General features: G+C 40.7%; 52 protein-coding genes and 4 pseudogenes (1 of these 56 running past the window's edge). 30 read left to right on the top strand and 26 right to left on the bottom strand.

Annotated features, from left to right (window positions below):
• Both J502_RS06800 and J502_RS16505 read right to left on the bottom strand, forming a co-directional pair.
• A pseudogene (locus J502_RS06800) lies at positions 1–280 on the bottom strand (alkaline phosphatase D family protein); it reaches 1,491 nt to the left of the window's first position.
• Between the two features lie 108 nt (positions 281–388).
• A pseudogene (locus tag J502_RS16505) lies at positions 389–544 on the bottom strand (IS982 family transposase); the annotation flags it as partial.
• Between the two features lie 206 nt (positions 545–750).
• Between J502_RS16505 and J502_RS06795 the strand changes: the two are divergent.
• The 4 genes and pseudogenes from J502_RS06795 (at position 751) to J502_RS06785 (ending at position 3,688) form a co-directional block, all read left to right on the top strand.
• Positions 751–942, top strand: a complete 192-nt coding sequence (locus J502_RS06795) for a hypothetical protein (RefSeq protein WP_005233279.1) — start codon at positions 751–753, stop codon at positions 940–942.
• Between the two features lie 84 nt (positions 943–1,026).
• Positions 1,027–1,152, top strand: a pseudogene (locus J502_RS16815) (IS4 family transposase); the annotation flags it as partial.
• A gap of 153 nt (positions 1,153–1,305) precedes the next feature.
• Positions 1,306–1,542, top strand: a complete 237-nt coding sequence (locus J502_RS06790) for a VF530 family protein (protein ID WP_004280931.1) — start codon at positions 1,306–1,308, stop codon at positions 1,540–1,542.
• 772 nt (positions 1,543–2,314) lie between these two features.
• Positions 2,315–3,688 carry a phosphohexomutase domain-containing protein gene (locus tag J502_RS06785; protein ID WP_034683524.1) on the top strand — a complete coding sequence of 458 codons (1,374 nt, stop codon included), beginning with the start codon at positions 2,315–2,317 and terminating at the stop codon, positions 3,686–3,688.
• 45 nt (positions 3,689–3,733) lie between these two features.
• Here the strand turns inward: J502_RS06785 and galE are convergent, their stop codons facing one another.
• The 15 genes from galE to tviB all read right to left on the bottom strand — a co-directional run bounded on the left by galE (position 3,734) and on the right by tviB (position 20,765).
• Complete coding sequence (galE, locus tag J502_RS06780) at positions 3,734–4,753, bottom strand: UDP-glucose 4-epimerase GalE (RefSeq protein ID WP_034683523.1); 1,020 nt, start codon at positions 4,751–4,753, stop codon at positions 3,734–3,736.
• Positions 4,746–6,422, bottom strand: coding sequence for a glucose-6-phosphate isomerase (gene pgi, locus J502_RS06775; RefSeq protein WP_005405338.1), 1,677 nt, complete (start codon positions 6,420–6,422; stop codon positions 4,746–4,748). Before pgi ends, galE begins: the two co-directional genes overlap by 8 nt.
• A complete protein-coding gene (locus J502_RS06770; RefSeq protein WP_005405339.1) occupies positions 6,419–7,684 on the bottom strand; it encodes a UDP binding domain-containing protein in 1,266 nt (421 codons plus the stop codon). Before J502_RS06770 ends, pgi begins: the two co-directional genes overlap by 4 nt.
• A 13-nt stretch (positions 7,685–7,697) precedes the next feature.
• Positions 7,698–8,576 (bottom strand): UTP--glucose-1-phosphate uridylyltransferase GalU, encoded by an 879-nt coding sequence (galU, locus tag J502_RS06765; protein ID WP_034683521.1) that lies wholly within the window; start codon positions 8,574–8,576, stop codon positions 7,698–7,700.
• Positions 8,577–8,590: 14 nt separating this feature from the next.
• Complete coding sequence (locus J502_RS06760; protein WP_034682157.1) at positions 8,591–10,465, bottom strand: polysaccharide biosynthesis protein; 1,875 nt, start codon at positions 10,463–10,465, stop codon at positions 8,591–8,593.
• A 76-nt stretch (positions 10,466–10,541) separates the two neighbouring features.
• Entirely contained in the window at positions 10,542–11,066 is a 525-nt protein-coding gene (locus J502_RS06755; protein ID WP_034683518.1) for an acetyltransferase, read from the bottom strand.
• Complete coding sequence (locus tag J502_RS06750; RefSeq protein WP_034683516.1) at positions 11,059–12,072, bottom strand: MraY family glycosyltransferase; 1,014 nt, start codon at positions 12,070–12,072, stop codon at positions 11,059–11,061. The genes J502_RS06755 and J502_RS06750 overlap by 8 nt, the downstream gene beginning before the upstream one ends.
• Positions 12,073–12,079: 7 nt before the next feature.
• Positions 12,080–13,018, bottom strand: a complete 939-nt coding sequence (locus J502_RS06745) for an NAD-dependent epimerase/dehydratase family protein (RefSeq protein ID WP_034683514.1) — start codon at positions 13,016–13,018, stop codon at positions 12,080–12,082.
• Between the two features lie 18 nt (positions 13,019–13,036).
• Positions 13,037–13,861, bottom strand: a complete 825-nt coding sequence (locus tag J502_RS06740) for a glycosyltransferase (protein ID WP_034683512.1) — start codon at positions 13,859–13,861, stop codon at positions 13,037–13,039.
• Positions 13,862–13,867: 6 nt separating this feature from the next.
• Positions 13,868–14,902 (bottom strand): glycosyltransferase family 4 protein, encoded by a 1,035-nt coding sequence (locus J502_RS06735; protein ID WP_034683510.1) that lies wholly within the window; start codon positions 14,900–14,902, stop codon positions 13,868–13,870.
• A gap of 3 nt (positions 14,903–14,905) precedes the next feature.
• Entirely contained in the window at positions 14,906–15,847 is a 942-nt protein-coding gene (locus tag J502_RS06730; RefSeq protein WP_034683508.1) for a glycosyltransferase family 2 protein, read from the bottom strand.
• Positions 15,848–15,851: 4 nt separating this feature from the next.
• The gene (gene wzy, locus J502_RS06725) at positions 15,852–17,234 is read right to left on the bottom strand and encodes an O-antigen polysaccharide polymerase Wzy (protein WP_034683506.1); all 1,383 of its coding nucleotides are present in this window, start codon (positions 17,232–17,234) and stop codon (positions 15,852–15,854) included.
• A 6-nt stretch (positions 17,235–17,240) separates the two neighbouring features.
• Positions 17,241–18,191 (bottom strand): glycosyltransferase family 2 protein, encoded by a 951-nt coding sequence (locus J502_RS06720; RefSeq protein WP_034683504.1) that lies wholly within the window; start codon positions 18,189–18,191, stop codon positions 17,241–17,243.
• Positions 18,192–18,195: 4 nt separating this feature from the next.
• Positions 18,196–19,485, bottom strand: coding sequence for an MATE family efflux transporter (locus tag J502_RS06715; protein ID WP_052026670.1), 1,290 nt, complete (start codon positions 19,483–19,485; stop codon positions 18,196–18,198).
• Between the two features lie 2 nt (positions 19,486–19,487).
• Positions 19,488–20,765, bottom strand: coding sequence for a Vi polysaccharide biosynthesis UDP-N-acetylglucosamine C-6 dehydrogenase TviB (gene tviB / locus J502_RS06710; RefSeq protein WP_034683502.1), 1,278 nt, complete (start codon positions 20,763–20,765; stop codon positions 19,488–19,490).
• A 286-nt stretch (positions 20,766–21,051) separates the two neighbouring features.
• On the opposite strand from tviB, the gene J502_RS06705 reads away from it, so the two are divergent.
• From J502_RS06705 to bamJ (J502_RS06685), 5 genes are all read left to right on the top strand, one after another.
• The gene (locus J502_RS06705; protein ID WP_034683500.1) at positions 21,052–22,146 is read left to right on the top strand and encodes a polysaccharide biosynthesis/export family protein; all 1,095 of its coding nucleotides are present in this window, start codon (positions 21,052–21,054) and stop codon (positions 22,144–22,146) included.
• Position 22,147: 1 nt separating this feature from the next.
• A complete protein-coding gene (locus J502_RS06700) occupies positions 22,148–22,576 on the top strand; it encodes a low molecular weight protein-tyrosine-phosphatase (RefSeq protein ID WP_034683497.1) in 429 nt (142 codons plus the stop codon).
• 22 nt (positions 22,577–22,598) lie between these two features.
• Entirely contained in the window at positions 22,599–24,797 is a 2,199-nt protein-coding gene (locus tag J502_RS06695; protein WP_034683495.1) for a polysaccharide biosynthesis tyrosine autokinase, read from the top strand.
• Between the two features lie 209 nt (positions 24,798–25,006).
• Positions 25,007–25,711 (top strand): BamJ family beta-barrel-assembly machinery protein, encoded by a 705-nt coding sequence (bamJ, locus tag J502_RS06690; RefSeq protein ID WP_034683492.1) that lies wholly within the window; start codon positions 25,007–25,009, stop codon positions 25,709–25,711.
• 46 nt (positions 25,712–25,757) lie between these two features.
• Positions 25,758–26,447, top strand: coding sequence for a BamJ family beta-barrel-assembly machinery protein (gene bamJ / locus J502_RS06685; protein ID WP_034682123.1), 690 nt, complete (start codon positions 25,758–25,760; stop codon positions 26,445–26,447).
• A gap of 27 nt (positions 26,448–26,474) precedes the next feature.
• Here bamJ (J502_RS06685) and J502_RS06680 read toward each other — a convergent pair whose 3' ends face one another.
• Both J502_RS06680 and J502_RS06675 read right to left on the bottom strand, forming a co-directional pair.
• Entirely contained in the window at positions 26,475–27,533 is a 1,059-nt protein-coding gene (locus J502_RS06680) for an RNA-guided endonuclease InsQ/TnpB family protein (protein ID WP_034683490.1), read from the bottom strand.
• A gap of 176 nt (positions 27,534–27,709) precedes the next feature.
• Entirely contained in the window at positions 27,710–28,327 is a 618-nt protein-coding gene (locus J502_RS06675; RefSeq protein ID WP_005023783.1) for a thiol:disulfide interchange protein DsbA/DsbL, read from the bottom strand.
• A gap of 182 nt (positions 28,328–28,509) precedes the next feature.
• Here J502_RS06675 and ubiG point away from each other — a divergent pair, with 182 nt between their 5' ends.
• From ubiG to J502_RS06615, 12 genes are all read left to right on the top strand, one after another.
• A complete protein-coding gene (gene ubiG, locus J502_RS06670) occupies positions 28,510–29,229 on the top strand; it encodes a bifunctional 2-polyprenyl-6-hydroxyphenol methylase/3-demethylubiquinol 3-O-methyltransferase UbiG (protein WP_034683489.1) in 720 nt (239 codons plus the stop codon).
• The gene (locus tag J502_RS06665; protein ID WP_034683487.1) at positions 29,226–29,921 is read left to right on the top strand and encodes an HAD family hydrolase; all 696 of its coding nucleotides are present in this window, start codon (positions 29,226–29,228) and stop codon (positions 29,919–29,921) included. Before ubiG ends, J502_RS06665 begins: the two co-directional genes overlap by 4 nt.
• Positions 29,922–29,950: 29 nt before the next feature.
• The gene (locus J502_RS06660) at positions 29,951–30,697 is read left to right on the top strand and encodes a YciK family oxidoreductase (protein ID WP_005017438.1); all 747 of its coding nucleotides are present in this window, start codon (positions 29,951–29,953) and stop codon (positions 30,695–30,697) included.
• 341 nt (positions 30,698–31,038) lie between these two features.
• Positions 31,039–31,416 (top strand): RcnB family protein, encoded by a 378-nt coding sequence (locus J502_RS06655; protein ID WP_005017440.1) that lies wholly within the window; start codon positions 31,039–31,041, stop codon positions 31,414–31,416.
• A 224-nt stretch (positions 31,417–31,640) separates the two neighbouring features.
• The gene (locus J502_RS06650) at positions 31,641–32,009 is read left to right on the top strand and encodes an RcnB family protein (RefSeq protein ID WP_005405737.1); all 369 of its coding nucleotides are present in this window, start codon (positions 31,641–31,643) and stop codon (positions 32,007–32,009) included.
• Between the two features lie 126 nt (positions 32,010–32,135).
• A complete protein-coding gene (argA, locus tag J502_RS06645) occupies positions 32,136–33,482 on the top strand; it encodes an amino-acid N-acetyltransferase (RefSeq protein WP_034683485.1) in 1,347 nt (448 codons plus the stop codon).
• 309 nt (positions 33,483–33,791) lie between these two features.
• The gene (locus tag J502_RS06640; RefSeq protein ID WP_034683483.1) at positions 33,792–34,757 is read left to right on the top strand and encodes a sulfonate ABC transporter substrate-binding protein; all 966 of its coding nucleotides are present in this window, start codon (positions 33,792–33,794) and stop codon (positions 34,755–34,757) included.
• 18 nt (positions 34,758–34,775) lie between these two features.
• Positions 34,776–35,765, top strand: coding sequence for an aliphatic sulfonate ABC transporter substrate-binding protein (locus J502_RS06635; RefSeq protein ID WP_005023797.1), 990 nt, complete (start codon positions 34,776–34,778; stop codon positions 35,763–35,765).
• A 23-nt stretch (positions 35,766–35,788) separates the two neighbouring features.
• Positions 35,789–36,964, top strand: a complete 1,176-nt coding sequence (gene ssuD, locus J502_RS06630) for an FMNH2-dependent alkanesulfonate monooxygenase (protein WP_005023798.1) — start codon at positions 35,789–35,791, stop codon at positions 36,962–36,964.
• Positions 36,961–37,767 (top strand): aliphatic sulfonate ABC transporter permease SsuC, encoded by an 807-nt coding sequence (gene ssuC, locus J502_RS06625; RefSeq protein WP_005017455.1) that lies wholly within the window; start codon positions 36,961–36,963, stop codon positions 37,765–37,767. The genes ssuD and ssuC overlap by 4 nt, the downstream gene beginning before the upstream one ends.
• Positions 37,768–37,783: 16 nt before the next feature.
• Positions 37,784–38,578 carry an ATP-binding cassette domain-containing protein gene (locus J502_RS06620; RefSeq protein ID WP_034683481.1) on the top strand — a complete coding sequence of 265 codons (795 nt, stop codon included), beginning with the start codon at positions 37,784–37,786 and terminating at the stop codon, positions 38,576–38,578.
• Positions 38,579–38,992: 414 nt separating this feature from the next.
• Positions 38,993–39,658: a TetR/AcrR family transcriptional regulator gene (locus J502_RS06615; protein WP_034683479.1), complete on the top strand. Its 666-nt coding sequence runs from the start codon at positions 38,993–38,995 to the stop codon at positions 39,656–39,658.
• 38 nt (positions 39,659–39,696) lie between these two features.
• On the opposite strand, the gene J502_RS06610 is transcribed toward J502_RS06615, so the two are convergent.
• Both J502_RS06610 and J502_RS06605 read right to left on the bottom strand, forming a co-directional pair.
• Positions 39,697–40,278, bottom strand: a complete 582-nt coding sequence (locus J502_RS06610) for a 5'-methylthioadenosine/S-adenosylhomocysteine nucleosidase family protein (protein ID WP_034683477.1) — start codon at positions 40,276–40,278, stop codon at positions 39,697–39,699.
• Between the two features lie 87 nt (positions 40,279–40,365).
• Complete coding sequence (locus J502_RS06605; RefSeq protein ID WP_034683475.1) at positions 40,366–41,496, bottom strand: TDT family transporter; 1,131 nt, start codon at positions 41,494–41,496, stop codon at positions 40,366–40,368.
• Positions 41,497–41,706: 210 nt separating this feature from the next.
• Here J502_RS06605 and ribF point away from each other — a divergent pair, with 210 nt between their 5' ends.
• From ribF to J502_RS06575, 6 genes are all read left to right on the top strand, one after another.
• A complete protein-coding gene (gene ribF / locus J502_RS06600) occupies positions 41,707–42,708 on the top strand; it encodes a riboflavin biosynthesis protein RibF (protein ID WP_005404708.1) in 1,002 nt (333 codons plus the stop codon).
• Positions 42,709–42,772: 64 nt separating this feature from the next.
• Entirely contained in the window at positions 42,773–45,613 is a 2,841-nt protein-coding gene (gene ileS, locus J502_RS06595; RefSeq protein ID WP_034683472.1) for an isoleucine--tRNA ligase, read from the top strand.
• Positions 45,606–46,142: a signal peptidase II gene (gene lspA, locus J502_RS06590; RefSeq protein ID WP_034683471.1), complete on the top strand. Its 537-nt coding sequence runs from the start codon at positions 45,606–45,608 to the stop codon at positions 46,140–46,142. Before ileS ends, lspA begins: the two co-directional genes overlap by 8 nt.
• On the top strand, positions 46,139–46,621 hold the full coding sequence (locus J502_RS06585; RefSeq protein WP_005017480.1) for an FKBP-type peptidyl-prolyl cis-trans isomerase: 483 nt from the start codon (positions 46,139–46,141) through the stop codon (positions 46,619–46,621). The genes lspA and J502_RS06585 overlap by 4 nt, the downstream gene beginning before the upstream one ends.
• A 311-nt stretch (positions 46,622–46,932) precedes the next feature.
• Entirely contained in the window at positions 46,933–47,337 is a 405-nt protein-coding gene (locus J502_RS06580; protein ID WP_249301522.1) for a citrate:sodium symporter, read from the top strand.
• Between the two features lie 170 nt (positions 47,338–47,507).
• Positions 47,508–48,047, top strand: a complete 540-nt coding sequence (locus J502_RS06575) for an NADPH-dependent FMN reductase (protein WP_005017485.1) — start codon at positions 47,508–47,510, stop codon at positions 48,045–48,047.
• Positions 48,048–48,131: 84 nt separating this feature from the next.
• Here the strand turns inward: J502_RS06575 and tyrS are convergent, their stop codons facing one another.
• Positions 48,132–49,364, bottom strand: coding sequence for a tyrosine--tRNA ligase (gene tyrS, locus J502_RS06570; protein ID WP_171072016.1), 1,233 nt, complete (start codon positions 49,362–49,364; stop codon positions 48,132–48,134).
• A gap of 63 nt (positions 49,365–49,427) precedes the next feature.
• Between tyrS and J502_RS06565 the strand changes: the two genes are divergently transcribed.
• Positions 49,428–50,558, top strand: coding sequence for an anhydro-N-acetylmuramic acid kinase (locus J502_RS06565; RefSeq protein ID WP_034683467.1), 1,131 nt, complete (start codon positions 49,428–49,430; stop codon positions 50,556–50,558).
• A 113-nt stretch (positions 50,559–50,671) separates the two neighbouring features.
• Positions 50,672–51,517 (top strand): alpha/beta fold hydrolase, encoded by an 846-nt coding sequence (locus J502_RS06560; RefSeq protein WP_034683466.1) that lies wholly within the window; start codon positions 50,672–50,674, stop codon positions 51,515–51,517.
• A 52-nt stretch (positions 51,518–51,569) separates the two neighbouring features.
• Here J502_RS06560 and erpA read toward each other — a convergent pair whose 3' ends face one another.
• The 4 genes from erpA to J502_RS06540 all read right to left on the bottom strand — a co-directional run bounded on the left by erpA (position 51,570) and on the right by J502_RS06540 (position 55,379).
• The gene (gene erpA / locus J502_RS06555) at positions 51,570–51,905 is read right to left on the bottom strand and encodes an iron-sulfur cluster insertion protein ErpA (protein ID WP_005017496.1); all 336 of its coding nucleotides are present in this window, start codon (positions 51,903–51,905) and stop codon (positions 51,570–51,572) included.
• 124 nt (positions 51,906–52,029) lie between these two features.
• Positions 52,030–53,034, bottom strand: coding sequence for a putative solute-binding protein (locus tag J502_RS06550; protein WP_034683464.1), 1,005 nt, complete (start codon positions 53,032–53,034; stop codon positions 52,030–52,032).
• A gap of 132 nt (positions 53,035–53,166) precedes the next feature.
• Positions 53,167–54,174 (bottom strand): putative solute-binding protein, encoded by a 1,008-nt coding sequence (locus J502_RS06545; protein ID WP_005017500.1) that lies wholly within the window; start codon positions 54,172–54,174, stop codon positions 53,167–53,169.
• 197 nt (positions 54,175–54,371) lie between these two features.
• Complete coding sequence (locus J502_RS06540; RefSeq protein WP_005405795.1) at positions 54,372–55,379, bottom strand: putative solute-binding protein; 1,008 nt, start codon at positions 55,377–55,379, stop codon at positions 54,372–54,374.
• A 223-nt stretch (positions 55,380–55,602) separates the two neighbouring features.
• Here J502_RS06540 and J502_RS06535 point away from each other — a divergent pair.
• Positions 55,603–57,536: pseudogene (locus J502_RS06535) on the top strand (ATP-binding cassette domain-containing protein).
• Positions 57,537–57,671 lie beyond the last annotated feature (135 nt).

The raw sequence follows: 57,671 nt of genomic DNA, 5'->3' as shown, positions 1-57,671 counted from the left end.
ATTGATTATCTGGCGAAAATCCTGATCGGCAGCAATTTCCCACTGCACCTGATAACGCAGGTTTTCATCTTCCGGACTTAAGCGTGTCCATAGAATTATCCGATCCTGTAGGGATCACCACTGGCCACCCCATGTTTAAAAGCGACTTTAGGATGTGCCTGAGCTTGATCTGAAGCATCCTCATCACTGCCACAAGCGGTCAAAGATATGGGTAAGACAAAGCACCGAAGCCTGCAATGGAGGTCTTAAGCAGTTCACGTCTGGATATTTTTTTAGTCATAACAGCTTGCTATTGTGGGTTTTTTGTTCTTTTTTAATCCAGTTCGATGACATTAATATCTCTAAATTATGACATTTCTATGAAGCCTAATTTTTCCAAGTCCTAAATATACCAAATGACGATAAAACTAATTTCTGAGAGGCTGAGTTGGGCTATTCGAATTCTTATAGACTGATGACTTTATTTAGAAAATTTCCAATAAGTTGCTTCAAATTTCAGAAAGAAATCATCAATTACGCAGAATAATTCGTTACTATTGAACATCGGGGCTAAAGCTTTAGGTTTGGTAACTCAACTGATGGCTCTAGTCCTCTTATTTTTCAAGTTTATTTCTTATCCGCGATTCGGGTTAATTAACCTGGGGTGATTACTCCATAAGCTATTAGCCCTTAAATGCGCTTTGTACTTTAATCTAATCTCAATAATTAAAGATTAGATTAAAAGAACCCCAAATTAAATGGTTGAAAGATATGAGTGATATCAGCGTAAAAAAAGTCAATAAATTAATTGAAGAGTTTGAACAAGAAGGAAATAAGGTAGACCGATTGGAGATAGGTTCCAAAACATATGCAGCCTTGATGTTAGATAAGAAATTTGCTGATAAAGTCACAAAATCAAATGAAGACCCTAAAGAGCGTCTTTATAAACAAATAAAAATTTAGCTGGTTACTGAAAAACATTATTTTAAGGTTAGGTGAAATAATTTTCTTTCCTAAGATAAAAAATCAGATTAACTCTGAACTAATACAGTTCAGCGCTTACTCAGAATAATTCCAGTAAATTTATTTGAAATAAAAACCTTAAAAGCGTTATTTTCACTCGATAAAGCCTCCATCAATCAAGAGGAAGCTCGCGTAAGCTTCCTCTTGTAAAAATTGTGGGACAGCAGTGGCAGTCCAAAATATGGTTATGTGTGTCTAGAATTTTGGTGGCTATTCAGTCCATCATTACCTACATTCCAACTCTCTAGTTTTCCAACTAGCCCAGGTTATAATAATGGCCACCCAAAATACGATTGATCTATTATGAACACCACCAATGATCCTTTACACGGTAAAAAACTTGCTGACATTTTGGATGAATTATTGGATTACTACGGTGGCTTTGAAGGTTTAAGTCGTAAAATTGAGATTAGATGTTTTTGCATAGACCCAAGTGTTAAATCATCATTGCGATTCTTGCGTACCACCCCATGGGCACGTGAAAAAGTAGAAAACTTATATTTGTATGTCTTACGCCAAAAGGCCAAACAGAAATCGTAGCAGTCAAAGCCCTAACCTCATCATAATATTATACCAAATAGTAAACTACTCTTAGAAAGAGAATATATATGTCGGTAATTATTGTTGATTTACATATTAAAATTAGTGACCAAAACTTAAAGCACCCTACTCTACCTTAAATTACACCACACAAAATAAAAACCCTATATAACTGTTATATATAGGGTTTATTGAAATACCAATTATGTTATTTAGTGTATTTTATGTCGGTGACTATTGCCAAGGTTGGGGTCGCGAGTTCGAGTCTCGTTTCCCGCTCCAGATTCTAAAAAGCCTCAAGTTGAACTTGGGGCTTTTTTAATGCTAATCGAATATATTGTTTTTGAGTTAAAATCAAAAAGCTAAAGCAAAATTTATAAGTTTAAAAATAAGCTATCCTTAAAATCGTATTGTTAATAAAGTCATATATTTGTGGGTATAGAATCATACCAGTCATAAGAACATTTCAGCCAAGGAAGCCGTGCTACTGGTAAAATGAGTAATGTTCACTGGCCCTATAATAAATATATAAAGACTTACCGGATAATAAGAATATAGCTGCAGCAGGTAAAACTACCTGAATTATGGATAAGTAAGATCTTTAATTTTTATATAATTGCTGTTTTTATTTAACTGCTAAAGACAGGTTATATATTCAAGTTTAATTTACTTTTATGTTCTTTATTTTTTGTAAGCGTAAGTGATTGATACTTAGAATAACTTTTCGAAGGTCTATAATAAGATCCATCTTTATAAAAATTGATCATCACTCATGACTGTACTTACCTGCTTTAAAGCTTATGACATCCGTGGCAAGCTCGGAACAGAGCTGAATGAAGAGATTGCTTATAAAATTGGCCGTGCCTATGGACAGATTTATCAGCCTCAGACTGTGGTAGTGGGGTGTGATATTCGTCTTAGCAGTGAATCTCTAAAACAGGCCACTATTCGCGGCTTAAATGATGCCGGCGTTAATGTACTGGATCTGGGTATGACTGGAACCGAAGAAGTTTACTTTGGGGCTTTCCATCTAAATGTACAAGGTGGAATCGAGATTACTGCCAGTCATAATCCGATGGATTATAACGGTATGAAACTGGTCCGTGAAAATGCACGCCCCATCAGTGCAGATACGGGTTTAAAAGATATTCAGGCTTTAGCTGAGAGTGAAAACTTTACACAGGTACAAAAACCAGGAACTACCCAGTCTTATAATATTCTGCCAGAGTTTGTTGAACATCTGATGAATTATATCGAACCCGGCAAGATTCGCCCGCTTAAACTGGTCGTTAATGCCGGAAATGGTGCGGCCGGACATGTAATTGATGCTATTGAGACTAAATTCCGGACCTTAGATATAGCGGTAGAGTTTATTAAAATTCATCATGAGGCCAATGGGCATTTTCCGAATGGTATTCCCAATCCGATTCTGGTTGAAAACCGTGATGTTACCCGCCAAGCGGTACTGCAACATCAGGCAGACCTGGGTATTGCTTGGGATGGCGACTTTGACCGCTGCTTCCTGTTTGATGAAAAAGGGCAGTTTATTGAAGGATATTATATTGTCGGATTGCTGGCACAAGCATTTTTGATTAAACAGTCTGGTGAAAAAATTGTGCATGATCCGCGTCTGGTATGGAATACCCTAGATATTGTCGAGCAGTACCATGGTGTTGCAGTCCAGTCCAAGTCTGGTCATGCTTTTATTAAAGATGTTATGCGGGAACACAATGCTGTGTATGGCGGCGAAATGAGTGCTCACCATTATTTTCGTGATTTTGCCTACTGTGATAGTGGAATGATTCCATGGTTACTCATTATTGCTCTTCTGTCAGAAACCGGCCAAACACTATCGAGCCTGGTTGAGCGTATGATTGAAAAATTCCCTTGTAGTGGTGAGATCAATTTTAAGGTTGAAGATACTCAAAAGACGATTGAGAATATCTTGGCACATTATCAATCACAACAACCGCAAATTGATAAGACTGACGGGATCAGCCTGAACTTTGGAGAATGGCGTTTCAATGTTCGTGCTTCAAATACTGAACCTTTGCTACGCCTGAATATTGAAATCCAGGCTGAACGGACTGCGCGACCAATGCTGCACTATATTGATGAACTGACCGCACTTATTCAGAGAAGTTAATTTAAAAGATTATAAAAAACGGAGTATTGACTCCGTTTTTTCTTTTCAGGAATGATAACCTTGCGGATTTTGCTGCTGCCATTTCCAGCTATCTTTTAACATATCTTCCAAGGTATATCGTGGCTGCCAGCCCAATTCAGCCATTGCACGCGAATTATCTGCAAAGGATATTGCAACATCACCTGTACGGCGAGGAACAAACTCAAATGGAATCTTGACTTGATTCACTGCTTCAAATGCATTTTTTACCTGTAATACCGAAGATCCTTGACCAGTACCGATATTCCAGGCACGACATCCCTGTGAATTTAAACGGTTATTTAAGGCACATAAATGGGCATTTGCCAAGTCAACCACATGTATATAATCACGGATACCCGTGCCATCTACCGTGTTATAATCACTTCCATAGATCGACAATTTTTCACGGCGACCCACTGCTACCTGGGTAATATATGGCATTAAATTGTTTGGAATACCTTGTGGATCCTCACCAATCTGACCACTTTGATGGGCCCCAACCGGATTAAAATATCTTAATAACGCAATAGACCACCGCTCATCCGCTATAGAAAGTTTCTCTAAGATCTGCTCAACCATTAGCTTGGTGTAGCCATAGTTATTGCTTGGCATACCTGTTGGCATTTCTTCTTTTAAAGGAGAAATATTAGCTTCGTCATAGACTGTAGCAGACGAGCTAAATACCAGCCGATATACCTGAGCTTTCTGCATCGCCTGAACCAGAGCTATACTGCCTGCAATATTGTTATCAAAATACACCAGCGGCACCTGCTGGCTTTCCCCAACTGCTTTCAGCCCAGCAAAATGAATAACGGCATCAATTTTATATTCATCAAATATCTGCTCAAGCACCTGATGGTCTCGTATGTCGCCCTGAATAAAAACCAGTGACTTTTGTGTGAGCTGTTGTACTCGATGCAAAGCCTCTTCTGAACTGTTACTTAAATTATCAAGCACAATTACTTCATGTCCGGCTTGGAGTAACTCTATACAGGTATGCGAGCCAATATAGCCTGCTCCACCCGTGACTAAAACTTTAGCCATAATATTGACCTAATAACACTTTAATTAAACCTTGAGTAGAAGCATCCAGCTGAGAGATATTTTCCTGCTGACGATTCAGTATGGGAAGCAGTTCATTGGCAATCTGCTTACCCTTTTCCACTCCCCATTGATCGAATGGGTTAATATTCCAGATAACTGACTGTACAAAAACTTTATGCTCATAGAGTGCGATCAGCATTCCCAGACTAAATGGATTAAGTTCTTGTAACAGCAGGGTACTGCTTGGCTGGTTACCTTCATACTGCTTATAGATCGGCAGTTGTGCGGACTCTTCCTGATTCAGGGCTGCATTGCCAAATGCCAGCAAACGCGACTGCGCCAGACAGTTAGACAGAGCAAGGTGATGCTGTTCTACCAAGGCTTCAGCATTCTGGATATAGGTAAACTGGTTAGCATTATAACGCTTGACTGGAGCAATAAAATCACAACTTACCGCTTGTGTTCCCTGATGCAGCAACTGGTAAAACGCATGTTGTGCATTTGGGCCTACCTCACCCCAGATAATAGGACAGGTATTATAATTTACCCGTTCGCTATTGCGCTGTACAGATTTGCCATTTGACTCCATTTCTAGTTGCTGCAAATAAGAGGCAAAATATTTCAGGCGGCCATCGTAAGGCAAAATGGCATGGGTCTGTATTTCCAGAAAATTACTGTTCCACACCCCGAGTAAAGCCATCAATACGGGAATATTTTTATGTAGTGGAGCTTCCTGGAAATGCCGGTCTACTGTGTAAGCACCGCCCAAAAATTGTTTGAAGCCTTCAATTCCAATGGTTAAGGCAATCGGTAGACCAATACAGGACCAGAGTGAATAGCGTCCACCGACCCATTCCCATAACAGTAACTGGTTTTCAGGCACGATTCCCCATTCTGTCATTTTTTCAGGCTTGGTAGAGACTCCAATAAAATGACTTTTTAAAATATGGGGGTGCTGGCCGAGTTCTTTTTCTAGCCATTGCCGTGCAGTCTGGGCATTTGACAGGGTATCGATGGTACTAAAAGATTTTGACGAAATAATAAAGACGGTGGTTTCAGGACGTAACTGATGCAGCAGATCTGATAGCTGACTACCATCAATTGTGGAAACAAAGTGGACCCCCAGAGATCTGCGGCTCTGAACCTTGAAATCACCTAATGCATAACTGGTCATCAGAGGACCAAGATCTGATCCACCTACTCCAATATTTACAACATCCCGTATTACTTCACCAGTCGCGCCGCGGAACTGTCCAGCATGGATTTTCTCGACCAACCCATACATACGCTGTAACTGTTCATGGACCTGTGCTGCCAGATCAGCATGTTTTACTTCATTTTCAGGCAACCGCAAGGCCCAGTGCATAGCTGCACGCTGCTCGGTGTAATTAATTTCCTGCTCAGAAAATAATGCATGAATCCATTCCGGTAACTTCTGCTGTTCAGCCAATGCTACCAGCTGTTCCATAACATCCTGATTTACCCGATGCTTGCTATAATCAAAGGTCAACTGTTCAATATGAATAGAATAATCATTGAAGCGGTCTGGTTCATTCTTAAACAGGTCATTTAAATGCTGGGCTTTGAGTGCCTCTGCCAGCTGTTCCAGCTTCTGATAGGCCGGCATATTTTTGGGAAACTCTGATGTCTGTTGTATATTCTGGTTCATATGCGCCCCACTCCTTCATAGGCAAAACCTTGGGCTCTGACATAAGCTGGGTCATAAATATTACGGCCATCCAGAATCATAGGATGTGCCATTAACTGTTTTAAACGGGAATAGTCTGGACTCCAGTAGGCTTTCCACGCTGTCATCAGACATAGTGCATGAGCATCCTGTACCGCTTCATAGGGATTACGGCAGAGAATCAGGTCTTTACGCTTACCATAATAGTTTTCCAGATCTGGTAAAGCAGCCGGGTCATGCAGTTTTACAGTCACCTGCTGCGCCCATAAGGCTTCCAGCATGGTATGCACTGGAGAATTAATAGTACTGCTGGTATTTTCCTTAAAAGCCGCACCCCAGATTGCAACCGTTTTACCTTGCAAGTCACAGCAGTAATAATTCCATAATTTACGGAAAAGTATTTCCTTCTGCTGCTCGTTAATCTCCCAGACCTGCTGTAAAAGGCGACTGTTGGTACCACTACTCGACATAGTTTCTGACAGGGTCAGAATATCCCTGGAGAAATTATCGCCCCCGAATCCGACTCCCGGTTGTAAATAGCTTGAACCAATCCGGCTGTCAGCACCTAGGCCCAAACGTACATTTTCAATATCAATATGCAATTTTTCTGCGACTTGGGCCAAGTCATTCATATAGCTGATGCGAGTGGCCAGCATGCCAGAAATACTCAGCTTGGTAAATTCTGCATCCAGTATAGGCATGAACAGATATTGCTGGCTCAATGGAAAAAATGGTCTCAGCAGCTCACGGGTCTGGGTCTGGGCAAAATCATAATATTTTTCATCAATACCAATTACGACTTCACGTGAGTGAGTAAAACTCTCGGCCGACTTGCCCTCCTGAATCATGTCAGGCAAGTAAACCCAGGCATCTTTAGCCAGAATTTTCTGTAGTGAAGCTGTACCCTTCAAACCAAAAGTAGAACCATTGATCATTAATTTCGGGTGGATAATGGGTTGACGGCTTAAATGCTGGACAATATCTAAGGCTTCCTGAAAACAGGAGGGATTAAAGCCAAAAAAATAGACATCAATATCTTCTTTTAAACTGCTTAAACTGGTCTCATTTAAATTCCCCAAGTGTTTTTGCCGGCTAAGAAGCTCAAGTAGCTGGGTATCCAGGGTAAGACCTGGTGCACAGGTTTCTTCAATTCCCTGACACCAGTAGACCTGGTGGCCTGTCTCTGCCCATAAAGCACTCATTACCGCGGCTTGTAAGGTTGCGCCAAATACCGCAATTTTCATAGTGCCTCCTGCTTTAAAAATTAAGTTCCTGAATTAATGCCTTAAAGTCTGTACCCAGCTGCGGATGATTAACCCCATAATGTAACACTGCCTTGAGGTAACCCAACTTGCTACCACAATCAAAAGTCTGTCCCTGCATCCGGTAAGCTTCTACCACCTGTTTCTGCTGTAGAAGCGCAATCGCATCCGTTAACTGAATCTCATTACCGGCCCCCTTGGGCGTCTGCTCAAGCAGCTGCATAATCTCTGCCGGTAAAATATAACGGCCAATCACGGATAGATTAGAGGGCGCTGTACCAACTGCAGGTTTTTCAACAATTCCCTGCATGGCTATACTTTGACCTGCTTCAGGTAGAAGAGAAACATCAACAATACCGTACTGATCCACCAGCTCATCCGGTACGGCCTCTACCATGATCTGGGCAGCCTGTGCAGTCTCATAACGCTGCATCATTTGTGCCAGATCATTTATACCTTTCTCATTTTTCACCAGAACATCAGGTAACAGAACAGCAAAAGGTTCATTCCCTACTACTGCTTTGGCACAGAGCACAGCATGACCCAGCCCGAGTGGCTGCGGCTGGCGGACACTAATGACACTAATATGAGAAGGAATAATTTCAGTAATTTCTTTTAACAGGTCAAACTTCTTTTTTTGTTCTAACGTGGTTTCGAGCTCAAAGTTACGGTCAAAGTAATTTTCAATAGCTCCCTTAGACGCATGGGTTACCAGAATAATTTCTTCAATTCCAGCATCTACTGCTTCACGTACCACATATTCAATCGCCGGGCGGTCAACAACAGTTACCATTTCTTTAGGAATAGACTTACTGGCGGGGAAAAAGCGGGGTCCCAGTCCCGCTACCGGAAGAATCGCTTTTTTAATCTGCATATTATTTCCAAAGTTTAGTTTACTGAAACAAGTCCACTGCGTTTATAGCCATCAACATAATATTCAAGCTGGCCAAGTGCCCAGTCAATATCAGTCTGAATAGCTGTCATGTTATTAATACGTTCAAATACAGGTAACAGCTCGTTAAAGGTATAGTGTTTTTCAAATGACCTTAAAATACGGCTATGTTCTGTAATTTGTGTATTGTCATGATCAATCAGCAATTCTTCATATAATTTTTCACCTGGGCGCAGACCACTATAGCAAATCTCTATATCGCCTTCGGTTGTATCTTGTTCACGAACTGTTAAACCACTTAAAGATACCATCTGCCGTGCCAGATCCTGGATCCGTACCGGCTCCCCCATATCAAGTAAAAATACATCGCCACCTGTACCGAGTGCCCCGGCCTGAATCACCAGCTGTGAAGCCTCAGGAATAGTCATAAAATAACGGGTAACCTCAGGATGGGTCACAGTAATCGGACCACCTTTAGCAATCTGCTGTTTAAACAGAGGTACTACTGAACCAGATGAGCCCAATACATTACCGAAGCGCACGATACTGATCTGGGTCTGGGTCTGTTCTTCTGCCATTGCCTGACAGTATAGCTCTGCCATGCGCTTGGATGCTCCCATTACATTCGTCGGGCGGACTGCCTTGTCGGTTGAGATCAGTACAAAGGTTTCCACACCCTTTTTAATGGCAGCATTCAGACTATTGGCCGTACCAATGGCATTATTTTTAAGACCGGCAATTGGGTTACATTCGACCAGTGGTACATGTTTATAGGCTGCAGCATGGTAAACCGTCTGTACTGCGTACTGCTCAATTACCCGTTCCAGTTTCTGCTGGTCGAGTACGGTCCCTAGAATTGGAATAATCTCGCATTGGGTCGCCAGACGCAGTTCTTTATCAATACTGTACAGGGCAAACTCGGTTAATTCATAAATTACCAGACGTAAAGGCTGGTTTTTAATAATCTGGCGGCATAATTCCGAGCCGATTGACCCACCTGCCCCAGTCACCATAACTACCTTATTATGAATGTTTTTAGCCAGAAGGTGATCAATTGGCGGCACAGGATCGCGGCCAAGCAGGTCAATAATATCGACTTCACGGATATCGGCGATTTTAATATCACCATCTACCAGCTTGGTCAGGCCTGGAAGCTCGGTAATTTTAAGCCGTGCCGGTTCTAGCTGTTTAATAATTTCGCTTTTACGGACTCGGCTAGCCGAAGGAATAGCAATTAAAATCTCTTCTATATGATGTTTTTTAAGAAGCTCAAGTGCCTTTTGAATAGAATAGACACACAAGCCCCCAACAATATGACCCTGCAAGTTTGCTTTATCATCTATAAAAAATACAGGTAAGTGTTCGTCTGAACGAAACAACGCTGCGGCAATCTGCTGGCCGGCATAACCAGCTCCATAAATCGCAATACGTTTACGTCCCAAACCAGATTGTAAAGCACCTTTAATAACGAAACGGATGATTGCCCGGCTAAACCATACCCAGCCAAACATCATAAAGCCGAACATAAAAGGAATAGACATCGGGATAAAAGCAGGAGAAAAATAGGCTAAGGCATAAAGTGTGCCAATCATGAGTACCACTGCTACTGCCAGCTTCATCATGAAAAATTCATTAAAGGTGCGTACAATGAAACGGTAAATTCCGCACAGGGCCAGAAAAGCAGCACCTAACACACTGACTAAAATAACCCCATGCTCAAGGCCTGGCATTACCTCGACTCCCAAATCAAACTGGCGAATAGCATAACTCAGCCAAAGTAGGACCGGAAAAATTAAAAGATCCAGCAGAATCAAAAAGCTCTGTTTACTGAGCCGGGACACTGAGGCAAGTTTAAAAATAAGTTGTTTCACGATGATCTTCTTAATTTAAAATACTTTCTATAGTTTTAAAGCTAGTTTAAGACATGAGTGTGCCCTATTCTTCGGATCAGTGCCCAATAGTTGTGCCGACTTCCAGAAAAGAGAGCCGGGAAATATACTGCCCACTTGCTACTCTTGCACCTATACTCAAATGTGCATATTCTTCGACGATAACGTCATGGTCGAGTAAAGTGCCGATATTTAAGATTACTCCCTCCTGAATCAAGCTATTTGATCCAATTACACAGCCAGCCATAATGATCACTCCCTGCTCAATATTAACACTTGGAGCAATTACAGCTTGAGGATGAATAATAGTGGTTAATGGTACAGATAAATCTAGTAATAATTGTAGCCACTTTTGTCGTATTTGGTTATTTCCGACTGCAACAATAGCTTCAAATCCTTCAAGATTTTGATTCTTTAAAGATGAGATATCAGAAATAATATTATATTGGTCTATACATTGATGCTCTGGCCATCGATCATCAGCAAAATAAATACCTTCCCATTTTTCTAAAAGTGCTGCCAACTCAGCAAGAGATTGGCCAAAACCTCCAGCCCCCAAAATGATTAATTTTTTTTTAGGCATTCTGTGTTCCAGCTTTTAATTTAATGACAATCAAGATTAAAGGTAGATAAGCTATCAATACCATAGTTTCGGGATAAGTCATATCTTGAGTAACTGTAATATAGGCGATAGGCCATAACCAAAATAGGTTAACTGCGGCTATAGCTAATGTTACTAGAGTATGGCTGCCCCATTTACGCGATAAAATTTGATAGCTATGGCTTCGATGTGCATCATACATTTTATAACCGCTCAATACGCGTTTTATCAGGGTATAGGTCGCATCGACCACAAATACACCTAGACAAATGATCCACGCACAAAAAAGTGCCAAGTTTTCTTTGAGGGCGATGAGTGCCGAAATACCCAAAGTGAGGCCGAGAAACCCGCTACAGGCATCGCCCATAAAAATTTTAGCCTTGGGAAAGTTCCACAGTAAAAAGCCAAATACACAGGCTGCCAATAACCACAATATGTCTGAGTTTAATGTGCTATTGAGTACATAATACAAAATAGCCATACTAACGACAGTAGTAATGGCTTCAACACTAGCAATGCCATTAATACCATCCATAAAGTTATATAAATTTAATAACCACACCAGAAATAGTACCGCAATAATATTAGCCATAAAGCCGAGTTGCAGGCCATTAAAAACAGTGACTTCACTAAAACCACCCAAGCTGATGACCACACCAATGGCCACCAAAAAATGTACGGCTAAACGCAGCATGGAGTTAATATGCCCATGGTCATCTAAAAAGCCAAGTAAAGCGATGATGAAACCTGCTGCCATAAGGGTTAACCCCATATGTACCGTCAATTGTTGGCTATAGATCAACACCGTTAGTGCCAACAAGTAGCTACACACCACCGCAACGCCGCCACCGCGTGGCGTAGGTACACTGTGGGAGCTACGCTCATTGGGGTTATCTATTATATTTTTCTTGAGGGCGTAGGCGCGCATGTAGCCTGTGAATAGTAATGTCAGTATAAAAAATACGATGCTCAGTGCAAAAATTGACATACGTAAATTACTCTTTCATTTTTAAATAATTTTGACCCGCTTGCAGCATCGCTTGCTGGGTACTCAATGGCGCTGTCCAACCCAACAACTTCTGAGCTTTGATCGTATCGACCTCTAGTGACTCAAACAACTGCTCATAGAGTTTGGATTTGCCAATACATGCTGCGCCTAGTTTCATAAGAGGCTGTGGAATATAAATAAAATGTGCGGGTTTTCCCATACCCTGCTTTAAATATTGCACCAGCTCACGTGTCGAAATACTCGTTTGATCTGCGACTAGAAATGTTTGATTGGCTGCATTCGGATGTTCAATACAGGTTTGAATAAAGTCTACCAAGTTTTCAAGAGCAACAAAGCTACGTTTATTGTTTGTGCCTGCAAAAGGTAAAGGTAAATTGCTCGCAACTAGTTTGAGTAACCGAGCAAAGTTACCTGGCGCATGAGCTGCATAAACCAAGGGGGGACGAATAATCACTAATTCTGTGTCTGATCCAGCAAATAGTTTTTTAAGTGCTTGTTCTGCTTCTAGCTTGGAAACAGCATAATCTGCATGGGGTTTTGGTACAGCATCTTCTGTAAATGGTTGCTGCAGCGTCACTGAACCATTCACACCGATAGAACTCATAAATATGAAGCGTTTTACTTTTCTGTCCAAAGCCTGACGTGCTAATTCTAAAGTGCCTTCTACATTCACTTTGCGAAATTCAGTTAAAGGATCTGTTGTTTGTTCATTTAGAATATGGGCACGGCCTGCCAAATGAATAATAACGTCTATATTTTCGGGTAAGTCTGCTGCAAAAATATTAGCCGCAATGAGTTGTTGGATATTTGCAGAAAGTACATGATTCTGAGTGCGGACTAAAGCAATCGTGTCATACACACTACTCACCCGTTCAGTCAGAGCTGTACCTACAAATCCTGTTGCACCTGTTATTAAAATATTCATTTATAACTTACCAAAATTTTATTTAGGATTTTTTCTCAGAAGGTTATTATAAACAAAACCTAAAAGATTGCTTGGTAGAAATCTAAAGAGAGAACGTAAAATAAATGTAATGTATGCAGAAATTAATGATTGAGTCTTTAAAGCCATTTTTAAATTTAGAAGTTGTTTTTCACTCTTAATATATTCTGAACCACGACGCCGAGCGTGCATTCCATTTCCAACCCTTGCATAGACAAGTACTTGACTAAGGTTAGCAACTTCATATCCTTTACTAATAACACGTAACCATAAATTATAATCCTCCATGAATAGATGGTGTTGGTAACCATGAAGGGATAAGATTATACTTTTTTTATAAGCTACGGTCATATGATTGAAAGGATTTCGCTGTTTTGAAAACCTTAAAATGTCTGTATACTTTTCGGGTGCAGGTTTTAGTTTATCAGCATGATCAATATTTTGATCAAACTCTAAAATTTGACCACCAAATAATACTACATTAGGATTATTTTTTATAAATTGTAATTGATATTCAAACCGTTTTTCAACACAAATATCATCTGTATCCATACGGAAAACCCATTCATTCGTACAATGCTTTAAGCCTTCATTTAAGGCCTTACCTAAACCGACATTTTCTGCCAAAGTAACTATTTTTAAAATATTACCGAGTTTCTGCTGCCAATGTTCTACAGATTTCGTAAGCCCTTCTCCAATAGAACCATCTAAAACCAATACTATTTCAGTAGGTTTTAAAGTCTGTTGATCCCAGATGCTTTCAAAGCACTTTTCTAGATATTCAGGTTTTTCTTTATGATATAGGGACAATAGAATCGAGAACATACAATTTTAACCTTCCAAAACCTTTTCAATCCAAACTTTTAAGATCTGTTCAGGCTGATATTTTTTAGCATTGACCAATGAATTTTGTGAAAATTCCGCTAACATATTAGAAGAGGAAGCAAGTTGTAAAATCGCATCTGCCAATGCCTCAATATTTTGGTTTTCAACCAACAAGCCGTTTTTATGATCTTGAATAACATCACTTGGTCCAAAAGGACAATCATAAGACACAATAGGTAAACCGAAACTCTGCGCCTCTACTAAAACCATGGGTAAACCTTCATACTTAGAAGACATTACAAAAAAATCTGATTGCTTATATACCTCTTGCACATTCGATGTGCTTCCTTTCAAAATAACATGCTGTAGAGAGTTTCGCTCAATATAATCTTGTAGCATTTTTTTGTGTTCACCTTCACCATAAATATTAAGGCGCCACTCTGGTATCATTTGATATATTTTTTTCCAAGCTTTCAATAAATGAAGATAATTTTTCTGATCAGTTAAGCGACCTATCGTTACAATTTTTTTACTGCTAAGGGTGGATTCCGGAACAATAGCAAATGGTGAAAAGTTGGGAATAACAATGACTTTGGAATGAAACTTATCAAATTGCTCTTTATCTTTCTGGGTTAAGGTCACAACCTGATCAACCCACTTGTAAAAAAATTTACTTAAAATTTGAACTTTTATAGGTCTACTAACAAAAGACACGTGCTCTAATGTAACCAATTTTTTGATTTTAGGTAAAAGAGCACATAATAAAGATAGCTTACCCATATTATGTACAATCACAATGTCATACGAATGAAGAGAAACATGTATCTTTAATTTTTTATAAAATTCAAGGGAATTACCTGATATTACAACTACATTTACATTATCAGCCACAGGGTAAGCTGTATTACTTTTAATAGACTCTCTGTTCAAAAGAGTAACATCATAATTTGCTATGAATGATAATTTGTTTGCCAGCTCAATGGCAACACGTTCAGTTCCTGATTTGCTCTTTAAAGAGTTAATTAAAAAAAGAATTTTCATAGCTTAGCCTATCGTAATTATTTTAAAAACCAATCGCTTTAAAAGATATTGCAATTGAAATCTAGATTTCATGACACATAAGCCTACAAAAAATATCATTTTTAAAAAATTTTTATCAGCTTTTGCCATAAATGCAGATTTTAAAAAAATATTTGACTGATCAAAATCTGCTTTATATTTAGAATATTTTTCTAAATATTGTAAAACATTCAATTCACTAAAATCATCTTTTCCAGTTTTTAGCCTCATCTCATATAGATCAAGCACATAATTTGACATCAATCTCTGATTAAAACCAATTGTAGAGGTAGTATTCCCGTCACGAATACGAACTGAATATTCATAACTATTTAGATTAGTAAAGAGTAAACCTAATGAATGCATTCTTAATAAAAAATCATAGTCTTCAGCACCAGGAATTTCTCTATATCCTTTAAGTTTAGTATAGACTTCTCGCTTAGCTAACCAAATATGTAGAACTGGCGAACTATACTTTATTGTTTTATTAATAATATTATCATTGATTGGCATTTCTTGCTTACCAATTATTCTATTATTAGGGTCTATAGTATTAACATGACAACCCACTAAATAATATTGAGGATTTTTTAACAAAAATTCTAACTGTTTTTCTAGTCTTTCTGGCGTACTTATGTCATCGCCATCCATTCTTGCAATGAATTCTCCTTTTGCCTGTTCTAATGCGAAATTTAAAGTTTTTACTATTTTTAAGTTTTTATCATTTTTATAAAGTCTAATTCTTGGATCAATCATAGCTAATTCAGCAACTATATTATATGTATTATCAGTAGAGCAGTCATCAACTACTATTATTTCAATATTTTTATATGTTTGATTACAAATTGAAAAGACTGCTTCTTTAACAAAAGCTTCAACATTGTAAACTGGAATCAAAACACTTATTAAAGGCTGCTCAAAAGTCATTTAACTATCTCTTTTTAATAACAATAACAAAAATAAAAATAAGGAGGAAACAGACAAATGAATAAATTAAACCAGAACTAATAGAATACATCAAACTCCGTGGTGCGAACATAAAAGCAGGAAGCAAAGACAATAATACGTATAAAAACAATACATTTTTTTTAGATTTTTCTATTAAATAACAAAAAACTAATCCTAATATAAAAGAAAAAAAACTTAATAACAAATAATTACGTCCACTTAAAATATACAAGTCTAAAAAAACAGACCACCCTAAACCAAACCCATTATCAAATAAAGAGTTATTTAATGTATAAGCAAAAAAAGCGCCTGAATTATAATTTTGGCTTCCTGTCACTAAACCTAACGATGAAAACAAACCAGCTACAGGAAAAAACATTGTTACATAAGTCAATGGAGGCCATTCTGCATGTAAACTATTTACTATTGATGGCAATATATAAGTTAGACTTTGTACATAAATAAATTTTGATAGCGGATTTTCTAAACTAAAGTCGCTTCGACCTCCTCTAAAGCTTTCTAAAAATTGTGCAAAAATCATTAAAGAAATACCCAGTAATGAAATTTTAAAAAAAGGTAAATCTCTTTTTGTTATTAAATTATACATCCATAGACCAATTAGTACCCAAACAAATAAAAGTGCTCTTTGGCCAACAAATAGATTTACTAATATATATAAAAACAGAATAAATAAAGAAAAATATAAACTTCTTTTATTATTGCATAAAACACCGGTTGCTACCATTATAGGGAGAAGTAAACTTGCTATACGTTGAGCACCAAAACTATAATCCGCCTGACCTGTATACAACCCTTCATAACCAGCTACCATAAACATTGAAATCATTTCATAGGATATTGGAAACCATATAATAAAAAGTATAGTTGCACTTAAAAAGTTTAAAATATAAAATGTTTTTTTATAATTCAAATTGCTTAATTGTATATTAAACTCTAACCGAGTAGAAAAAATCAAGCTACCTAATATAAAAGAAGATAACGATAATTGCCAAAAAATTAAACTCTCAAAAAAATCTAAATTATTAAAATAAAAAAGCTGCCCCCAATACAATTCATAGTAATCTCGATATAAACCAAAAAAACTTAAAAAAACTCTACCTAAAGCAAACAAACAACTTGATATATAAAACAAGCCTTGAGGAGAAAATATTTTCACCCTATAAATATAAAACAAAAAGGGGATTAGGGCAAAGTTTAATATATATAAAAATTCACAAAACTTATGATAGAAGCTATCACTTAAGTCATTAAAAATTCCAAAAAAGTAAAATAAAATACAAACAATATTAAATGTTAAAAAAATTACAGTTGCTATTATTTTATTATTTTTAAAAACCATATCCATATTCTTTCACACCCATTTCTTTTTTAACTTTAATAACACTAGATAGATAAAAGGAAAATACTTTAACAAAAAAATCTTATAACTAACTCTATAATTTAACTTAATATTTGCCTCCTCACTAATAACAAATGAATAGACTGTAGACAAACTTTGCCCTCTATCTATCATTATTGATATTTTTTGAGATAAAAATTGATTATAAATAATAGAATAAAGCGGACTTTTATTTGTTGGTATAAATTTCTTTATACCCAAGTCAATCCCATTTAAAAGAGGTTCAGGATAACCGCTTCTAATTGAGCTACCATTCCGATGCCTATAGCAAATAATTTCTTTTCGCATTTCAAAAATTTCCAAACCATCTGTATAATAATAAATTTCTGGAAAATACAGCTTGTCTTCCATATATACATTAATATCAAAATCAAATTTAATTAAAATATCTTTCTTTATAACTCTTAACCAAGGATACCAGCAAGACTGTAAGAATAAATTCTCCCTATAAAATTCATCATTAATCGCAATTTTACTCTGTTTAACAAAATAAATATCTTCAATATAACCTTGCTCTTCATTATACTGTTTAGCATTAAAATGAATTATTTCTACTTTTTTTTTATTTATAACTTTCATTAATTCGTAAAAATAGTTTGGTAACAAATAATCGTCTGAATCCAAAAAACCCACATACTCACCCTTTGCTATTTTTAATGCATTATTTCTAGCAACACTTTGGCCTTGATTTTCTTGATTAATAAAAATAAAATGATCCTCAAGATGAGGATGTTTATCAAAAATACAATTATGAGCTAAAGTCATAGATCTATCAGGCGTACCATCATTAACTAAAATTATTTCAACTGGCATATCTGGTTTAAGTTGCTTACAAACACTTTCCAAACATTCTTCAATATATTTTTCAACATTGTAAATAGGGATAATTAAACTTAAAAGCATACTGTTACCGCTTCAAATAAGTAGATGGTAGGAACATTCTTTTTTGAGTATCCCAAATAAGTCCATTTCTAAAAAAATAATTAAATAGGGTCACCGATAAGATTTCTGTCGTTAAAATGGCATAGATACCACCGTATAACCCATACAACTTGACCATTAAAAAAGTCAATATTACATTAAAGAACACAAGTATAAATGTCTTCCGTTTCAAATATTCATATGCATTGAACTTAATCAAATATTTTTCTGCAATTGTAGACAGTCCTGAGAACAAGGTTACCAAACCTGCTAGCCACAAAATCTCAGTAACCCGAATAAATTCAACGCCATAAAGTACGCTTACAACCCAAGGTCCAAAAAGATATAACCCTAGTGTGACAAACAAAGAAATAACCACCACTACCATATAAAGTTGCGCAACATTATTTTGACTTTTTTCTAAGCTCTCCTCTTGATAGATTCCAGTAAAATAAGATGAAATAATTGCGAGAAGAACAAAGTAAAAACTGTTACCTAATGTCATAGCTACAGTATAAATACCAAGATCAAATTGTGACTCTAAACCTAGGAAGAGCTGTGCCGTTTTAGTAAAAATTGCAACCGAAAGTGAATACAATAAGAGCTTATGACCGACTGCAAAAGTATACTGTCTATATCTTTTTATAGCATATGGCAGCATGATGCCAACAGACAGCTTTTTTTTCGTATAAAGATATTTTCTTAATAAAAATGGTATTAGTGTTAGTAAAATAATGGGAATACCGAGTGTTTCAATCGGAAGTTGAAATAAAACAATTAAATAGCGCACACTTAATGAAATGATTAGCGCTGTGATATTACAATATGCATTTATCTTTGATTCGAGAATTGCATTAAAATAAATACTATAAACATCATGTACAGCAAAATAAATTGCAATACAAGTTGATATACCAAAAATAAAGGTTAAACGATCTGTATAAAAATACAATCCACCTAAAGTAATTATTGAAAGTGAACCATAAATATAATCTCTTAACCTTTTGGAGGCATAAATTATATTTTCTCCAATTTTACGATTCTTGGCTGTTTTTTGAAAAATTACATTCTCTGTGCCCATCAAGGATAGCGTTTGTACAATCGCAAATATGGAACCGACAAAAGTTAACTTACCAAAATTTTCAGGACCGATGTATTTTGCAACGAATGAAGTCACAAAAATTAAGCCAAATATAGCAATTAGCTTTTCAGACATCATCCAAATCGAGTTTTTTATTCTAGGATCTTTAGCTGATCTTATAATTAATCTATACATACTTACAGTCGAATATCTACATCTAACTGATTTAATATATATTTTAAGTCATATAAAACATGTTTTTCTTTTGCCATTACTTTAAATTCATCTATAGACATCTGCTTAAACTGATCATGTGCAACTGCTAAAATAATGGCATCATATTTAACATACGCCAAACTGGAAACAGGGTCTATACCATATTCCTTTGCAGCTTCTAACGGATCTACCCACGGGTCATAAATATCTAAATCTAAATCGTATTCTTTTAACGCTTTGACCATATCTACTATTTTAGTATTGCGAATATCTGGACAGTTCTCTTTAAAACTCAAACCCATCACTAAAATTTTTGAACCCACCACTTGTATACGCTGCTTAACCATTTCTTTAATTAATTGTGTTGCAACATATTCCCCCATACGGTCATTTAAACGGCGTGCCGCTAAAATAATTTCTGGATGCAAGCCTAAAGATTGGGCTTTATGGGTTAAATAATATGGGTCTACCCCAATACAGTGCCCACCCACTAAACCTGGACGGAACGGTAAAAAATTCCACTTGGTTCCTGCAGCCTGCAACACGGCTTCAGTATCAATACCCAATTTATTAAAAATAACCGCCAATTCATTCATTAAAGCAATATTCACATCACGCTGGGTATTTTCAATGACTTTGGCCGCTTCTGCCACTTTTATACTCGGTGCTTTATGTGTACCTGCTGTCACAATCAATTGATAGACTGCATCTACAAAGTCTGCAATTTCTGGGGTAGAGCCCGATGTCACTTTTAAAATATTGGTGACACGGTGGTGTTTATCACCCGGGTTAATCCGTTCTGGGCTATAACCTGCAAAAAAATCCTGATTGAATTTTAAACCAGACATTTGTTCTAAGACTGGAATACACGCTTCTTCAGTCGCACCTGGGTAAACGGTAGACTCATACACCACCACATCGCCTTTTTTAAGCACTTTCCCAATACTAGTAGATGCCTTAATAAGCGGAGTCAGATCAGGTTGTTTAAATTCATCAATTGGGGTTGGAACCGTCACAATAAAAAAATTGCAGCTGTTTAAATCATCTGAATTGGCTGAATAGGTTAAATGTGTCGCTTGTTTAAGTTCTTCTGGCGACACTTCTAAAGTATGATCTTGTCCACTTTGTAATTCTTGTATACGTTTTTGCTGAATATCAAAACCCACAACAGGCAGCTGTTTACCAAATTCGACCGCTAGGGGTAAACCGACATAGCCTAAACCAATAATGGCAATTTTTAGGTCTGAGAGCTGTAGCATTTGGGGGCCTTTAAATTTATATCTGTATTTTATGAAGAATGAATCTTTCGGCAGGAATACTAGCAGAAATTTATGAAATTTATATATCAGCAGTTAGAAAAATTTGTTTGAAATATTCTTGTAAAATACTCAATATGGCGTAACTTAAAAAATATCTGTACTCTATGTACGTGATAGATTGCCTTAAAAAGACGAATAAATTACAAATTACGCTGTACCTATCTTCCAAGTTCGGTAAAATACTTACACACTAAAATTTTTAAAAATTACTATTCGGGTATCTGTTGTGCAACATTTTCAATCAGCTCTTTTACTGTCATGTAGCATTGCTATAGCAGGATGTGCAGTGAGTTCAGGCCTGCAAACCTACGATTTGCCTACGGAAGGCGCTTACAAAACCGATCAGGGAGCTCAGGTCTCTGTTGTACAAATTACCCAGGACAATTTACCAAATTCTCAACTTGGCTATGGTAATGATTTACAAAATCTTCAACATTTATTTGAACACCAACAAACTATTTATCGTCTAAGTCCTGGTGATGTTCTTTCTATCCAGTTATGGGCTTACCCTGAAATTACTCCTCCTATTCAGGATATTAGTAATATAAAGGCTGCCGGTTATCCTATTGACCCAACAGGCAATGTGCAGCTCCCGCTCTTAGGGGCGGTTAAAATAGCAGGAAAAACACTTGCAGAAACCAATCGTTATTTAAGAGCCCATTTTGCACGTTATTTAAAGCATCCTGATGTCGTAGTTCGGGTACTTTCTTATGAAGGTCGCCGTTATTTTGTCAATGGTCAGGTGATGCGTAGTGGTCAGTATACGCTAAATGACCAGCCTATTAGCATTTATACCGCTTTAGGTCAAGCAGGCGGAGTAAATACAGAAACAGGTGATAATACTAATATTCAGCTGATCCGTGATGGACAGATCTATCATCTTAATGCAATTGAACTGGAAAAACACGGCCTGTCTTTACATAAGTTACTGATTCAGCCCAATGACACTATTTTTGTTAATGCGAAGCAAAACCAAAAACTTTATGTGATGGGTGAATCTAGCAGAAGTCAGGCACTATCTTTACGTGATCAAGGTATGACACTAAGTGACGTACTCGGTGAAAGTGAAGGCATCAATCCTTATTCCGCAAGTGCTGCGCGTATTTTTGTGATGCGAACTGATTTAAGTACCAAGACGTCTACCCTTTATCATCTGAATTTAAGCAGTTTAGGTAATCTAGCTTTGGCAAATCAGTTTAAAATGCAAAAAAATGACATTATTTATATAGATGCAACTGGTTTAACTCGTTGGCAACGTGTTGTAAATCAGATCATTCCTTTTTCTAATGCCCTATACAGTTTCGATCAGCTCGGTAAATAATATGCAAATTCAAAATATACTGGTGGTGTGTATTGGTAATATTTGCCGCAGTCCGATGGCAGAGTATTTTCTGAAGAATAACCACCCTAATTTAAATATCGAATCTGCCGGTTTATCGGCCATGGTAGGCCATTATGCAGATGATAAAGCAATTCACTGTATGGATCAGCTTGATATTGATATACGTGCACATATAGCTAGGCAGATTAATGCTGAGCTCATTAAAAAATCAGATCTCATTTTAGTCATGAGTAATAACCAGAAAAAACATCTTGAACAACAGTGGCCTTTTGCTAAAGGTAAAGTTTTTCGTTTAGGTCATTGGCAAGATCAGGATGTCCCTGATCCTTATCAACATGATCAGGCTTTTTTTGATCAGACCTGTCATGACATACAAAAATACGTTTCCGACTGGCAAACCCGTTTCTAATTATATTTTTAGCAGTTAATTCATGAACTCAAATAGTACCCCTCAAGAAGATACCATTGATTTAAAAGAACTATTCTTTGCTCTCATTGCCCAGTGGAAACTGATTGCCTTGTGCATGATTTTAAGCTTGGTGTGTGCCTTACTGTATTTACGTGCCACACCTAACACCTATCAGGTCGATGCCATGATTCAGGTTGAAGACAGTAAAGGTGCAGGTGCAGCTGCACTTTTAGGAGAGTTGGGGACGAGCCTACCCGGAGGTTTAGGAGGAAAGTCTCCTGCAGATGCGGAGATTGAAATCCTAAATTCTCGCAAAGTGCTCGGTCAGACCATTCAAGATTTAAATCTGGATATACGTATCCATAATGAACAGAAGAATTTAATGCATCGTCTGCTCACTGAAGATCAGGACAGAACCCTCTATAAAAATAATGGAGTGACTTGGCAAAACAAAAAACAGTTCTTTGTTGTCCAGACACTAGAGGTTCCTCAGTTTTATATAGATAAGCCCCTTATTCTAAAATTTCTAGATAACCAGGATTTCAGCTTGTCTTATAAAAATGAGATTATATTTACAGGTAAATTAAATAGCCTTAATCAGGACTTGAATGACAAAGGTTTATGGAAAATTCAAATTTACACTAAAAGTCCTTTAGAACAGAGTTTCAAAATAACCAAGCTTTCTATACCATCCGCTGTAAAGTGGATTAAACAGGTTTATAGTGTCGCTGAAAAAGGAAAGAGTTCGGGTATTATCGGTTTAAATTATAATGGTGCAGATAAAGCACATATTACTCAGGTCCTTAATCATATCCTGGCCATTTATCAGGCACAGAATATCGAACGAAAATCATTAGAATCAGCACAGACCTTAAGCTTTCTTGAAAAACAATTACCAGAGCTGAAACAACAACTTGAAGAATCAGAAATTCAATTTAATCGCTTTAGAGAAAAATACAATACCATTGACGTAACGCAAGAAGCGGAGTTGATGTTAAAACAGAATATTGAACTGGAAAAGTTAAAAATCGAATTACAACAGCAACAGGCAGAGCTATCCTCAAAATATACCTCCGACCATCCGTTAATGTCGGCAATTAATGCACAGCTTGCTGAAATTAATCAAAAAACTTCAGAAATGACCCAAGCTATTAAACGTTTGCCTGAAACACAACGGCTTTATTTACAGCTTTACCGAGATGTTAAAGTAAATACTGAGCTATATACTGCTCTATTGAACAGCTATCAGCAACTCAAGATTGCCAAAGCCGGCGAAATCGGCAATGTACGTATTATTGATACGGCTATTGAACCTGTTGAACCGATTAAACCCAAGAAACTTGTTACTTTGATATTAGCTATTTTTGTGGGTGCTTTCTTAGGAACACTTCTAGCTTTACTCCGCAATATGATGCGCACAGGCATTAAAGATGCAGCACAAATTGAAAACGAGCTGACCCTGCCAGTTTATGCCACTGTGCCCCGTTCTACGATTCAAGAAAGCCGAATTAAACTGCTCAAGAAGAAAAAGAATATTCCTATTCTTGCAGTTAAGGATAGTAATGATATTGCTATTGAAAGCCTGCGCAGCATGCGTACTGCTATTCATTTCGCGTTAGCCAGTGCCCAAAATAATATCATTGCCTTATCAGGTCCAGCACCTGAAATCGGTAAATCCTTTATTACTATTAACTTGGCAACGATTCTGGCTCAAAGCGGTAAACGAGTTCTAGTAATTGATGGCGATATGCGCCGCGGCTATATGCATAAATATTTTAATGCAGAAGTTAATCCAGGCTTGGCTGAGCTGCTCAATCATCAGAATCACTATGAAGATGTTTTACAAAGCTCAACTGTGGAAAATCTGTTCTTTGTAACACGTGGTAGAAGCCCGGTAAATCCATCTGAGCTTTTAAGTACCGAATCATTAAAGGCGTTTCTTGATCGCGCTTCGACCAGTTTCGATCATGTCCTGATTGATACCCCTCCGGTACTGGCAGTAACTGACGGGATTATTATCGCCCAGTATGCCGGTGTGAATCTTCTAATTGCTCGTCATGCTAAAACACAGATGAAAGAGCTGGAGATTACAGTGAACCGTTTTGAACAGGCAGGTGTAAAAGTCAATGGGGTCATTCTCAACGATATTCAGCGTACTGCGGCAGGTTATGGTTATGGCTATAACTATGCTTATGCGTATCAGGCAAAAAAGGATGATTAAATCAGTTTTGAAATAATTTAAAAGCCGGGATTTATTCCGGCTTTTTATTGTTACGGTGGCAGATAGATTGTTATACAAGTTTAAAGTAGGATTTTAATGCACAGAAAAAACATATTGTTTGATTGCAAAATATTCTATGCTAAAAGAGTTAGATGACCTAATTACCCCATGGTCGATGTTAAAAGATAAAATGAACTGGAACGCCCTTTATGAGTAAAGCCTTACCTATTGCTGTTGCTGTTATCCTCGGCGGTGCTGCCCTGATCCCTGTTTACTATGCCAGCCAGCATCCTGTGACGCATACCGGTAATGTGAGCAAAGATGCCTCTTCAATCCAGAAAATCAGTTATGCGCTGGGCTATGAAGTTGCACATCAAACTCCACCAGAACTTGATGTTGACAGTTTTGTAACTGGTATCCGTCAGGGACACGCCCGTGCCAAGCCAGCTTATACTGAAGAAGAGCTACAGGCAGCGTATGTGCAGTTCCAGCAAGATATGCAGAAAAAACAGCTTGAACAGGCTCAAAAAGCTGAATCTGACAGTAACAGTTTTTTGACTGAAAATGCTAAAAAAGCTGATGTACAGACTACAGCTTCAGGATTGCAATATAAAATCATTAAAGAGGGGACAGGTAAGCAGCCTACCGCTACTTCCCGTGTGACAGTTCACTATAAAGGCCAGCTGACAGATGGAAAAGTATTTGACAGCTCTTATGACCGTGGTGAGCCAGTCGAGTTCTCTTTAAACCAGGTCATTCCGGGATGGACAGAAGGCTTACAATTACTGAAAGAAGGCGGCAAGGCTACCTTGTATATACCTGCTAAACTTGGTTATGGTGAACAAGGCGTACCTGGTACGATTCCACCAAACAGCACTCTAATTTTTGATGTAGAGCTGCTTAAAGTACAATAATAATGCACAGGAGGGTCTGAGTACCCTCCACCCTTCAGGATTTTTTATGAAAAAAACACTGCTCGCTTCTATTTTAATCTCGGCCAGCTTCTCTGTCTGGGCGTTACCTGTGACCAATAAAAGTCCGCAAAAAGACCAGCTGGGTTATAGCTATGGCTATGTCATGGGTCGTACCAATGCAGATACCTTGAAAGACCTTAATCTGGAAGCTTTTATTCAGGGCCTAAAAGAAGGTTCTGAAGGTAAGTCTGCCCGTTTGACTGAAGAGGAAATGGCCCGAGCCTTAACTCAATATAAAAAGCAGGCGGAAGCTGAACAGCTGATTGAATTTCAGAAGATGGCTGCCAAAAATGGGCAGGCTGGTGCAGTATTTTTAGCAGAAAATATGAAAAAACCTGGTATTATTAGCACCAAATCTGGCCTGCAATATCAAATTATTCGAGCGGGGCAGGGAAAAACTCCCAAGCCAACCTCACAGGTCAAAGTACATTATGAAGGCCGTTTACTAGATGGTACCGTGTTTGACAGTTCAATTGCACGTAGCCAACCGGTAGCTTTTCAGCTGAACCAAGTCATTGAAGGTTGGTCTGAGGGTTTACAGACCATGAAAGAAGGCGGTAAAAGCCGTTTCTTTATTCCAGCCAAGCTGGCTTATGGCGAAATTGGTTCCGGTGACGCTATTCCACCGAATAGTACCCTAATTTTTGATGTAGAGCTTTTGCAGATTTTACCTTAATTTCTGTTCTTTGACATCCTCCCCGACCTAAAGGACAGGGATTCCTCCTACGAGACGCTCATGTCCGAGCGCAAGAATGTTGAGTGCTGAGTTTATATCTCTATCGTGGAATGTACCGCATTCCACACACTGCCATTCTCTTATTCCAAGCCCTGCTCTACCTTTCGGACTACTGGAGCGTGAACCACAGCACGAACAAGTCTGGGTGGTATATGCCTCGTTGACTTCTTCATACCATACTCCTGCGTTCTCGCATTTATACTTGAGCATGGATCGAAGTGTTGTCCAACCTGCATCTAGCACAGACTTGGCTAGTTTGGTCTGTGCCAATGCTTTGGCATTGACATTGCCAACGAAGATCGCTGCATGTTCATTCACCAGTTTATGGCTGAATTGATGCAACATATTTTGTCGTATATTTTTGATTTTGGCATGTATCGCTTTGACACGTTTCTTATTTTTTGCACGTTGTGCAATACCAAATCTTTGTTCGTATTGGCGATAAATTTGAGGGGCTTTGAGTTTTACCCCATTTGAACAGGTCGCTAAATCTTTTAAGCCTAAATCTATGCCTATTGATGTTTTTGTATTGGTCTTTACTTGTTGAACATTTTCAACCACTAGACACACATACCAGCGTCTACGACTGTCTTCTACAAACGAGCCTGTTTTGATATTGTATTTACTTAGTCCGTAACTGTCCCATAGTTTGAATTGGTGCTTGCCATATTGAATATAGCCATTAGCATATTTGATTGCTACTTTCTTAAAGGGTATCCAACCTAACGAACGCCTAGCCGATTTCTTATTACTAACACGCCATTTTAGTTTTGCTTTCTTGAATTGCTTGCGTCTTATGACTAATTCTTCTGTGACAGCCTGAATAGTTTGGCTATGCAGATTACATTCTTTAGATGCGCCTTTAGTATATTTAGCAACGTCATAAGCTGAGAAGAATTTTCCTGTTCTTTGTAGGTGCTTGAAACACAAATCATTGACGTAATTCCAGACAAAGTTTACCTCTAATGCTAGTTGGTCTAACTCCTTGCAATGTTTGTCTTTTATGCGTAATTTAAGTGTTTTCATAAAATTATATTAACAAGCTAAATTCAAGCAAACTAGGCTTTTATTGAGGCAAAACGACATTTTATGTCGTGTCGCTGATATCCTCGGGTTAAACCCTAACGTTTTACGCTCCAATAAACAAAAAAGCCGTTTCCTGCCCTGGCAGAAAACGGCTTAAATAATTAAATAACTCTAGACTATTTGGCTTTACGCTCTTTATTAATCAGGAAATCAAGTACCTGGGTAACTTTAGCATCTTCACCCTGAATAATATATTTACCATTTACAACTACAGCGGGTACACCAGTTAACTGGTATTGCTGCGCCAGACGGTTAGATTGCGCCACTTTTCCGGTAATCGAGAAAGAGTTGAACATGCTGTTGAATTTACTCTCTGGTATACCGTACTTGGTAAAGAATTTTGCCTGAGCAGCCTGGTCAAAAATCTGCTGGTTGTTGACATGAATTGCATGGAATAATGGCAGATGGGTTTTTTGGCGTACACCGAGTGCCTCAGACACATAATAGCCACGTGCACCCTGTTCCCAGACTTTATTCATGGCAGCCGGAGTACGTACAAAGCGTACGTCTTTAGGTATTTTTTTAAGCCAGGCCTGCATATGCGGCTCAAGCTTAAAACAGTGCGGACAGCCATACCAGAAAAACTCACGGACTTCGATCTTGCCCGGTACTTCAACCTTAACAGGATTGGCCACTACAGTATAATCCTTGCCTGCTACAAAATTGGCTGCCATGGCACTACCTGAAAATGCCATTACAGCAGTACACAAACTACCTAAAATAAACTTTTTCATTGACGCTGAGATTCCTCTGAATTGTTATGCCGAGTTTATGAGCTCACTATAAATTAAATATGCCAGAATCGTTTTCCTTCTGTGAACTTTTTTACAGCTTTTATCGCTTTTTCTGGAATTAACGCTACACTAAGTCTGAATATTTTATTCCTGATCATTAACCGGATAATGAGGTGACTGTCATGTCGCAACTGAATGTTGATCCACAAGAAATTGCTAAATTCGAAGCACTTGCAGCCAAATGGTGGGATCAGCATTCTGAGTTCCGTCCCTTACATCAGATCAATCCCTTGCGCTTGAACTGGGTAGATGAGCTCAGCGGCGGCCTGGCTGGTAAAAAGGTACTGGACGTAGGTTGTGGTGGTGGCATTTTGACCGAAAGTATGGCGCGTCGCGGTGCGGCTGAAGTGCTGGGTGTAGATATGGGTGAAGCGCCTTTAGCAGTTGGCCGCCTGCATGCCCAGCAGGAAAATGTGCAGAATATTGAGTACCGCCAAATTCCGGTAGAGCAGCTGGCTGAAGAAAAGGCGGGCCAGTACGATATTGTGACCTGTATGGAAATGCTGGAACATGTACCAGATCCGGCTTCTATTATTAAAGCCTGTCAGACTCTGGTAAAACCGGGCGGCCATGTGTTCTTTTCTACCATTAACCGTAATCCGAAATCTTATCTGTTCGCTATTATTGGTGCCGAATACCTTCTCCGGATGCTGCCTAAAGGTACTCATGATTATCACAAGTTTATACGCCCATCCGAGCTGGCCCATGACATCCGGGCTGCCGGGCTAGAGCTTAAACAGATGACCGGTTTACATTACAACCCGCTGACCAAACATTACTGGCTGGCACCGAATGTAGATGTCAACTATATGGTACATACCGTTAAGGAAGTCACAGAATGAAAGCTGTCCTGTTTGACCTTGATGGTACCTTGATTGACACCGCAGCTGACTTTATCCGCATTATTCAGGATATGTGCCGTGCCGAAAACTGTGAGGTGGTAGCAGCAGACCTGATCCGCCCCCAGGTGTCTGAAGGTGCGCGAGCCATGGTCAAACTGGTCTATCCGCATCTTGAGGTCGATGATCCGGTATTTCTGGCACACCGTCAGCGTTTTCTGGACCTATATGGAGCAGATATTGCAGTTGAGACAGACCTGTTCGAAGGCATGTACCCTTTACTTGATGAACTGGAAGCTCGAGGTATTCCTTGGGGAATTGTGACTAATAAGCCCCGTGGCTTAAGCGAGGCTTTACTTGCTGCCCTGAACTTAACAGAACGCTGTGCAGTACTGGTCTGCCCTGAGGATGTCACCAGAACCAAACCTGATCCGGAACCGATGTATTTAGCTGCTAGACAAATCAATCTTCCGGCAGAGCAGATTATTTATGTCGGGGATCATCCGCGTGATATTGAAGCCGGTCGTAATGCAGGAATGTATACCATCTTGGCTGCTTACGGCTATTTACCGTTAAGCCACAAAGATAACTTAACGGCCTGGCAGGCAGATTGTATAGTGAATGATATTTCTGAACTGCGGCAGAAGGTATGCCAACTGCTGAAACTGGAATCAGAAAAACCCGTAGTACTTTAGACATATCATAATAATGAGGAGGTTTGCCTATGAAATACTCACAATATCAACCTCGTCCAGACTTACTGAAAAATCAGGTTATTCTGATCACGGGTGCAGGTGACGGTATTGGCCGCGCTGCTGCCTTAAGTTATGCCCTGCATGGGGCTACAGTTGTTTTGCATGGCCGTACCCTGAACAAGCTTGAAGTCATTTATGATGAAATTGAAGCATTGGGGGCACCTCAACCTGCCATTTTGCCTTTACAACTGTCCAGTGCTTCCGCACAGGATTATGAACATCTGGTCAATATTCTGGATAAACAGTTCGGACGTCTAGATGGGATTTTGCATAATGCCGGTATCTTGGGTGAGCGTATCGAACTGGCCCATTATCCAGCTGAAGTCTGGGATGACGTGATGGCGGTAAATCTGCGAGCACCCTTTGTACTAACGCAGGCCCTATTGCCTCTACTGCAAAAATCTGAACATGCTTCGGTAGTTTTTGCCAGTTCAGGTGTAGGTCGGGAAGTTCGTGAGCGTTGGGGTGCATATTCTGTTTCTAAAATTGCTATTGAAGCGGTAAGCAAACTGTTTGCTGTAGAAAACCAGCATCCGAATATACGCTTTAACTGCATTAATCCGGGCGCCACCCGAACAGCCATGCGGGCTAAGGCTTTTCCAGATGAAGATCCAAAAGTGCTAGCGACACCAGAAACAATTATGCCGGCTTATTTATACCTGATGGGTGAAGACAGCCGTCATATGAATGGGCAGAGTATCGATGCTCAGGATTAGTCTCGGATTTTATTTTTGAATCACTGTTGGGCTTAAATAAAAACAGGCTATACCAAGTTAAACTACTGCTATTGCAAAATAGGTTACAGGCATAGACGAGATCATATCTTGCTCTATGCCAAGAATGAGTAAAAGCAGAAATAAGCTTAAATATTTAAAGCAGAAATTTACCGATACATATAAATAATAATAGTATGGAGAATACTTAATTTGTTTTATATTAAGTACGCATTGTCTCTGCAATTTTAAATAATTAGTTGAATTATCTTCACAGTTTCTCTGTTTTTTTTTCGTACAGTAGATGGGTAAAGAAATTTTAAGTATGAATTTGAGGATTAAACATGAAAAAGATTATGGCTGTGCTGGCATTATCTTTCTCTACCTTCATGGCAAGTGTAGCTTTTGCAGCACCTCCTCATAAAAATCAGGACCATTCGGACCGACGTGGCGGGCCACATGGCAAGATGTTCCAGCAGGACGAAGATTCTGTCCGTGAACAGCGTCGTATGCGTGAAGAACGTGGAGTCAGTCGTCTGAAACAGCACAAATGGCAAACCGGTTATATTATGCCGCAACATTACCGGGGCAACGGTTATAAGGTTGAATATGAAAGTCATGACCTGCCGAAACCTTCGCGTAATCAGCAATGGTACAAGGTCAATAATGATTATCTGTTAGTCGATTCAGATAAACACAGTATTATCAGGATTATGGACTGATACATATTCTTCATTATTCCGTTCATCCAGAATAAAAAGGCCTAAATACAATTTAGGCCTTTTTACATAGGGCTAACTGGCTATTTCTGTCGAGTTAATTTCTAATTTCCTTCTCAATTCCTTCATTAATTTCACAATTCAATAAAACGGCTTTCATGCTTTATATCTAATTGTTGCCTAAAGTAGCGTTATAAATTGATGAGCTTGCAACGCAGGATAAAAACATGAAAACATTACTTACAGGTATCGCTTTATCTTTGAGCGCGCTGATTACTACCAGTGCTATGGCCGCACCACAGCATTATGATCAGCGTTATGACCGCCCTAATACCCCACACTGGAGCCATGACGACCGTCGTTATGATGACCGCCGCTGGGATGATCGCCGTTCATCTTCACGAGTAAATCCAAGTCGTGAATGGCGCAGTGGTCAGGTGCTGCCTCGTCAGTATGATAACAACCGTTACAAGGTTGACTACCGTGATAGCCGTCACCTGAATAAGCCTGCCCGTTATCAGCAGTGGTATAAAATTAATGGTGACTATGTGCTGGTCAATGAACGTAACAACCGTATCATACGGATTCTGGGCTAATTCAGTCCTACATCGATACATATTCACCCGGGCACTGACCCGGGTGTTTTTTTGCTTTTTATATACCTGCCTGCTGTTTTTTGATTAGAATCAGCAGACTGAATAAGCAACTGGATCAGGCATATTATGAATTCTGTGGAAACCGCGAATACTACTGAACAACTCAATGTACGCTGGTTCCGGCATTCTGCTCCCTATATTAATGCGCATCGTAATAAGACCTTTGTCATCATGTTTGGAGGTGAGGCGGTCTGCCATGATAATTTCCAGCATATTATTCACGATATTGCCCTGCTCAATTCCTTGGGAATTCGTCTGGTTCTGGTTCACGGTGCCCGTCCGCAGATTAACCGGAATCTGGAACAGTTTCAGCTGAGTGCACCATTTCATAAGAACCGCCGGATTACTACACGTGAGTCTCTTGGCTGTGTCATGAGTGCTGTAGGCTCAATCCGTCTGCAAATTGAAGCCTTACTTTCTACCGGGTTAGCGAACTCACCTATGTACGGCGCAGCTATCCATGTAGTCTCTGGTAATTTTGTCACTGCTAAACCTTATGGTATTCATGATGGTATCGATTTTCAGTTAACCGGTGAGGTCCGCTCCATAGACAGTACCAGTATTCATCAGCATCTTGAGCATAACAGTATTGTACTGCTCGGTCCGACTGGTTACTCCACTACAGGCGAAGTCTTTAATCTGCTGGCAGAAGAAGTCGCAACCAAAACAGCTGTTGCCCTAAAAGCCGATAAACTGATTTTTCTGGGCCAGCAGCAAGGTCTATTAAATTCCAAACAGCAATTATTGCGTGAATTAACACCTCAGCAGCTGGACCCTTATATAGAACATCATGAACAGGCAGATCCAACCCAGGCTTTATATTTACGTGCGGCACGCGATGCTTCCCTAGAAGGCATCAATCGTGTTCATCTGATTTCTTATACGTATGACGGTGCGCTGATTGAAGAGCTATTTACCCGTGATGGGATTGGCACTATGATCACCGATGCACATTATGAAGAAGTCCGCACTGCCAGAATTCAGGATGTAGGTGGACTGATCAAACTGTTACGCCCCCTCGAACAAGAAGGGATACTGGTTTACCGTTCACGTGAACGGCTGGAAACTGAAATCAACCAGTTTGCTGTCATTGAGCGTGACGGTACCATTCTCGCCTGTGCGGCACTTTACCCGATTCCAACTTTGAAGAATGAAATACCTTCGGCAGAAATTGCCTGTGTAGCGGTACATCTGGCATACCGCAAATCGAATCGAGGCAGCCAGATTTTAAATTTTCTTGAAAAAAAGGCACAAGAGAATGGAATCAAGCAGCTATTTGTACTGACCACCCGCACAGCACACTGGTTCCTAGAACATGGTTTCATGCCAGCCTCTGTTGATGATTTACCCAATACCCGGCAGGCACTTTATAACTATCAGCGAAATTCACTGGTATTTAAAAAACAGTTATAGAACCGGCCTTAATATTTAGCTTTATTTTTAATAAATATATCTTTGAACCAGAAATAAAAATTAGGATTTTTAAGGTTTTTAATTATTATTTCTGGTTCTTCTTTAGCTCAATAAAAAATTAATAATAATATTCAGATATTTAATTAAAAATAATATTAATTTTTAAATCATAAATACTCATAAGTTAAGCAGTTTTATATTTTAGCTTTTTTTTTCATAACTAAACGATAAAAGCTTATTTTTTTAGCATTACCGGGCATCTTAGGCTGTATGTGATTGTTAAATTTCACTGCCAGGAGCACTTTTTCTATGAACAGCCAGCAAATTTCTTGGGCCCGTTCTGCCATCTTATTGAGCAGTCTGGCAACTGCCCTGTTTCTAGGTGGCTGTTCCAAATCTGACCCTCAGACTCAGGTCTTGAATATCGGTTTTCAAAAATATGGCATTTTACCGATTCTAAAGGCCCAAGGTAGTCTGGAAAATGCTCTCAAATCACAAGGTATAAAGATTCGTTGGGTTGAATTTCCTGCAGGTCCACAGCTCCTTGAAGGTTTAAATGTCGGAAGTGTCGCTTTTGGAGAAGCAGGTGAAGCTCCCCCTATTTTTGCTCAGGCAGCCAATTCAAATATTGTCTATGTAGCAAATCAGCCGGGCGCGCCTCATGGGGAAGCATTGGTAGTCCAGAAGAATTCTCCCATACAGTCTGTTGCTGATTTAAAAGGCAAACGGATTGCACTGAATAAAGGTTCTAATGTTCATTATTTACTGCTGAATATTTTAGAGGCGAATGATTTAAAGCTTGAAGATATTCAGGTGATCTATCTGCCACCGGCAGATGCTCGTGCTGCATTTGAACGTGGTTCTGTCGATGCCTGGGTAATCTGGGACCCCTTCCTGGCCGCAGCAGAACAGCAACTTGGTGCCCGGGTTTTAAAGGATGGTCAGGGGTTGGTCAATAACCTGCAATTCTATCTGGCCGACCGTAAATTTGCAGAAAGCAACCCAAAAGTCATTCAGACTATTATTCAAGAATTAAACACTACGACCCAATGGGTTGCCCAGCATCAGGACGAGGCAGCCAGTCTGTTAGAACAACCAACCGGACTGGAACATAATATTTTAAAAACTTCTATTTCACGTATGGGCTTTGGGGTAAGACCAATTAGCCAGGAAGTTTCTCATGCGCAGCAGAAAGTAGCTGATGCCTTTTATGCCCAAAAATTAATACCTGTCAAACTTGATATTCAGGCTGCGATTTTAAAGCAAACACCATAACAATAAGAAGGATGCCAGATGTACTCACTCAAAAATTTTTTAATTAGCAGTTTTATAGCCTTAGGTCTGAGTGGCTGCCAGAAAACCAGTTCTGATACTGCACCGGGTCAACAGTCCGTTCAAGAAGACAACCTCAAAACCCTGGCGGTCGGATACCAGAAATCCTCACTGAATCTGTTAGTCGCTCGCCAGCAACAGCTATTTGAACAGCAGTTTCCCGGCGTTCAGGTGGCGTGGAAAGAGTTTCCAGCTGGCCCACAAATGCTGGAAGCACTGGCAGTTGGCGCAATTGATTTTGGTGCAGTAGGTAATACTCCTCCTGTTTTCGCACAAGCGGCCGGGAAAGATCTGAAATACATTGGCTATGAAGTGGTTCCCCAGAATGCACAGGCATTATTAATACCTGCAGACAGTTCAATTCGTACACTTGCAGATCTAAAAGGTAAACGGATAGCGGTACAGAAAGGTTCAAGTGCTCATGAACTTTTGGCTAAAGCTTTACAAAAGGCTGGTTTAAGCTGGCAGGACATTCAGCCCATCTGGCTTCCTCCGGCAGATGCACGGGCAGCTTTCGATAAACAGTCAATTGATGCTTGGTCGATCTGGGAACCGTACTTAAGTGCAGCAGAGCTGGATGCCAAAGCCAAGGTATTAATTGACGGCCAAGCCTTTGCACGGACTTATTCATTTTATATCGCTAACCCACAATTTATTGAGCAGCATCCCGGTGCAACTGAAAAGATCCTACAAAGTTTAAATACTGCCGATCAATGGGTACTTCAACACCAGCAACAGGCATTAAAGATTTATCAGCAAAGTACCGGCCTTAAACAAAATATTGCCCAACGGGTTATAGATAAACGGCTCAAACCCTCTCCTATTTATAGCCTTAAACCTGAAGTCGTACAGGCACAACAAGAAATTGCTGATCTCTTTCAACAGGTCAAATTAATTCCAAAATCAATCCAGGTCAGCCAAGTGGTCTGGGTCCCTACACCTAAAAACTGATTTAGACAGATAAGGATACTGAGATGAAAATTTTTTGGTTTATTCCGACTCATGGTGATAGCCGCTATTTAGGCACCAGTAAAGGTGGGCGCCAGGTTGATCATGCTTATATGAAACAGATTGCAGTGGCTGTAGATAACCTGGGTTATGAAGGTGTACTGATTCCGACCGGCCGCTCATGTGAAGACCCATGGATTACAGCTGCCAGCCTGATTGATGCCACTAAAAACCTGAAATTTCTGGTGGCTTTGCGCCCTGGCGTAACCACCCCTGCTCTGGCAGCCCGTATGGCAGCAACTTTTGACCGTCTCTCAAACGGGCGGGTATTACTGAATCTGGTTACAGGGGGTGATGAGCAAGAGCTAAAAGGTGATGGTGTATATGAAGACCATGCTACACGCTACCAGACAGCAGCAGAGTACACCAAGATCTGGCGTGAAATCTTGACCCGTTCTCATACAGGTGAAAGCTTTACTTTCCATGGCGAACGGCTAAGTGTTGATGATGCTAAACTGCTGTATCCGCCTGTACAGCAGCCTTATCCTCCGCTCTGGTTCGGTGGTTCATCTGAAGCTGCTCAAGAACTGGCTGCTGAGCAGGTCGATACTTACCTGACCTGGGGAGAACCGCCTGCAGCAGTAGAAGAAAAAATCCAGACCATGCAGGCTAAATCCGCTGCAAAAGGACGTCGTCTAAACTATGGTATCCGTCTGCATGTAATTGTACGTGAAACCAGTGCAGAAGCCTGGGCCGCAGCTGATGAACTGATTCAGTATGTAGATGACGCTACGATTGCCGCTGCACAACAAAAATTCCGTCAAATGGACTCAGTAGGTCAACGTCGTATGGCTGAATTACATAATGGCGATAAGAGCAAACTAGAAGTATCACCAAACCTCTGGGCTGGTGTAGGTCTGGTTCGTGGAGGTGCCGGGACTGCGCTAGTCGGTGACCCGCAGACTGTAGCAGACCGTATTCAGGAATATGCAGATCTAGGTATTAATACCTTTATTTTTTCAGGTTACCCACATCTGGAAGAGTCTATTCGCTTTGCTGAACTGGTCTTTCCTTTACTGCCATTACAGACCCGTAAAAAGCTGGCCCAGCCTAACTTGACCGGTCCATTCGGTGAGATTGTTGCCAATAATTATGTACCTGACCGGCTAGCAGATAATAAAATTGTCAAGGAAGGGGCATGATGCAAAAGAATAGTATAGATAACTACGTTTCACGTGGAACAGGTGTATTTAGAAAACATCTGCTGCCTTGGTTAGTGCCCTTATTATTACTTGTTCTGTGGCAGCTTACTTCAATGAGCGGCTTACTGCAAAGCCGGATTTTGCCTGCCCCTACAGCCGTACTTACAGCTTTCTGGTCTTTACTCATCAGTGGTGAACTGTGGCAGCATGTCAAGGTGAGTACGGCCCGGGCATTGACTGGTCTTGCTGTGGGTGGAGGTCTAGGTTTATTGCTCGGCCTATTAAATGGTTCTTCCAAGGTAGCCTCGAATCTTCTGGATACTACTTTGCAAATGCTACGTAATATTCCGGCTCTGGCGTTAATTCCTCTTGTTATTTTATGGTTTGGAATAGATGAAAGTGCCAAGCTTTTTCTGGTAGCGATAGGTGTATTTTTCCCGATCTATATCAATACCTATCATGGAATCCGATCAGTTGATCCGCAGCTAATTGAAATGGGAAAGAGTTATGGGCTGAATCGTCGCCAGCTTTATCAGCAAATTATTTTACCGGGCGCTATGCCTTCTATCCTGGTCGGGCTACGCTTTGCTTTAGGTCTGGTCTGGGTATTGCTTATTGTTGCCGAAACAATTTCTGCGCAGTCAGGAATTGGCTATATGACCATGAATGCCCGTGAGTTTTTGCAGACTGATATTGTACTGGTCGGCATTCTCCTGTATGCCCTTTTAGGCAAGCTGGCAGATATTCTGGCTCAAGGACTGGAACGCTATCTGCTGCGCTGGCATCCCGGCTATCAACAATAGGAACAGGAATATACTAATGAGCAATTTAAATATACCGCTATCAGTTGATATAGAAGCTAAGCCAAGTACGAATTTTACCACTCAGCCGCAGAATGGAGCAGAAATTGTGGTTGAGCAGCTTCATAAGTTTTATGGGCAGGTTAAAGTTCTTGAGGAGCTAGATCTGCATATTCAGGCGGGAGAATTTATAGCAATCTTGGGACGTAGCGGATGTGGCAAGAGTACTCTACTACGTCTAATTGCTGGCCTGGAAGCAGCAAGTTACGGTGAAATAAAATTCAAGTCTGCACAGAATTTTCGTGAAGATATTACCACAGATGATATTCGGGTTATGTTTCAGGATTCACGTCTATTGCCATGGAAGACTGTCGAGAAGAATGTACAGCTAGGTTTGGCCCATAACCGTCATGCCCATGCAGTAGCGCTACTCAAAAAGGTGGGGCTCGCTGAAAAAGCCAGTAACTGGCCCGCCCAACTTTCAGGCGGACAACGGCAACGTGCTGCTCTGGCTCGAGCTTTATCCCATACACCACGAGTTTTATTACTGGATGAACCCTTAGGCGCACTCGATGCTCTTACCCGGCTTGAAATGCAAAATCTGATTGAACAGTTATGGCGTGAGCAGGGCTTCACAGCTGTTTTAGTCACTCATGATGTTGCTGAAGCAGTACAACTGGCTGACCGGATTATTCTACTGGATAAAGGCCAGATTGCTCATCATTTTAAGATTGATTTACCACGGCCCCGTAAAAAGAGTGTCCAGTTCACCGAGCTGGAGCAGCAAGTTTTAGATGCAGTATTAGCCACCTAAACTCATACACGCCAACAGCCATCTTGAGATGGCTGTTTTATACATGAGGCTATATAAACAAGATATCTTTTAACAAGAAGGTAAAGATCATAACTTCTTTTACAGTATAGTCATGAAAAACTCATTCTATACTAAATATAATTATTAAAATCAATTTCTTAAACTTATAACAAATATATCTGGTACTTTAAAAAAGATTTTTCATTTAATTTTCACAGCTAAAAATAATTTTATTTTAAAATTATTTTTTAAGCTAATTTGTTATTAACTATCAATTTATTATGAGTTACTTTTTTTACCAAATGTTAAAAAAGGTGTTTAATTCAGCATATTGGAAGAATTACTTTGCAAAATTGTGCACAAATCGACCCATTTGTCTTACAATTATGACTTTATCGATATTTGTGGGGAACAATGGAACAAAAGAAGAGCACTCAAAAACGGAATTTACTTTTAAATGCAGCTCTAGACGTTTTTTCTACGTATGGTTTTAACGGGGCAAGTCTGGATGAAATTGCTCAGCTGGCCGACATGCATAAGTCAAATATTTTTTATTATTATGAAAATAAAGAGGCTTTATATGTTGAGGTACTTACTACAGTACTCCAGAAGTGGCTGGCTCCTCTACAGTCGCTTGAAGTAGACCTTGAGCCGGCTGAAGCATTAGCTAATTATCTGATGCTCAAGATCGAGGTTTCACGTCACCAGCCTAAAGCCTCCAAGCTGTTTGCACTAGAAGTTATTCAGGGTGCACCACATATTTTATCTATTTTAAAAGGCCCGCTGAAAAAACTATTTAAGCGTAAGGCCAAGGTGATCCAGAACTGGCAGGAACAAGGAAAAATTTCTGCAGGTATTGATCCGGAATTGCTGATTTTAAATATCTGGGCAATTACCCAGAATTATGCTGATTTTAGTACTCAAATTGAAATGGTGATGGGAAAAACGCTTAAAAGTAAAAGCACCTACCAGAGGACTATCGAACATACTATCCATCTGATGCTCTATGGTATTTTACCGCGCTCTGAATATAGCCCGGTCACGCTTTCAACCGAAGTTTCCGAAGCTAACCAGAATTAATGCTTCAGCTCTTTAATTCTGGCCTTTTTACTTGTTCTTTATGATTGAAATGAAAGCCTTGCTTGCTGGTATAAATCCAACAGTTTATGCGCTCCCAACAGCAGATTATTTTCCCAATCCAGATGTGCTGTGGTGTTGGCACCATCACTAATATATTTGACAGATACCAAGCGTACTCCAAGTTTTTTACAAACTTTAGCCAGGGCATAACCTTCCATATCCACCAGATCACAAGACACTTTAGGCAAGCCTGTTTCGAAGGAGTCACCAGTTCCACAGATTCCTTTAGGCAATTGATCGAAGTATGAAACCAGTTCAATACATCCTGGTATTTCCTCATCCATTGGAGTAATGCCCGGGACAAAACCTAAAGGAGAGACATCCATATCACGTTGTACAAAACTGCTGACCTCGACCAGTGAGTGGGTATCAAAGTGACTACTGCCTGCGGTACCTAAGTTAAAAAGTATTTTACATCCAGTACGTTGAATCACCTCATAGGCTTTAAATGCTGCATTGACCTTGCCAATACCGCTGTAATGAACCTGAATACCGGCCTGCTCAAACAGACCTTTAGATTCACTTGGGAGCGCCATGATGAGTGCAGATTGCTCTACCATTTAGAAAACTCGTTAAAATTTGATTATTAGAAAATAAAGTTAACTCAGGTACAAGGTACTAAGGACTGATTAATCCACTGTAAATACTTAACCCTTGTCCAGAAAACTTTTCAGGCAAGGTGAGAACAACAGGTTGCCACGATAAAACCCTTGTACGGTCTTAGTCGCAACAACCACCCAGAGTATGATTAAAATATAGGCCAAGCTAGAGGCAATATTATGTAATATAGAGAGCTGCAGCTGCTGGCCCAGAGTGTAAATGGCCAGTGTAAACACCCCTAATGGAAAGGTTAAACCCCACCACCCCAAATTGAAAGGTAGACCTCTTTTTATATATTTTAAGGTCGTCAATACTGCAAGACCAAGCCACCAAAGCCCGAACCCCAGTAGAATCAAACTGCTGGCAGTACCTGCATACTGCAAAAACATGCCTAAATCTTTCTGTCCAATAAAAGTTAGAATGCGTGGTGCCTGTGATCCTAAGCTCAGTAAAGCCAATGCACCCGTTCCAATAGGACCTAATGCCAGCCAGCTGCTAATCGCCATATCTTTAGAAGGTAACTGATGCAGGGCAAGTCTTAACATCAGAATAGTTAATATGGCAAAAGCTGGCAGTACTGAAATCCCCCATAACCCATAACTGGCCATCAATATAGCCACTGTCTGCTGGCTTATAGCCAGATATTGTACTAATACTCCACCTGAGTTTGCTGCAACCTCACAGGCTACAATCGGTAATAGCCAGATCGCTGTCATACTGTGTAACTGGTGCTGCTGGCAACTAAACATACAAAAAGGTACTAACCAAGCAATTCCCACTGCCATAACGACATCGATATACCAAAGCAGTTTGGCTATTTCTAGTGCAGAATCGCCATATAGCGGCAAACCGTATTTTAAAAATCCATTTACAATAGTAGCCAAGCCCATAGGAATAGCACCCAGAAACAGACTCATGTTTGAATGAAAAAAGATTTGTCTGGCTTCGGCGGGATAGAACAACCAGCGCAGGCTATAAAGCAGACTAAAGCTGATAAATAAGATAATATTGATCTGCCAGAGGAAAGCACCTCCTAACCACAGATTAATTGAACCAGATGACAGTTCAGGTAAAATAAGTGCTACTACACCCGTTCCCATAGTGACGGTAAACAAGTTAGGTGTGAATTGACGAATGATATCTCGTGGCTGCCCTAGCTGTTCAAATGGCCTGTTCATTACTGTACCTGATCGAATTTTTAATGCAGCACTAATTATAAAAAGGCCCACATATAAATAAAATTGATTTATTTGTATTATATAAATCAATAAAGATGATATATAATTTATTGATCAGCCAAAAAAATGAGTAAAAACACAACAACAAGACGAAACTGTGAGAATATGGCAATATATGACCTTTCAAATTTTGCACTGATTTCTTCGCCCATGAAGCTGCTCCGTCTGAATGCCCTGATGCCCGATTTTCAGCTGCCTGCAACCGCAGTGACAATTGGCAATTTTGATGGTGTCCATCTTGGACATCAGGCCATGATTGCTCAGCTTAAAACTGTTGCTGCCCAGAAAAATTTAAAAACACTGGTTATGCTGTTTGAGCCCCAACCGCTAGAATACTTCAAGGGCTACGAAGCTCCTCCCCGTATCAGCTCACTACGTGAAAAAGTAGAGTATTTGACTGAACTTGGTGTGGACTATATTGCTGTAGCCAAATTCGACGACCAGTTCCGTAGCATGAGTGCAGAAGGCTTTGCGTCCCTTTTAAAAGATAAGCTTCATGCTCATAGCCTAGTATTGGGTGATGATTTTCATTTTGGAAAAAACCGGCAAGGCAATAGCGAATTTCTAAAAAACTATGGCTTTGCAGTCACTAATCTGAATACTGTCGATTTTCAGGGAGAGCGAGTCAGTTCGACACGGATCCGGCAGGTATTACAGCAGGGTGACCTGACTCTTGCTGCCCAGCTTTTAGGACGTCCCTACAGTATGGTGGGTCGAATTCAGTATGGTGACCAGATTGGGCGTACCTTGAATTTCCCGACCATTAATGTAGGGATGAACCGGCATAAGCCCTGCCTGCATGGAATTTATGCGGTAGAAGTGATCTCTGAGCATAATTCTCTTGCTGCCAGAGTACGTCTGGAACACCCAGATTTACCCGGAATTGCAGGTTATGGACCGGAGAGTTTATTTGGTGCCGGACATGTGGGAACACGGCCCGCAATTCAGCAGCAACAGCCAGAGTGGCGATTAGAAGTACACTTTCCTGAGGTTTCTGCTAATCTGTATGGCTTGCTGGTGCGGGTCACTTTTTTAAAATATCTGCATGGTGAAGTAAATTATCCTTCGCTTGAAGCATTAAAGACCGGAATTGATAATGATGTAGCCAAGCTCATTGAGTTTCGTAGAAATACCCCCAAATTCCCTGTTTAAATTCTGTTTTTTTGATTGTAAAACCCGTCAGCGTTCAAGCTGATTGAACTGGAAGACAACTTGCATGAGCGATAAGCAAACTCCTGAAAATGCTGTGGATTATAAAGCCACACTAAATCTGCCGGGCACTGAATTTGCCATGAAGGCAAATCTGGCAGTACGTGAAGTAAAATGGTTAGAAGAGTGGTACGCCGACAACATTTATCAGCAGATTCGCACATCGCGTATTGGCAAGAAAAAATATATTTTGCATGATGGCCCTCCCTATGCAAATGGCACAATTCACTTGGGTCATGCAGTCAATAAAGTCTTAAAAGATATTATTGTTAAAAGTCGCACATTATCTGGCTTTGATGCACCTTATGTTCCAGGCTGGGACTGCCACGGTTTGCCAATTGAACTCAAAGTTGAAGAAAAAGTAGGTAAAGTGGGCGAAAAAGTTGATGCAGCCACTTTCCGTAAATTATGCCGTGAATATGCTTCACAACAAATTGATCTGCAGCGTAACGACTTCAAGCGTCTGGGCGTACTGGGTGATTGGGATAATCCTTATCTGACCATGAATTACAAGCAGGAAGCAGATATTGTTCGTGCACTGGGCCAGATTCAGAAAAATGGTCATATTCAGCCTGGCTTAAAGCCGGTGAACTGGTGCATGGACTGTGGCTCGGCACTGGCTGAAGCTGAAGTTGAATATGAAGATAAAAAATCTGATGCAATTGATGTCGGTTTTAGTGTCGTTGACTTAAAAGACTTATCTACCCGTTTGAAGGTAGAAATTGATGTGCCTACTGATATTGTTATCTGGACCACAACACCATGGACCCTTCCGGCTAACCAGGCAGTTTCAGTACATGCTGAAATTGAATATCAGCTGGTACAGACCCAGACAGACAAAGGCTTACACAATCTGATTCTGGCCAAAGATCTGGTAGAGTCTGCTGTAGAACGTTATAAGCTAGAAAACCCGGTAGTACTGGCCGATTTTACCGGCGCAGTGATTGAAAACCTGCAACTCCAGCACCCACTTCTGGCAGATCGCCAGGTTCCGGTCATTTTAGGTGAACATGTGATTGCAACCAGTGGTACGGGTGCAGTACATACTGCGCCTGGCCATGGTGTAGATGACTATAAAGTTGGTCTGCTCTATCAGCTGAAAGTCGATAATCCGGTGGGTGGTAATGGAGTATATCTGCCAACTTCACCACTTTTCCCGGGTGTACACATCTATAAAGCCAATCCGCAAATCATTGAAGCCCTTGGTGCAGCAGGCCGTTTGTGGGCACATCAGCCAATTCGACACAGTTATCCACACTGCTGGCGCCACAAGACTCCTATTATTTTCCGTGCAACGCCTCAATGGTTCATTAGTATGGATCAGCAAAATTTACGTCAGGGTGCACTGGATGCGATTGAAGATGACATCGAATTTGTACCAAGCTGGGGTAAAAATCGGATTGAATCCATGATTGATGGCCGCCCGGACTGGTGTATCTCACGTCAGCGTACCTGGGGTGTGCCAATTCCGTTTTTTGTACATAAAGATACTAATGAGCTGCATCCACGTACTCCGGAACTGATCGAAGAAGTTGCCAAGCTGATTGAACAGGAAGGTATTGATGCCTGGTTTAACCGTGAAGCGAAAGACTTTATTGGTGATGATGCCGAGCATTATAATGCCGTGCGTGACACGCTGGATGTCTGGTTCGATTCAGGTACAACCCACTATGCTGTACTTGACCAGCGTGAAGATCTGGAAAGCCCGGCTGACCTTTATCTAGAGGGCTCAGACCAGCATCGTGGCTGGTTCCAGTCATCCCTGCTGACGTCTATAGCGATTCATAACCGTGCGCCTTACAAAGCCTTACTGACCCATGGCTTTACAGTAGATGAAAACGGACGCAAGCTATCAAAATCGCTAGGGAATTATATCCCGCTAGATGACATCATCAAGCAGCTGGGAGCTGATGGTCTACGCCTATATGTTGCTTCAAGCGACTACCGCTATGAAATTGCAGCAAGTAAAGAAGTCTTTAACCGTGTTAGCGACAGTTATCGCCGTATCCGTAATACTCTACGCTTCCTGCTGGCCAATCTAAATGGCTTTAAGCCAAGTACTGATGCACTGCCAGTAGACCAGCTGATTGCATTGGATCAGTATATCTTGCAACGTGCGCATGAGGTTCAGCAGAGCATCCTTACTGCTTATGATGAAATGAACTTTCATGTCGTCTGTAGCTCACTAACCAATTTCTGTATTAATGATCTGGGCGGTTTTTATCTGGACATTATTAAAGACCGTCAGTACACCACCAAAACCGACTCGCAGGCACGTCGCTCTGCGCAGACTGCGTTATATCATATCGTACAGGCCTTTATCCGCTGGATGAGCCCAATCCTGAGCTTTACTGCACAAGAGGCTTGGCCACTGATTCCTGAGCAGTCAGAAAAATATGTATTTATGAGCGAGTGGTATCAGATTCCGGTGGCCTCAACAGCCAATCTGATTTCTGAAGAAAACTGGCAAACATTAATTACAGTAAAATCTGCAGTAAACAAACAGATTGAAGCAGCACGTAACGCTAAACTGGTCGGCTCTAACCTCTCTGCCAAGGTTGAACTCTGGGCCCAACCAGCGTTAAAAAGTATTCTGGACCAACTGGGCAATGAGCTGCGCTTTGTCCTGATCACCTCTCAGGTTATTGTTCATGACTTTGAGAAAGCAGGTGAAAGTACCGAGCTCGAAGGTCTGCGTGTCAAAGTTTCAGCGGCAGAAGGTGAAAAATGCGCTCGCTGCTGGCATGTACTGCCTGATGTTAATACACATGCAGGTCATCCAGGTATTTGCGGACGCTGCCTAATTAACCTTCCTTCTGGTCAGGGCGAAGAGAGAAAATATGCCTAATACACCGCAAAGAAAAGGCTGGTTCCAGTTCTATCCACATAATCTGGTGTGGATCGGGCTGGCAATTGTTGCCATTATTTTGGATCAATGGACCAAATGGATTGCAACAAACCATCTGAACTATGCCGATCCGGTAGCCGTACTGCCCTTTTTAAACTGGACGCTGCTACATAATTATGGTGCAGCATTCAGTTTTCTGTCTGATGCCGGTGGCTGGCAGCGTTATTTATTTGCCGGACTGGCGGCTGGGGTTTCCTTGCTGTTTGTTTTCTGGCTAATGCGTATGCCAAAACATCTGGTCATTTTACCAATGGCTATTGCCCTGATTCTAGGGGGCGCCATCGGTAACCTGATAGACCGGGTCAGTCTGGGTTATGTAGTAGATTTTATTCATGTCTACTATCAGAACAGTCACTTTCCTGCATTTAATATTGCTGATAGTGCCATCACTCTTGGAACAATCCTGTTATTAATCGATACTTTCTTTCTGGAAAAACACCGGATTCAACGTGCAGAGGCAACAAAATGACAGAGTTACTCAACCCGAATGAAGATACCCGAATTGAAGAAGGTTCTCAGGTAGAGCTGCACTTTTCAGTTGCCATTGAAGATGGTGTTGAAATAGATAATACCCGCAGCCGTGAAGAGCCGGTGAGTCTGGTGATTGGTGACGGTAATTTACTGCCAGGCTTTGAACAGGCTCTTTTTGGTTTAAGGGCAGGTGACCGCCGTACTGTACATTTACCGGCAGAAGATGCCTTTGGACCGTGGAATCCGGAAAATATTCAACGCTTTGATACGGTCAAATTTGAACAACGCCCTGTGGTTGGCCAAATGATCGAGTTTGAAGACAAAGCTAAAAGCAGCCTGTACGGTGTGGTCAGATCAGTGAATGATGACATGACCGAGATAGACTTTAACCATCCGCTGGCAGGTAAAAATATCAGTTTTGAGGTTGAAATCTTCAAGGTTACACCAGCAGGTCAGCAAGGTATTAAACTCATCTAGACGCTGCCTAAAATCAATCATTCTAAAGCCGGTCTGTGTATGTCCGGCTTTTTTTATTATAAGTAAAATATAAACTAAATATTTAAATGTCTAGCCAGTTTACTGATCATTTAAATGATCAGCAGATGGTTTTTCTAAAGGTCTATATAATAAAAAGCGATGAATGCAGCTTCACGCTTGGCTATATATCAGGCTAGAATTCAATCAGCCATAAAGACTGGCAGATATCTAAACATACACTTTATCCCAGTTTTAATTATAAAAATTATTACTCAGCTTAAGTGCTGTATGATTAAAAACAATGAGTTGTTATGCTGACACTAACTGTTTTATTACGTTGTCTTTCTAGCGCAATACGCGAAGCATTATTACAAACCCTGAATGAATGTGCCCAGCACCAGATTACCCAAGTCCAAGTATCTCATCTTTTTTTACAGCTCTTAAAGCAATCCGAACCAAATGAATTAATCTTTTTATTAGACCGTTATGATATTTCTGTCTTGGAGCTCAGGCGGCAGCTGAATATAGCTTTACTTTCAGCACATATTCAAAGCTACAGTACATTGGTGTTAAGTGAGGCTTTAATTATTTTATTGCAACAGGCCTGGCAGTTTTCCCAAACAGAGCAATGTCCGCAGATTAATATATTTCACCTTCTACAGGCATTAATGGATACAGATATTTTATTATGTCAAAAGCTTGTTCTCCAGTCATAGATCTGGTCGAACGATCTGAAATATTGAATAGCCATCTAACGATTATACCTGCTTAAAAATTAAACTGGTTCATAACTTTTGATGTTTTAAAATAGAGATACAAATTCTGTCTAGGCGCTTTCCAAAAAAATAATTAGTTTAATAAAGATCATGCCCAACCGGAAAATATTATGAAAATCTATATTATTGTAGGCAGCATACGTGAAGGTCGTACTGCTATTAAGGTGGCCAAATGGGTTCTCGAGGCTATTGAGAGTTTTGACTATAACACCCTGGAAACTGAAATCGTTGATTTAAAAGAATGGGATTTGCCTGTTTTTGCCGGAAGCCATCCGCCCATTACAGGTATCTATGACCAGCCAAAACAACAGCAATGGGCAGAAAAAATTTCCGAAGGTGATGGCTTTATTTTTATTAGTCCTGAATATAATCATGGTTATAGTCCAGCCCTGAAAAATGCTCTAGATTACTTAGGTAAAGAATGGCAAGGCAAACCTGCTGCCTATGTGGGTTATGGGGCAACCAATGGTTCACGTTCAATTGACCAGTTACGCCAGGTCGGGACCTATCTGGGTTTAATCGACTCTAACGCTACTCTAGAAATTCGTGATATTTTCAAGCGTAATCAAACTGAGCAGTTTGAAGGTAATGAAGCCGAGATTAAGATCCTAAGATCAGTGATAGAAAAACTGATAAATCACGCTATTTAGCAATATATCCTATAGTTCAAATGATTCTGTCAAATAAAAGTGATAAAAAAGCAGGTCCAGAGACCTGCTTTTTTATTCATCTATTTAGTCAGTAAAGGTAACTTTAGCAATCGCCTTTTTGCCTGCCTGAATAATATAAGTTTTATTTTCTTTTACTGAAAAGTCTGCATCTACTACTTCCCAGTCAACTTTAACGGCGCCCCGTGCTACAGCATCTTTAGCCTGCGCTGCATTTTTAGTTAAACCCGCAGTACGTAAAATGGACGCAATAAAGATCTCACCACCAAATTCGGCACGAGAAATAGTTACTTCAGGTGTGCCTTCTGGCAATTCACCTTCAGTAATAATATTTCCTGCACCTTTATGCGCATTGGCCGCTGCTTCACTGCCATGGAAACGCTCAACCAGTTCCAGTGCCAGAATACGCTTGATTTCCTGCGGATTACGGCCTTCTGTCATCTCTTTGAGCAGTTCTTGAATTTCAGGCATCGATTTAAAGCTGAGCAGTTCAAAGTAACGTTCGATCAGGCTGTCTGGCATCGACAGTACCTTTTGGTACATTGCGCCTGGTGCATCAAATACACCGATGTAATTGCCCAGAGACTTCGACATTTTCTGTACACCATCCAAGCCTTCTAGAATTGGTACGGTAATACAGACTTGAGACTCTTGATGATAGCGGCCTTGCAAGGTACGGCCCATTAATAGATTAAATGTCTGGTCCGTACCACCAAGCTCAACATCCGCTTCCAGAGCAATTGAGTCATAACCCTGCACCAGCGGGTATAAAAATTCATGAATCGCGATCGGCTGCTGACTGCTATAGCGCTTGGTGAAATCATCACGTTCCAGCATACGTGCAACGGTCTGCTGGGAAGCCAGTTGAATCAGATCAGCCGCAGTCTTGCTGGCAAACCATTCTGAGTTGAATACCACCTTGGTTTTATTCGGGTCAAGAATTTTAAAGACCTGTTCCTGATAGGTTTTGGCATTTTCCAGAACCTGTTCACGCGATAATGGCGGACGTGTTGCACTCTTGCCGGTCGGATCACCGATCATGGCAGTATAGTCACCAATCAGGAAATATACATCGTGGCCTAAATCCTGAAATACTTTAAGCTTATTAATTAAAACCGTATGACCCAGATGCAGGTCAGGGGCAGTTGGATCAAAACCCGCTTTAACTTTAAGGGGACGGTTTTCTTTTAATTTCTTCAGAAGATCTTCTTCAGAGATAATTTCATGAGTGCCTCGTTGAATGAGGGCAAGTTGTTCTTCAGCCGGCAGGAAATTTGACATCACAAAACCCAAACACATCAGTTATACAATTTGTGAGATATACTAACACTTTTTCAGCACATTGCAGGCTTAAGAATCATCATGACAGCGATCTATATCGGGGTAATGACCGGCACCAGCATGGATGGTGTCGATATCGTTGCTGCTTCTTTTGATCCTCTGCGGCTCCACGCTACCCTGACATTACCATTCGATCCGGAATTACGTGACGAGCTGATGGCATTAACCCTGCCAGATGATAATGAAATTGACCGGATGGGAGCTGCTGATGTTGCTCTGGGCCAAATGATCGGTCATGGTATTAACCAGATGATTGAAAAAAATGCTCTGGACCGTAGCCAGATCAGGGCCATCGGTTCACATGGCCAAACTATTCGTCATCGTCCTGAACATCATTTTACCCTACAGATTGGTGACCCTCATATTATTGCCGAACTGACCGGTATTGCAGTGGTATCTGATTTTCGTCGTCGTGATATGGCAGCCGGTGGCCAAGGTGCACCGCTCGTGCCAGCTTTTCATCAGGCCCTATTTCAGCATCCTGAAATTCACCGGGTGATTTTAAATCTGGGAGGTATTGCCAATGTCAGTCTGTTACCTGCTGGTCAGCCCGAGAAAGTCTATGGGTTTGATACCGGTCCGGCCAATATCCTGATGGATGGCTGGTGTCAGCGTTATACAGGTCATCCTTATGATGAAAATGGCAGTTGGGCTGCCTATGGTCAGCCAATTCGTGCTTTACTGGAACGCTTACAGGCGCATGAGTATTTTTCAAAAGAACCTCCAAAAAGTACCGGACGTGAAGACTTTAATCTGGACTGGCTGGATGAGCAGATACAGGACTGGCGTAATGATGATCTGGGGTATGATGAGCTGGAAGATACACCCGAAAATGTACAGGCTACTTTATTAAAGCTGACTACAAGGGCAATTAAAAAAGCCATTTACCGTTCAGGACTGGATACAGGTGAAGTATATGTATGTGGCGGCGGTGCTTACAATGCACATTTATTAGACCAGTTACGCTGGCGCCTGCGCAAGCATCAGTGGAGTGTGCAGACTACTGACAGTCTGGGCCTTAGTCCAACCTGGGTAGAAGCAACAGCATTTGCTTGGCTTGCTATGCGGTTTGTACAGCAGCAAAGTGGTAACCTGCCTGCTGTTACCGGTGCACAAGGCTTTCGCATTTTAGGCAGTATGACTGCAACCTGATTAGACGAGCTATAAATGAGCTAAAGCATACCTTCTGGTGAAGATACACCGCAGTGATTTTTACTAAAATATATGACTAAACAAAAATTCAAAGTAACAATAAGAGAAAAAAGATGATTGATTTAAGTAAACAGCGCCTTGAGCGTTATCATCGTGGTGAACTGAGCTTTGACCTGATCGATAGCGGTCCGCTAGAAGGTGAAGCTGTGGTACTGCTCCATGGCTTTCCCGAAACGGCACAATGCTGGGATCAGGTCCGGGTTCAGCTCAATGCAGCAGGTTTTCGTACCTTTGCACCGAACCAGCGTGGCTATAGCCTTGATGCACGCCCTGAAGGACGTCAGGCTTATCGGATGCAGGAGCTACTTCAAGATCTGGATCTGCTGATTGACCAGATTAACCAGCCAGTGCATTTGGTTGGCCATGACTGGGGAGCAATTGTGGCATGGGAATACGCTATGCATTACCCTAAAAAATTAAAAAATCTGGTGGTGTTATCTGTACCTCATCCGGGTGCTTTCCTGCGTGCCCTGCTTGCCTCGGACCAGCTATTTAAATCTTATTATATCGGGTTATTTCAGCTGCCTAAATTGCCAGAATTATTATTTGAAAAATTTCCAAAAATAGGTCTGGGTTTACTTAAAAATTCAGGGATGACCAAGCAGCAACTGGAAATTTTCAAAACAGAAATGCTGGAACAGGGCCGTTTAAGTTATAGCCTGAACTGGTATCGGGCACTACCTTTCAATGCCCGTTTCCAGCGATTCGATCCGGTCACTGTCCCTACTCTGTTTATCGGCGGTACCCAGGATGTGGCTATTAGTGATGCTGGCGTTAAACTAAACCAGCGTTATGTACAGGCGCCGTACCGTGAAGTCATGTTAGAGGCCAACCACTGGCTTCCTGTGCAGCAAGCTGCTGTAGTCAGCCAGCTTATCCTGGAGCAGATTCAGGCTTAACTACAATGATAAAAAAACCCATCTCAGGATGGGTTTTTTAAACAGTTATCTTCTAGATTGAAAATGAAGATCCGCAACCGCAGGTCGTAGTAGCATTCGGATTCTCAACGATAAAACGTGATCCTTCCAGTCCCTGAATATAATCAACCACTGAACCTACCAAATACTGGTAACTTAGTGAATCTACCAGCATGGTTACATCGCCATTGGTAAATTCAGCATCATCTTCATTCATGCTTTCGGCAAAGTTAAAACCGTAAGAGAATCCTGAGCAGCCGCCTCCTGTTACATAGACACGTAACATTAAATCCTGATTCCCTTCGCTTTCACGGAGTTGGCGCACTTTATTTGCAGCATTATCTGACAACACAAGAGCTGGGGCATTCATACTGGGCGTTCCTCAACAAATTCATCTGCCTTAAAAGGCAAAGGCCATATATTTAAAGTATAACATACTCAATATATGGCCAGCGCCTGAACTTTAAAGTTTATCCTGAGTTATTTTATCAGGTTTATTTATAGTTCTCATCCTGTAGGCTGCATTCAAAATTACTGCGGTCTTCTTTACAGCGGAATTGCCATAACAGCTTCATCATGCGCTTGTCATAAATACCACGTCTGGTCAGGTCAATCCGTGATTCACGCATCAGTTTCTGGTAACCCGGCTTATCTGCTGCTGGTATATTCATCCAGTATTTCTGTGGAATATCCGCCTTCATTTTTCCAAGAATGCTAAATGCACGTGGTAACTGGGTTTTGACCCATTCCCGCGATTTTTGTCCATAGCCTGCGGGGAACTTGTCTGGGCGAATAATCAGGTTTCCTGTTACCTGCAGAATTGGATAATTAACAATAGCGCCTTTGGTACCGAGACCTTTATGTAATTCCAGCGGTTTAAACACGGCTGCCGGCGCGCCGATAATATCGACCTGGCGGTTATTGAACTTGCTGCCAAAATTAGTTACATCGGCACTAACTGCCTGCGCACCGATTTGCTGAACCATAATCTTCTGGGCTTCATCATAATCAAGAACTGCAATTTTTTTGCCAGCTGCTTTAGCAACTGTATTAATACTACGGTTATTTACCATCAAGAATGCATCGCCGACCGGAATAACCCCTGCAACTTCATATTTACTATTGGTCATATATTTAGCAAAAGTCGGGCTGGCTAAGCCTTGCATAACCTTAACAGCCAACTTAAGGTCCGGAATAGCTCCGATTGCATCCAGGGAACCGGTAAATTTATTAAACTGTCGGCCACGCATACCGGTAACACTAATTCCGTCACATTTCCCGGCTTTAAAATCTTCAGCAATCACTGCCTCATTCTGGCCTACACGCAGTTCGATATCTGCTCCCCAGTTTTTAGCAGCAAGCTGATAGTCTTTCATTAAAGTATATACATCGCCATTTTTACCGACCAGATCAAAAACACAAAAAACCTGTTTTGCCTGAGCTGCTTCTGCTGCCATTAATATTCCTGCACCCAGCACAAGTGCTTTAGTCCATTGCATAATTTTATCCTTTCAATTTTATTTTTTCTTATTTTCTGTTTTCTATCCGGCAGCTGAGTACTGACCTTACATACCTATAAAAATACAGACAAAAAAGCCCGGTTTATAGCCAGGTTTTTTAACTTCCATAATTTATTCGCCTGCCATAGAGCATTCGAAGTTGGCTTTATCGACTGCACAGCGAGCTTTCTTCAATACTGCCATCATATTTTTGTCATAAATACCCTGTCTGGTTAAATCCATACGGCCATCACGTAACATCTTCTGGTATTTAAGCTTATCTTCAGCACTTAGATTCATTTTATATTTGCCCGGAATACCGGCTTCTAAACGCTGAATCATTGAAAAGCTTTTTGGCAGCTGTTTGGCAAACCAGGTACGTGATTGCTGACCAAAACCAGCCGGGAATTTATCGGCTCGCAAGACCAAGTCAGCGGTTACCTGTAATACCGGGAAATTCATCATCGCGCCATTACTGCCCAGACCTTTATAAATTTCCAAAGGTTTATAAGCATAAGCCGGCGCACCGACCATATCGACCTGGCCATTATTAAATTTGGCCACAAAGTTAGATACATCAGACAGGACTGCCTGTGCTCCAATACGCTGTACCATAATTTTCTGGGCATTGTCATAGCCCAATACTGCAAACTTCTTACCTGCTGCTTTCTCAACAGAATTAATATTTTTATCACGTACAAAGATATAAGCTGAACCTAAAGGTGATACACCGGCAACTTCATATTTATTACCACCCAGAGTTGTAGTCATTTTGCCGGCATTACGGGCATCCAGTACATAAGAGATTGCACGTTGGGCCACAGCATTACTTGGCACAGCACCCAAGGCATCAATAGAACCCACGAATTTGTTATACGGACGGGCGCGCATTGAAGTCATAAAAACTGCATCACATTTACCTGCCTTGAAATCACTGTCCGCTACAGCTTCATCCTGACGTGGAACCAGGTTAATATCTGCTTTCCAGGATTTTGCAGCCAATGCCCACTCTTCCATCATTTTGTAGGATTCACCAGATTTACCCAGTAAATCGAAGACACAAACATCTACTTTGGCCTGAGCAGTGCCTGCCAGACCTAAAAGTGCAGTGGTAACAGCAGTCAGTACTATTCTTTTCATTGTTTTCTTCCTTTTTTGAGATTTTATTCTCGAACTTCCCTTACATTGCAAGATATTACCCAGCTTTATTTAAAAAAAATAGAGTATTTGCTCCATTTTTTTAAATTGTGATCTATCTCTGCATTTTTTAAGTAATTAAAATTTTCTATCTACACTTATAGTCAGGAAATCAATAGCTACAAAACTTTCATTTTGTATCATTCGCCTGAGAGTGAACATTCAAAGTTAGTCCGCTCTACTGTGCAGCGCGCCCTTTTTAACACACGCATCATGGTCTCATCATAAATGCCCTGACGGGTCAAATCGATGCGGCCTTCACGTAATAAACGTTGATAAGCAGTACGGTCTTCACTGGACAGCTGGATTCGTAATTTTGCAGGAATGCCTGCTTCAAGACGTTGTACCATAGCCATGCTGCGAGGCAACTGTTTTAAGAACCATTGACGTGACTTGGCAGCAAAGTCCTGTGGAAATTTATCTGGCCGGATAATCAGGTCTGCAGTAACATTGACTACCGGGAAATTGATCATGGCGCCATTTGGGCCCATGCCTTTATAAATTTCCAAAGGCCGGTAAGCATACGCAGGCGCTGCAACAATATCCGCCTGTCCATTATTAAATTTACTGACAAAATTCGAAATTTCCGAGGCCACCGGCTTGGCATTAATACGCTGTACCATGATCCGTTGAGCAGCATCATGCCCAAGAACTGCAAATTTTTTCTTGGCGATTTTTTCAACTGTATTAATATTACGGTCTTTTACAAAAATATAAGCTGCGCCGAGCTGACCGATTCCGGCAACTTCATATACCTGTCCCTCCAGTCTGCTCACCAGACGTTTACTATTACGCTGATCCAGAGCATAGCTGATGGCCTTTTGGGCTATTGCATTACTAGGTACCCCACCTAGGGCATCAATTGAACCAGCAAATTTGTTAAAAGCACGAGCACGAATAGAAGTCATATACACACCATCACAATTTCCAGCTCGAAACTCACGCTCTGCCTGTGCCTCATCTGCTACAATTTTTAGTCCGACATCAGCATTCCAGTTCTTGGAAGCCAGCAGCCAGTCTTCCATCAGTTTATAGGACTCGCCAGCTTTGCCCAGCAAATCAAAAACACAGATATCTACTTTGGCTTGGGCTGAATGAGCAAATAAAAAAAGTGAAGCAGCAGCTAACAGAATTTTTCCCTTATTCATCTTATTCATCCTGAGTCTTATTGTTTAAATGAGGGCTTTATCACTATAAACAGCTTAACTGTACAAAAATAGAGCATTCACTCTAATTTCCGATAAAGTGTTTTTGTGTTGAGTCAAATTATTAGATGAAATTCATATTCTTTTGCAGAGACAGGTGATTTTTTGTTTTTCCTAGCAGATATCCTTTAAAATGGCCTACCTCTGATAATAGATTTGCGTATTCATGATTCAGCTTGACCAACTTTCGATTCGCCGCGGTGGCCGTATACTCTTTAAAAAAGCGAGCATGCAACTGCATCCAGGCTGGAAGATTGGTCTGACCGGAGTTAACGGCGCCGGTAAATCTACTCTGTTTTCGGCATTGCTCGGCAATATGTCGGCCGATGAAGGTTCTCTAAGCCGTCCTGCGGTATGGACAGTTGCTCATATGGCACAGGAAGTCGAAGCACTGGATATGGCAGCACTGGATTTTGTATTATCAGGTGATGAAGAATATTGGGAAATTCAGGCAAAACTGGAACAGTCCGACCAGCTATCTGATCATGATATTGCCATTTACATGGCCGCTTTGACGAGATTAATGGTTATTCGGCTCCTGCCAAGGCAGCACAGCTTATGGCAGGGCTGGGCTTTTTCGAATATCAGCTAAAACTGGCAGTATCCAGTTTTTCTGGAGGATGGCGTATGCGTCTGAATCTGGCCCGTACCCTGATGAGTCGCTCAGACCTGCTTTTGCTGGATGAACCGACTAACCACTTGGACCTTGATGCCATTTTATGGCTGGAAGACTGGTTAAATGCCTATGAAGGTACTTTGGTCCTAATCTCACACGACCGTGATTTTCTTGATGCTGTCACTGATCATATCCTGCATATTGAAAATCAGGAGCTTACTTTATATACCGGAAATTATTCCACTTTTGAACGGACCCGTAGTGAACGTCTGGCCCAGCAGCAACAGGCTTATGAAAAACAGCTGGAAACCCGCGCACACCTGCAAAAATATATTGACCGTTTTAAGGCACAGGCCACCAAAGCACGTCAGGCACAGAGTCGAATCAAGCAACTGGAGCGAATGCAGGAACTTTCGGCTGCCCATGTCGATACGCCCTTTACGTTCAGTTTTCGTGAACCTAGCAAAATGAGTTCACCCTTACTGACATTAGAACATGCGGATATTGGTTATGGGGAAAAACTGATTGCCACTAATATCCAGATTCAGATTACGCCTTCAAGCCGTATTGGTCTGCTGGGAATGAACGGAGCAGGTAAATCTACTCTGATTAAATCACTCGTAGGCGATCTGCCCCTACTTAAAGGTTTACGTCATCCTTCAGAACTGCTCAATATTGGCTATTTTGCCCAGCACCAGATGGATGCGCTAGATGGTCAGGCCAGCCCTATGCTGCAACTGGCACGAATTGCCGACAAGAAAATCAGTGAGGCCAGCCTGCGCTCTTTTTTAGGTAGCTTTGGTTTTAGTGGCGAACGCATGGATACACCCAGTGAAAGTTTTTCAGGTGGAGAACGGGCCCGCTTGGCTCTGGCCCTGATTGTCTGGCAGCGTCCAAATGTCCTGATCCTTGACGAACCAACCAACCATCTAGACCTGGATATGCGTCACGCATTAACTATGGCTTTACAGGACTTTCAGGGTGCGGTAGTTCTGGTATCACATGAGCGACAGCTGATTGCCAGTGTTTGTGACGAGTTATTACTGGTACATGACGGTCGTATGACCGAGTTTGAAGGAGACCTTCAGGATTATGCTAACTGGCTACGTCAGGCCCGTACACAAATCATGAAACAGGGCCAGCAGCCTGCTGCGCCAATCCAATCTGTAGTTGTTGATGTACCTGCCATTTCCAAAGTTGATAAAGAAGCACAGCGTAAAGAAGCTGCACGCCGTCGTGATATAACTCGCCCGGTCCGCAAGAAAATCGAACAATGCGAAGCCCGTATTGAAAAATTACAGCCGCGTCTTGAGACACTTGAAACCGAACTAGGTGATTCATCGCTCTATGATAATGACCGCAAGAATGACCTGCTTAAACTGATGAATGAACAGACAGAACTCAAGCTCGCCTTAGCCGAGGCAGAAGAACAGCTTCTGGAATTAATGATGGAGCTTGAAGAGCTGGAACAATCATTTCAGTAATCTAATTCTATATAACCTGATTTTAAATAAAATCAGGTTATATTCTTAAAAAATTAATTTTAAAATCATTTTTGCTACAGTTTTATAATAACTTTATATTTTATTAATAAACCTTACATAAGTATTACCTAAAAA

Source organism: Acinetobacter sp. 1294596 (assembly GCF_000582925.1).
GTDB lineage: Bacteria > Pseudomonadota > Gammaproteobacteria > Pseudomonadales > Moraxellaceae > Acinetobacter > Acinetobacter radioresistens.
Note: the sequence above shows the minus strand (reverse complement) of the source record. Positions and strands in the feature narration are given on the sequence as shown.

What these genes read in the sequence shown, in the direction of transcription:
- J502_RS06795 (WP_005233279.1), top strand. Translation starts at nt 751, where the DNA reads ATGAGTGATATCAGCGTAAAAAAAGTCAATAAATTAATTGAAGAGTTT.
- J502_RS06790 (WP_004280931.1), top strand. Translation starts at nt 1,306, where the DNA reads ATGAACACCACCAATGATCCTTTACACGGTAAAAAACTTGCTGACATT.
- J502_RS06785 (WP_034683524.1), top strand. Translation starts at nt 2,315, where the DNA reads ATGACTGTACTTACCTGCTTTAAAGCTTATGACATCCGTGGCAAGCTC.
- galE (WP_034683523.1), bottom strand. Translation starts at nt 4,753, where the DNA reads ATGGCTAAAGTTTTAGTCACGGGTGGAGCAGGCTATATTGGCTCGCAT.
- pgi (WP_005405338.1), bottom strand. Translation starts at nt 6,422, where the DNA reads ATGAACCAGAATATACAACAGACATCAGAGTTTCCCAAAAATATGCCG.
- J502_RS06770 (WP_005405339.1), bottom strand. Translation starts at nt 7,684, where the DNA reads ATGAAAATTGCGGTATTTGGCGCAACCTTACAAGCCGCGGTAATGAGT.
- galU (WP_034683521.1), bottom strand. Translation starts at nt 8,576, where the DNA reads ATGCAGATTAAAAAAGCGATTCTTCCGGTAGCGGGACTGGGACCCCGC.
- J502_RS06755 (WP_034683518.1), bottom strand. Translation starts at nt 11,066, where the DNA reads ATGCCTAAAAAAAAATTAATCATTTTGGGGGCTGGAGGTTTTGGCCAA.
- J502_RS06750 (WP_034683516.1), bottom strand. Translation starts at nt 12,072, where the DNA reads ATGTCAATTTTTGCACTGAGCATCGTATTTTTTATACTGACATTACTA.
- J502_RS06745 (WP_034683514.1), bottom strand. Translation starts at nt 13,018, where the DNA reads ATGAATATTTTAATAACAGGTGCAACAGGATTTGTAGGTACAGCTCTG.
- J502_RS06740 (WP_034683512.1), bottom strand. Translation starts at nt 13,861, where the DNA reads ATGTTCTCGATTCTATTGTCCCTATATCATAAAGAAAAACCTGAATAT.
- J502_RS06735 (WP_034683510.1), bottom strand. Translation starts at nt 14,902, where the DNA reads ATGAAAATTCTTTTTTTAATTAACTCTTTAAAGAGCAAATCAGGAACT.
- J502_RS06730 (WP_034683508.1), bottom strand. Translation starts at nt 15,847, where the DNA reads ATGACTTTTGAGCAGCCTTTAATAAGTGTTTTGATTCCAGTTTACAAT.
- wzy (WP_034683506.1), bottom strand. Translation starts at nt 17,234, where the DNA reads ATGGATATGGTTTTTAAAAATAATAAAATAATAGCAACTGTAATTTTT.
- J502_RS06720 (WP_034683504.1), bottom strand. Translation starts at nt 18,191, where the DNA reads ATGCTTTTAAGTTTAATTATCCCTATTTACAATGTTGAAAAATATATT.
- J502_RS06715 (WP_052026670.1), bottom strand. Translation starts at nt 19,485, where the DNA reads ATGTATAGATTAATTATAAGATCAGCTAAAGATCCTAGAATAAAAAAC.
- tviB (WP_034683502.1), bottom strand. Translation starts at nt 20,765, where the DNA reads ATGCTACAGCTCTCAGACCTAAAAATTGCCATTATTGGTTTAGGCTAT.
- J502_RS06700 (WP_034683497.1), top strand. Translation starts at nt 22,148, where the DNA reads ATGCAAATTCAAAATATACTGGTGGTGTGTATTGGTAATATTTGCCGC.
- J502_RS06695 (WP_034683495.1), top strand. Translation starts at nt 22,599, where the DNA reads ATGAACTCAAATAGTACCCCTCAAGAAGATACCATTGATTTAAAAGAA.
- bamJ (WP_034683492.1), top strand. Translation starts at nt 25,007, where the DNA reads ATGAGTAAAGCCTTACCTATTGCTGTTGCTGTTATCCTCGGCGGTGCT.
- bamJ (WP_034682123.1), top strand. Translation starts at nt 25,758, where the DNA reads ATGAAAAAAACACTGCTCGCTTCTATTTTAATCTCGGCCAGCTTCTCT.
- J502_RS06680 (WP_034683490.1), bottom strand. Translation starts at nt 27,533, where the DNA reads ATGAAAACACTTAAATTACGCATAAAAGACAAACATTGCAAGGAGTTA.
- J502_RS06675 (WP_005023783.1), bottom strand. Translation starts at nt 28,327, where the DNA reads ATGAAAAAGTTTATTTTAGGTAGTTTGTGTACTGCTGTAATGGCATTT.
- ubiG (WP_034683489.1), top strand. Translation starts at nt 28,510, where the DNA reads ATGTCGCAACTGAATGTTGATCCACAAGAAATTGCTAAATTCGAAGCA.
- J502_RS06665 (WP_034683487.1), top strand. Translation starts at nt 29,226, where the DNA reads ATGAAAGCTGTCCTGTTTGACCTTGATGGTACCTTGATTGACACCGCA.
- J502_RS06660 (WP_005017438.1), top strand. Translation starts at nt 29,951, where the DNA reads ATGAAATACTCACAATATCAACCTCGTCCAGACTTACTGAAAAATCAG.
- J502_RS06655 (WP_005017440.1), top strand. Translation starts at nt 31,039, where the DNA reads ATGAAAAAGATTATGGCTGTGCTGGCATTATCTTTCTCTACCTTCATG.
- J502_RS06650 (WP_005405737.1), top strand. Translation starts at nt 31,641, where the DNA reads ATGAAAACATTACTTACAGGTATCGCTTTATCTTTGAGCGCGCTGATT.
- argA (WP_034683485.1), top strand. Translation starts at nt 32,136, where the DNA reads ATGAATTCTGTGGAAACCGCGAATACTACTGAACAACTCAATGTACGC.
- J502_RS06640 (WP_034683483.1), top strand. Translation starts at nt 33,792, where the DNA reads ATGAACAGCCAGCAAATTTCTTGGGCCCGTTCTGCCATCTTATTGAGC.
- J502_RS06635 (WP_005023797.1), top strand. Translation starts at nt 34,776, where the DNA reads ATGTACTCACTCAAAAATTTTTTAATTAGCAGTTTTATAGCCTTAGGT.
- ssuD (WP_005023798.1), top strand. Translation starts at nt 35,789, where the DNA reads ATGAAAATTTTTTGGTTTATTCCGACTCATGGTGATAGCCGCTATTTA.
- ssuC (WP_005017455.1), top strand. Translation starts at nt 36,961, where the DNA reads ATGATGCAAAAGAATAGTATAGATAACTACGTTTCACGTGGAACAGGT.
- J502_RS06620 (WP_034683481.1), top strand. Translation starts at nt 37,784, where the DNA reads ATGAGCAATTTAAATATACCGCTATCAGTTGATATAGAAGCTAAGCCA.
- J502_RS06615 (WP_034683479.1), top strand. Translation starts at nt 38,993, where the DNA reads ATGGAACAAAAGAAGAGCACTCAAAAACGGAATTTACTTTTAAATGCA.
- J502_RS06610 (WP_034683477.1), bottom strand. Translation starts at nt 40,278, where the DNA reads ATGGTAGAGCAATCTGCACTCATCATGGCGCTCCCAAGTGAATCTAAA.
- J502_RS06605 (WP_034683475.1), bottom strand. Translation starts at nt 41,496, where the DNA reads ATGAACAGGCCATTTGAACAGCTAGGGCAGCCACGAGATATCATTCGT.
- ribF (WP_005404708.1), top strand. Translation starts at nt 41,707, where the DNA reads ATGAAGCTGCTCCGTCTGAATGCCCTGATGCCCGATTTTCAGCTGCCT.
- ileS (WP_034683472.1), top strand. Translation starts at nt 42,773, where the DNA reads ATGAGCGATAAGCAAACTCCTGAAAATGCTGTGGATTATAAAGCCACA.
- lspA (WP_034683471.1), top strand. Translation starts at nt 45,606, where the DNA reads ATGCCTAATACACCGCAAAGAAAAGGCTGGTTCCAGTTCTATCCACAT.
- J502_RS06585 (WP_005017480.1), top strand. Translation starts at nt 46,139, where the DNA reads ATGACAGAGTTACTCAACCCGAATGAAGATACCCGAATTGAAGAAGGT.
- J502_RS06580 (WP_249301522.1), top strand. Translation starts at nt 46,933, where the DNA reads ATGCTGACACTAACTGTTTTATTACGTTGTCTTTCTAGCGCAATACGC.
- J502_RS06575 (WP_005017485.1), top strand. Translation starts at nt 47,508, where the DNA reads ATGAAAATCTATATTATTGTAGGCAGCATACGTGAAGGTCGTACTGCT.
- tyrS (WP_171072016.1), bottom strand. Translation starts at nt 49,364, where the DNA reads ATGTGTTTGGGTTTTGTGATGTCAAATTTCCTGCCGGCTGAAGAACAA.
- J502_RS06565 (WP_034683467.1), top strand. Translation starts at nt 49,428, where the DNA reads ATGACAGCGATCTATATCGGGGTAATGACCGGCACCAGCATGGATGGT.
- J502_RS06560 (WP_034683466.1), top strand. Translation starts at nt 50,672, where the DNA reads ATGATTGATTTAAGTAAACAGCGCCTTGAGCGTTATCATCGTGGTGAA.
- erpA (WP_005017496.1), bottom strand. Translation starts at nt 51,905, where the DNA reads ATGAATGCCCCAGCTCTTGTGTTGTCAGATAATGCTGCAAATAAAGTG.
- J502_RS06550 (WP_034683464.1), bottom strand. Translation starts at nt 53,034, where the DNA reads ATGCAATGGACTAAAGCACTTGTGCTGGGTGCAGGAATATTAATGGCA.
- J502_RS06545 (WP_005017500.1), bottom strand. Translation starts at nt 54,174, where the DNA reads ATGAAAAGAATAGTACTGACTGCTGTTACCACTGCACTTTTAGGTCTG.
- J502_RS06540 (WP_005405795.1), bottom strand. Translation starts at nt 55,379, where the DNA reads ATGAATAAGGGAAAAATTCTGTTAGCTGCTGCTTCACTTTTTTTATTT.